General features: G+C 71.2%; 55 protein-coding genes and 1 tRNA gene (2 of these 56 running past the window's edge). 24 read left to right on the top strand and 32 right to left on the bottom strand.

Going from position 1 to position 56,055, the window contains the following annotated elements; genetic code table 11:
- Together OHA21_RS45820 and OHA21_RS45815 are read left to right on the top strand one after the other, a co-directional pair.
- On the top strand, positions 1-100 hold the final stretch of the coding sequence (locus tag OHA21_RS45820; RefSeq protein ID WP_328466273.1) for a hypothetical protein. 251 nt of this gene lie to the left of the window's left edge; the window shows 100 of its 351 coding nt (coding positions 252-351); its start codon lies off the left edge, out of view; the stop codon is at positions 98-100.
- Entirely contained in the window at positions 55-372 is a 318-nt protein-coding gene (locus OHA21_RS45815) for a hypothetical protein (protein ID WP_328466271.1), read from the top strand. The genes OHA21_RS45820 and OHA21_RS45815 overlap by 46 nt, the downstream gene beginning before the upstream one ends.
- A gap of 426 nt (positions 373-798) precedes the next feature.
- Here OHA21_RS45815 and OHA21_RS45810 read toward each other — a convergent pair whose 3' ends face one another.
- The 4 genes from OHA21_RS45810 to OHA21_RS45795 all read right to left on the bottom strand — a co-directional run bounded on the left by OHA21_RS45810 (position 799) and on the right by OHA21_RS45795 (position 4,360).
- On the bottom strand, positions 799-1,284 hold the full coding sequence (locus OHA21_RS45810) for a ribose-5-phosphate isomerase (protein ID WP_328466269.1): 486 nt from the start codon (positions 1,282-1,284) through the stop codon (positions 799-801).
- Positions 1,285-1,297: 13 nt separating this feature from the next.
- Positions 1,298-2,215, bottom strand: a complete 918-nt coding sequence (locus OHA21_RS45805) for an alpha/beta hydrolase (RefSeq protein WP_328466267.1) — start codon at positions 2,213-2,215, stop codon at positions 1,298-1,300.
- Positions 2,215-3,411, bottom strand: coding sequence for a DUF1015 family protein (locus OHA21_RS45800; protein WP_328466265.1), 1,197 nt, complete (start codon positions 3,409-3,411; stop codon positions 2,215-2,217). The genes OHA21_RS45805 and OHA21_RS45800 overlap by 1 nt, the downstream gene beginning before the upstream one ends.
- 316 nt (positions 3,412-3,727) lie before the next feature.
- Positions 3,728-4,360 carry a mycothiol-dependent nitroreductase Rv2466c family protein gene (locus OHA21_RS45795; RefSeq protein ID WP_328466263.1) on the bottom strand — a complete coding sequence of 211 codons (633 nt, stop codon included), beginning with the start codon at positions 4,358-4,360 and terminating at the stop codon, positions 3,728-3,730.
- 101 nt (positions 4,361-4,461) lie between these two features.
- Here OHA21_RS45795 and pepN point away from each other — a divergent pair, with 101 nt between their 5' ends.
- Together pepN and OHA21_RS45785 are read left to right on the top strand one after the other, a co-directional pair.
- Positions 4,462-7,002, top strand: a complete 2,541-nt coding sequence (gene pepN, locus OHA21_RS45790; RefSeq protein WP_328466261.1) for an aminopeptidase N — start codon at positions 4,462-4,464, stop codon at positions 7,000-7,002.
- A 130-nt stretch (positions 7,003-7,132) separates the two neighbouring features.
- On the top strand, positions 7,133-7,684 hold the full coding sequence (locus OHA21_RS45785; RefSeq protein ID WP_328478948.1) for a Uma2 family endonuclease: 552 nt from the start codon (positions 7,133-7,135) through the stop codon (positions 7,682-7,684).
- 4 nt (positions 7,685-7,688) lie between these two features.
- Here the strand turns inward: OHA21_RS45785 and OHA21_RS45780 are convergent, their stop codons facing one another.
- Positions 7,689-8,084, bottom strand: a complete 396-nt coding sequence (locus OHA21_RS45780; protein ID WP_328466259.1) for a DUF5130 family protein — start codon at positions 8,082-8,084, stop codon at positions 7,689-7,691.
- Entirely contained in the window at positions 8,071-8,343 is a 273-nt protein-coding gene (gene ctaJ, locus OHA21_RS45775) for an aa3-type cytochrome oxidase subunit CtaJ (protein ID WP_328466257.1), read from the bottom strand. The genes OHA21_RS45780 and ctaJ overlap by 14 nt, the downstream gene beginning before the upstream one ends.
- A 206-nt stretch (positions 8,344-8,549) precedes the next feature.
- On the opposite strand from ctaJ, the gene OHA21_RS45770 reads away from it, so the two are divergent.
- Both OHA21_RS45770 and OHA21_RS45765 read left to right on the top strand, forming a co-directional pair.
- On the top strand, positions 8,550-9,038 hold the full coding sequence (locus OHA21_RS45770) for a hypothetical protein (protein WP_328466255.1): 489 nt from the start codon (positions 8,550-8,552) through the stop codon (positions 9,036-9,038).
- A 7-nt stretch (positions 9,039-9,045) separates the two neighbouring features.
- Entirely contained in the window at positions 9,046-9,846 is an 801-nt protein-coding gene (locus OHA21_RS45765) for a class F sortase (protein WP_328466253.1), read from the top strand.
- Between the two features lie 10 nt (positions 9,847-9,856).
- Here the strand turns inward: OHA21_RS45765 and OHA21_RS45760 are convergent, their stop codons facing one another.
- The gene (locus OHA21_RS45760; protein ID WP_328466251.1) at positions 9,857-10,402 is read right to left on the bottom strand and encodes an HNH endonuclease; all 546 of its coding nucleotides are present in this window, start codon (positions 10,400-10,402) and stop codon (positions 9,857-9,859) included.
- A 189-nt stretch (positions 10,403-10,591) separates the two neighbouring features.
- Between OHA21_RS45760 and OHA21_RS45755 the strand changes: the two genes are divergently transcribed.
- From OHA21_RS45755 to OHA21_RS45740, 4 genes are all read left to right on the top strand, one after another.
- Positions 10,592-11,677, top strand: a complete 1,086-nt coding sequence (locus OHA21_RS45755) for a mechanosensitive ion channel family protein (RefSeq protein ID WP_442875021.1) — start codon at positions 10,592-10,594, stop codon at positions 11,675-11,677.
- Between the two features lie 201 nt (positions 11,678-11,878).
- Positions 11,879-13,258, top strand: coding sequence for an MFS transporter (locus OHA21_RS45750; RefSeq protein WP_328466249.1), 1,380 nt, complete (start codon positions 11,879-11,881; stop codon positions 13,256-13,258).
- 29 nt (positions 13,259-13,287) lie between these two features.
- A complete protein-coding gene (locus tag OHA21_RS45745) occupies positions 13,288-13,701 on the top strand; it encodes a globin (protein WP_328466247.1) in 414 nt (137 codons plus the stop codon).
- A 64-nt stretch (positions 13,702-13,765) separates the two neighbouring features.
- Positions 13,766-15,034 carry a delta-60 repeat domain-containing protein gene (locus tag OHA21_RS45740; RefSeq protein ID WP_328466245.1) on the top strand — a complete coding sequence of 423 codons (1,269 nt, stop codon included), beginning with the start codon at positions 13,766-13,768 and terminating at the stop codon, positions 15,032-15,034.
- Between the two features lie 142 nt (positions 15,035-15,176).
- Here OHA21_RS45740 and OHA21_RS45735 read toward each other — a convergent pair whose 3' ends face one another.
- The 5 genes from OHA21_RS45735 to OHA21_RS45715 all read right to left on the bottom strand — a co-directional run bounded on the left by OHA21_RS45735 (position 15,177) and on the right by OHA21_RS45715 (position 19,242).
- Positions 15,177-15,758, bottom strand: coding sequence for a YbjN domain-containing protein (locus OHA21_RS45735; RefSeq protein ID WP_328478944.1), 582 nt, complete (start codon positions 15,756-15,758; stop codon positions 15,177-15,179).
- A gap of 129 nt (positions 15,759-15,887) precedes the next feature.
- On the bottom strand, positions 15,888-16,547 hold the full coding sequence (locus tag OHA21_RS45730; protein WP_328466243.1) for a hypothetical protein: 660 nt from the start codon (positions 16,545-16,547) through the stop codon (positions 15,888-15,890).
- Positions 16,544-16,927 (bottom strand): acyl-CoA thioesterase, encoded by a 384-nt coding sequence (locus OHA21_RS45725; RefSeq protein ID WP_328478942.1) that lies wholly within the window; start codon positions 16,925-16,927, stop codon positions 16,544-16,546. The genes OHA21_RS45730 and OHA21_RS45725 overlap by 4 nt, the downstream gene beginning before the upstream one ends.
- Positions 16,928-16,955: 28 nt before the next feature.
- Positions 16,956-18,632, bottom strand: coding sequence for an energy-dependent translational throttle protein EttA (ettA, locus tag OHA21_RS45720; RefSeq protein WP_328466240.1), 1,677 nt, complete (start codon positions 18,630-18,632; stop codon positions 16,956-16,958).
- A 139-nt stretch (positions 18,633-18,771) separates the two neighbouring features.
- On the bottom strand, positions 18,772-19,242 hold the full coding sequence (locus tag OHA21_RS45715) for a hypothetical protein (RefSeq protein ID WP_328466238.1): 471 nt from the start codon (positions 19,240-19,242) through the stop codon (positions 18,772-18,774).
- A 148-nt stretch (positions 19,243-19,390) separates the two neighbouring features.
- Here OHA21_RS45715 and OHA21_RS45710 point away from each other — a divergent pair, with 148 nt between their 5' ends.
- Positions 19,391-20,812 carry an alpha,alpha-trehalose-phosphate synthase (UDP-forming) gene (locus OHA21_RS45710; RefSeq protein WP_328466236.1) on the top strand — a complete coding sequence of 474 codons (1,422 nt, stop codon included), beginning with the start codon at positions 19,391-19,393 and terminating at the stop codon, positions 20,810-20,812.
- Between the two features lie 61 nt (positions 20,813-20,873).
- On the opposite strand, the gene cobA is transcribed toward OHA21_RS45710, so the two are convergent.
- The 3 genes from cobA to cobC are packed head-to-tail and all read right to left on the bottom strand — an operon-like array spanning position 20,874 to position 24,180.
- A complete protein-coding gene (cobA, locus tag OHA21_RS45705; protein ID WP_328466234.1) occupies positions 20,874-22,082 on the bottom strand; it encodes a uroporphyrinogen-III C-methyltransferase in 1,209 nt (402 codons plus the stop codon).
- On the bottom strand, positions 22,079-23,131 hold the full coding sequence (cobT, locus tag OHA21_RS45700) for a nicotinate-nucleotide--dimethylbenzimidazole phosphoribosyltransferase (RefSeq protein WP_328466232.1): 1,053 nt from the start codon (positions 23,129-23,131) through the stop codon (positions 22,079-22,081). Before cobT ends, cobA begins: the two co-directional genes overlap by 4 nt.
- A complete protein-coding gene (gene cobC, locus OHA21_RS45695; protein ID WP_328466230.1) occupies positions 23,128-24,180 on the bottom strand; it encodes an Rv2231c family pyridoxal phosphate-dependent protein CobC in 1,053 nt (350 codons plus the stop codon). The genes cobT and cobC overlap by 4 nt, the downstream gene beginning before the upstream one ends.
- 74 nt (positions 24,181-24,254) lie before the next feature.
- On the opposite strand from cobC, the gene OHA21_RS45690 reads away from it, so the two are divergent.
- Entirely contained in the window at positions 24,255-26,399 is a 2,145-nt protein-coding gene (locus OHA21_RS45690; protein ID WP_328466228.1) for a transglycosylase domain-containing protein, read from the top strand.
- A 404-nt stretch (positions 26,400-26,803) separates the two neighbouring features.
- On the opposite strand, the gene OHA21_RS45685 is transcribed toward OHA21_RS45690, so the two are convergent.
- Both OHA21_RS45685 and OHA21_RS45680 read right to left on the bottom strand, forming a co-directional pair.
- Entirely contained in the window at positions 26,804-27,442 is a 639-nt protein-coding gene (locus tag OHA21_RS45685) for a TIGR03086 family metal-binding protein (RefSeq protein ID WP_328466226.1), read from the bottom strand.
- Positions 27,443-27,702: 260 nt separating this feature from the next.
- The gene (locus OHA21_RS45680) at positions 27,703-30,192 is read right to left on the bottom strand and encodes a cobyrinate a,c-diamide synthase (protein ID WP_328466224.1); all 2,490 of its coding nucleotides are present in this window, start codon (positions 30,190-30,192) and stop codon (positions 27,703-27,705) included.
- Positions 30,193-30,328: 136 nt separating this feature from the next.
- On the opposite strand from OHA21_RS45680, the gene OHA21_RS45675 reads away from it, so the two are divergent.
- Complete coding sequence (locus OHA21_RS45675) at positions 30,329-31,324, top strand: SURF1 family cytochrome oxidase biogenesis protein (RefSeq protein ID WP_328466222.1); 996 nt, start codon at positions 30,329-30,331, stop codon at positions 31,322-31,324.
- Between the two features lie 42 nt (positions 31,325-31,366).
- Complete coding sequence (locus tag OHA21_RS45670) at positions 31,367-31,789, top strand: hypothetical protein (protein WP_328466220.1); 423 nt, start codon at positions 31,367-31,369, stop codon at positions 31,787-31,789.
- Between the two features lie 381 nt (positions 31,790-32,170).
- On the opposite strand, the gene OHA21_RS45665 is transcribed toward OHA21_RS45670, so the two are convergent.
- The 9 genes from OHA21_RS45665 to OHA21_RS45625 form a co-directional block, all read right to left on the bottom strand.
- Positions 32,171-33,709 (bottom strand): ATP-dependent DNA ligase, encoded by a 1,539-nt coding sequence (locus OHA21_RS45665; protein WP_328466218.1) that lies wholly within the window; start codon positions 33,707-33,709, stop codon positions 32,171-32,173.
- A gap of 36 nt (positions 33,710-33,745) precedes the next feature.
- A complete protein-coding gene (locus OHA21_RS45660) occupies positions 33,746-33,994 on the bottom strand; it encodes a hypothetical protein (RefSeq protein WP_328478940.1) in 249 nt (82 codons plus the stop codon).
- Between the two features lie 87 nt (positions 33,995-34,081).
- Positions 34,082-35,554: an FAD-dependent monooxygenase gene (locus OHA21_RS45655; RefSeq protein ID WP_328466216.1), complete on the bottom strand. Its 1,473-nt coding sequence runs from the start codon at positions 35,552-35,554 to the stop codon at positions 34,082-34,084.
- 13 nt (positions 35,555-35,567) lie between these two features.
- Positions 35,568-36,917, bottom strand: a complete 1,350-nt coding sequence (locus OHA21_RS45650) for a dipeptidase (RefSeq protein ID WP_328478938.1) — start codon at positions 36,915-36,917, stop codon at positions 35,568-35,570.
- Positions 36,918-36,962: 45 nt separating this feature from the next.
- Positions 36,963-38,051, bottom strand: a complete 1,089-nt coding sequence (locus OHA21_RS45645; protein ID WP_328466214.1) for a M48 family metallopeptidase — start codon at positions 38,049-38,051, stop codon at positions 36,963-36,965.
- Positions 38,052-38,164: 113 nt separating this feature from the next.
- Positions 38,165-39,691 carry a cobyric acid synthase gene (locus OHA21_RS45640; RefSeq protein ID WP_328466212.1) on the bottom strand — a complete coding sequence of 509 codons (1,527 nt, stop codon included), beginning with the start codon at positions 39,689-39,691 and terminating at the stop codon, positions 38,165-38,167.
- Positions 39,688-40,683 carry a cobalamin biosynthesis protein gene (locus OHA21_RS45635; protein WP_328466210.1) on the bottom strand — a complete coding sequence of 332 codons (996 nt, stop codon included), beginning with the start codon at positions 40,681-40,683 and terminating at the stop codon, positions 39,688-39,690. The genes OHA21_RS45640 and OHA21_RS45635 overlap by 4 nt, the downstream gene beginning before the upstream one ends.
- A complete protein-coding gene (locus OHA21_RS45630; protein ID WP_328466208.1) occupies positions 40,680-41,147 on the bottom strand; it encodes a hypothetical protein in 468 nt (155 codons plus the stop codon). The genes OHA21_RS45635 and OHA21_RS45630 overlap by 4 nt, the downstream gene beginning before the upstream one ends.
- A 212-nt stretch (positions 41,148-41,359) precedes the next feature.
- The gene (locus OHA21_RS45625) at positions 41,360-41,992 is read right to left on the bottom strand and encodes a single-stranded DNA-binding protein (RefSeq protein WP_328466206.1); all 633 of its coding nucleotides are present in this window, start codon (positions 41,990-41,992) and stop codon (positions 41,360-41,362) included.
- Positions 41,993-42,172: 180 nt separating this feature from the next.
- Here OHA21_RS45625 and OHA21_RS45620 point away from each other — a divergent pair, with 180 nt between their 5' ends.
- The 5 genes from OHA21_RS45620 to OHA21_RS45600 all read left to right on the top strand — a co-directional run bounded on the left by OHA21_RS45620 (position 42,173) and on the right by OHA21_RS45600 (position 45,395).
- Entirely contained in the window at positions 42,173-43,255 is a 1,083-nt protein-coding gene (locus OHA21_RS45620; RefSeq protein ID WP_328466204.1) for an alpha/beta hydrolase, read from the top strand.
- Positions 43,256-43,268: 13 nt separating this feature from the next.
- A tRNA-Arg gene (locus tag OHA21_RS45615) sits at positions 43,269-43,341 on the top strand.
- 77 nt (positions 43,342-43,418) lie between these two features.
- Positions 43,419-44,243 carry an SAM-dependent methyltransferase gene (locus OHA21_RS45610; protein ID WP_328466202.1) on the top strand — a complete coding sequence of 275 codons (825 nt, stop codon included), beginning with the start codon at positions 43,419-43,421 and terminating at the stop codon, positions 44,241-44,243.
- 28 nt (positions 44,244-44,271) lie between these two features.
- The gene (locus OHA21_RS45605) at positions 44,272-44,505 is read left to right on the top strand and encodes a hypothetical protein (RefSeq protein ID WP_328466200.1); all 234 of its coding nucleotides are present in this window, start codon (positions 44,272-44,274) and stop codon (positions 44,503-44,505) included.
- Positions 44,506-44,510: 5 nt separating this feature from the next.
- A complete protein-coding gene (locus OHA21_RS45600; protein WP_328466198.1) occupies positions 44,511-45,395 on the top strand; it encodes a hypothetical protein in 885 nt (294 codons plus the stop codon).
- 336 nt (positions 45,396-45,731) lie between these two features.
- Here OHA21_RS45600 and OHA21_RS45595 read toward each other — a convergent pair whose 3' ends face one another.
- Positions 45,732-46,370: a winged helix-turn-helix transcriptional regulator gene (locus OHA21_RS45595; protein WP_328466196.1), complete on the bottom strand. Its 639-nt coding sequence runs from the start codon at positions 46,368-46,370 to the stop codon at positions 45,732-45,734.
- Between the two features lie 92 nt (positions 46,371-46,462).
- Here OHA21_RS45595 and OHA21_RS45590 point away from each other — a divergent pair, with 92 nt between their 5' ends.
- Positions 46,463-47,254 carry a class I SAM-dependent methyltransferase gene (locus OHA21_RS45590; protein ID WP_328466194.1) on the top strand — a complete coding sequence of 264 codons (792 nt, stop codon included), beginning with the start codon at positions 46,463-46,465 and terminating at the stop codon, positions 47,252-47,254.
- Here OHA21_RS45590 and OHA21_RS45585 read toward each other — a convergent pair.
- Genes OHA21_RS45585 through OHA21_RS45570 form a run of 4 tightly spaced genes read right to left on the bottom strand, consistent with a single transcriptional unit; the run spans position 47,197 to position 50,645 of the window.
- Entirely contained in the window at positions 47,197-48,381 is a 1,185-nt protein-coding gene (locus tag OHA21_RS45585; protein WP_328466192.1) for an ABC transporter permease, read from the bottom strand. The two genes, OHA21_RS45590 and OHA21_RS45585, sit on opposite strands and share 58 nt — an antisense overlap.
- 1 nt (position 48,382) lies before the next feature.
- A complete protein-coding gene (locus OHA21_RS45580; RefSeq protein ID WP_328466190.1) occupies positions 48,383-49,042 on the bottom strand; it encodes an ABC transporter ATP-binding protein in 660 nt (219 codons plus the stop codon).
- Positions 49,039-50,094 carry an efflux RND transporter periplasmic adaptor subunit gene (locus OHA21_RS45575; RefSeq protein WP_328466188.1) on the bottom strand — a complete coding sequence of 352 codons (1,056 nt, stop codon included), beginning with the start codon at positions 50,092-50,094 and terminating at the stop codon, positions 49,039-49,041. Before OHA21_RS45575 ends, OHA21_RS45580 begins: the two co-directional genes overlap by 4 nt.
- Positions 50,091-50,645 (bottom strand): hypothetical protein, encoded by a 555-nt coding sequence (locus OHA21_RS45570; RefSeq protein ID WP_328466186.1) that lies wholly within the window; start codon positions 50,643-50,645, stop codon positions 50,091-50,093. The genes OHA21_RS45575 and OHA21_RS45570 overlap by 4 nt, the downstream gene beginning before the upstream one ends.
- Before the next feature lie 88 nt (positions 50,646-50,733).
- On the opposite strand from OHA21_RS45570, the gene OHA21_RS45565 reads away from it, so the two are divergent.
- The 4 genes from OHA21_RS45565 to OHA21_RS45550 are packed head-to-tail and all read left to right on the top strand — an operon-like array spanning position 50,734 to position 54,905.
- Complete coding sequence (locus OHA21_RS45565; RefSeq protein WP_328466184.1) at positions 50,734-51,390, top strand: response regulator transcription factor; 657 nt, start codon at positions 50,734-50,736, stop codon at positions 51,388-51,390.
- Positions 51,387-52,499, top strand: a complete 1,113-nt coding sequence (locus tag OHA21_RS45560; protein WP_328466182.1) for a sensor histidine kinase — start codon at positions 51,387-51,389, stop codon at positions 52,497-52,499. The genes OHA21_RS45565 and OHA21_RS45560 overlap by 4 nt, the downstream gene beginning before the upstream one ends.
- 42 nt (positions 52,500-52,541) lie before the next feature.
- Entirely contained in the window at positions 52,542-53,726 is a 1,185-nt protein-coding gene (locus OHA21_RS45555; RefSeq protein WP_328466180.1) for a hypothetical protein, read from the top strand.
- A 57-nt stretch (positions 53,727-53,783) separates the two neighbouring features.
- Complete coding sequence (locus OHA21_RS45550; RefSeq protein ID WP_328466178.1) at positions 53,784-54,905, top strand: glycosyltransferase 87 family protein; 1,122 nt, start codon at positions 53,784-53,786, stop codon at positions 54,903-54,905.
- A 408-nt stretch (positions 54,906-55,313) separates the two neighbouring features.
- On the opposite strand, the gene OHA21_RS45545 is transcribed toward OHA21_RS45550, so the two are convergent.
- Positions 55,314-56,055, bottom strand: partial view of a DMT family transporter gene (locus tag OHA21_RS45545; RefSeq protein ID WP_328466176.1) — the 3' portion only. Its footprint extends 131 nt past the window's final position; 742 of the gene's 873 nt are visible here — the last part of the coding sequence; its start codon lies off the right edge, out of view; its stop codon occupies positions 55,314-55,316.

Below are 56,055 nucleotides of genomic sequence, written 5' to 3'. Positions count from 1 at the left end.
GTTCCTGTGCCTGCGCCTGTTCCTGGACCTGTTCCTCAGCCGCCCGCTGTTCCGGTGCCGGGGCCGCCGGCCGGTGCCGGGGCCGGGCCGACTGCCGTGACCACGCCGGTCGAGGGCGCGCAGCAGCGGCCCGGGCGGGGTGGACACGGGCGGCGGCCCACCTCGGGGGCGGGCGCGGGCGCTGACGAGCGGGAGTCCGAACGGGGCCTGCGCGGGCTGGTCGGATCCGGGTCGTCGCAGGTCAGCGTGGGTGCGGCCCTGCGTGCTCGGGACGCGTCGCGGCCCAGCGACGAGCAGATCGCCGAGGCCGAACGGGACCTGCCCATCGTGCGGCGCAACTGGCTGCCGCGCGAGGACCTGCCGCGCCGCTGATTTTCCGGCTGGTTCTCACGGCTGTTTGAGGCGCCCGGAAACAGCCCTCAGAGCCAGCCGCCCAACCCGGGCTGACCGCCACGGCTGCTTCGAACGCCGGGTAGCAACGCTCACGGTCAGCCGGCGAAACCCGGCTGACCGCCAGGGCTGCCTCGGGCGCCCGGAAACAGCGCTCGCGGTCAGCCGGGTGGGGCGGGCTGACCGCCACGGCTGCATCGGACGCCCGGAAACAGCGCTCACGGTCAGCCGGACGGGACGGGCTGACCGCCACGGCTGCATCGGACGCCCGGAAACAGCGCTCACGGTCAGCCGGACGGGACGGGCTGACCGCCACGGCTGCATCGGACGCCCGGAAGCAGCGCTCGCGGTCAGCTGGGTGGGGTGGGCTGACCGTCAGGGCTGTTCGGGCGGGCGGTGGTGGCTGGGTCAGGCGCTAGGGGTGGACTCGGGGAGGGCGGGGAGTTCGCGGGCCACCTCGTAGTCGGCGAGCTGGGCGATGCGCCGGGCGTGGCGGACGTTGCCGGAGAACGAGGTGGCGATGAACGCCTCGACGAACGCGGTGGCCTCGTCCAGGGTGTGCTGCCGGGCGCCGATCGCGATCACGTTGCTGTCGTTGTGCTGGCGGGCCAGTTCGGCGATCTCGGTCTTCCAGACCAGCGCGGAGCGGACGCCGGGCACCTTGTTGGCGGCGATCTGCTCGCCGTTGCCCGAGCCGCCGATCACGATGCCGAGCGAACCCGGGTCGGCGACCACCTTGACGCCGGTGTGGAAGCAGAACGCCGGGTAGTCGTCCTCGGGGTCGTAGGCGTGCGGCCCGACGTCGACCACGTCGTGACCCTGCTTGTTCAGGTGGTTCACGAGGTGGTTCTTCAGCTCGAAACCGGCGTGGTCGGAACCCAGGTAGAGACGCATGTCAAAAAGTCTTTCAGAAGGTGAGGGCCGAACGCAGGGCGGATGCCACCTGGTCCGCCGCGGCCCGGGCGGCATCGATGGTGGCCAGTTTTCGGGCGAAGCCGTGGTTCACGCCCATGTAGCGGGTGTGCACCACCGGGACGCCGGCGGCGATCAGCGCGTTCGCGTAGTCGGCGCCCTCGTCGCGCAACGCATCGTACTCCGCGGTGATCAGCAACGTTGGCGGCATTCCGGACAAATCGTCCGCCGCGAGCGGTGACACGTCCGGGGTGAGGCGCTGCATCGGGTCCGGTACGAACGTCTCCCAGGCCAGCTTCATCGACGCGCGGTCCAGCCCGTATCCGCCGACCTCGTCGTAGGACTCGGCGGAGGTGAGCGGGTCGAGGGCCGGGTAGATCAGCACCTGGTAGTCGAGCGGGGTGGCGGCGTCCCGCTGCCGGCGGGCGGTGACCGTGGCGAGCTGGCCGCCCGCGCTGTCCCCGCCGATCGCCAGCCGGGACACGTCCAGCCCCAGGTCCGCGCCGGACCGGCGCAGATAGGACAGGACGGTCGCGACGTCGTCGAGGGCGGCCGGAAAGACGTGCTCCGGGGCGAGCCGGTAGCCGACCGAGACCACGGCGCAGCCGGAGCGCTCCGCCACCCGGCGGCAGAACCGGTCCACGGTTTCGATGCTGCCGTAACACCAGCCGCCGCCGTGCAGGTAGACCAGGACGGGCGTACCGGTCCGGGTCGCGTAGAGGCGGCACGGCACGCCGTCCGCGTCGAGATCGGCGACGACCGGCAACGGCAGGGCCGGGCCGGTCTCCGCCTCGTTCGACTCCTCCATCGCCGCACGGGCGCCGAGCAAGCGCTGGTACGGGTCGGCGGCGAGTTCCTCGGCGGTGGGCCGCCGCCGCAGTGACGCGGCGGCGGTTACCTGTGGGTGCAGCATCAGTCCAGCTGGGCCAGGACGAGTCCGCCACGGGCCTTGGGTGTGAACCACGTGCTCTTGCGCGGCAGCTTGAGCCGCTCCAGGTTCACCTCGACGAAGTCGTCGACGGTGACCGGGGCGATCAGGACGGCCAGCTCGGCGCGCCCGGCGTCCACCTCGTCACGCAGCCACTCGACCGGGTAGTCCCCGCCGATGTAGGCGATCCGCTTGTCCCCCGGGTCCAGGCCGAGCGTGTCGCGCAGCAGAACGCGCTCCACGAGGGCGTGGTCCAGGTTCTCCACCGACGTGCCGGCCGGGTCCGGCGGCAGTCCTACTGCGAAAGAACGGGATTGCGCGTACATCTCGATCGTGCCCTTGGCCGGAAGCTGCGCGGCACGCGGCAGCTCGGTGACCGTCGCGCCGGCCGCGCGGAGCCGTTCCAGAAGGTCGTCGAGCGAGGCCGGCAGCTCGCTGACCAGGCGGTTGTAGGGCTGGATGGCGACCGACGCGGGAGTCGTGACGACCGCCAGGAAGCGGGCGATCCCGCCGGTCTGCGCGGCCAGGCTGCGGTGGTTGCCGTCGGCGACCACCAACTCGCCGCCGCCGGCCAGCTCGAGCAGCCGGTCCTGCAGGTTCCCCGGACCGACCTCCCAGATGTCGTGGGTGCGCCCGGTCTGATCGGTATCGGTTGCGGCGGACTCGCCCGCCGCGTCGACCGCGTCGGCGAGGGCCGCGTGCAGCTCCTCACCCTTGCCGGTCTGGAGCAGGAGTACGGGCGACAGCAGCGTCTGGAGCGAGTCAGCGAGGGCGACCCGCTCACGGACCTTGCTGATGAAGACGTCCTCGTTGCGGATCACCAGGCCGGGCTCGTCGGCGTTGGTCGAGATCTGCGAGGTCTCGACCGTACTCCACAGCCCGTAGGCGGGCGCCTCACCCGGTCCGGTGATGCGGTAGAGCACGACGACCTGCTCTGCGGGGCGGTACCGGCCCTCGGACTTCGCCCGCTCCAGCCGGACCACAGCGTCCGGGAGGGAGTCGGTGAAGGACTTCCCGAGCGAGTCGGGAGCGAGGTGCGGCATCTCGACGGCCAGCGCGCTGTGCGGGTTGGCCGTGATGATCTGGGTGATTTCGGCGTCGTCGGCGAACTCGTCATAATTCTGGGCCCCGGTACCGCCATTGGTGATCCAGGCCCGGCTGATCGGGTGCACGACCGTCATGGGGGGCAACTTACCCGGCGTACCTGCGGTGCCTACCAACCGGCATGTTCCCGCGTGACCTGCTCAACTGGGCCTTGCGATGCGAATTCACCGGCCGCGGGACCGGACACGCCGTCACGGTCACCGGCGGAGCCACCATGACCGCCACATCTGGGGGCAGATCCGCCCAAACCCCTAGCTGAACGCCGATGCTCGATCCGATCGGCTCGTTCTCGGGCACGCTCGCCTCCGCGTTGGATGAGGTGTACATCACCCCATCCAACGACCGGTCGGCGGCGAAGAGTCGCTTTTTTCGGCGACCGCCCCTGAATGGCAACTAATCGAAGATCGGCCCGAGGTCGCGGCTGCGCTTCAGCTCGTAGAAGCCCGGAGTGCCGGCGACCAGCACGACGCCGTCCCACAGCTTGCCGGCGGCCTCGCCCTTGGGCGCCGGGGTGATCACCGGGCCGAAGAACGCGACGGTCTCCCCCGGGTTCGGGCCCGGCGCGTGGATCACCGGGGTGCCGACGTCGGTGCCGACCGGCTTCATCCCGGCGTTGTGACTGGCCCGCAGGGCCTCGTCCCGCTCGCCGGTGTTCGCGGCGGCGGCCAGCTCCGGGTCCAGACCGACCTCGGTCAGCGCCTCGCGGAACAGCTTCTCGTCGTCGATCTCGTACTTCTGCAGGTGGATGCGGGTGCCGAGCGCGGTGTAGAGGTCGCGGAGCACCTCGGGGCCGGCGGTCTCGGCGGCGGCGATGCACACCCGTACCGGGCCCCAGCCCTTGGCCAGCATCTCCCGGTAGCGCTCCGGAAGCTCCTCGCGTCCCTCGTTCAGCACGGAGAGGCTCATCACGTTGAACCGGATGTCGAGAGGGCGGACCTTTTCCACCTCGAGCAGCCAGCGGGAGGTGATCCAGGCCCACGGGCACAAGGGGTCGAACCACATGTCGACGGTCGCGCGTTCTGTCATGCTTCGATCTTCCACCTTCTTCGGTGCCCGGTCGGGGTGAGTTACGTCGCCGCAGGCGCATAGGCTTCGGACAAACGCAGTCAGCTCGAAGGAGAGTGCACGTGGCCGGTGTTCACAACCTGACCCAGGTCGAGGCCGCGGAGCGTGGTCGCTTGCTCGACGTGACCGGGTACGACATCACTCTTGACCTGACCGGTTCCGAGACCTTCCGGTCCACGACGGTGATCACCTTCCGGTGCACGGAACCCGGCGCGACGACGTTCGTCGAGGCCGCCGCCGCGCGAATCAACTCCGCGACGCTGAACGGCGCACCGGTCGACATCAGCGGGTGGACCCCGGAGAACGGTCTGCCGCTGTCCGGCCTCGCCGCGGAGAACACCCTGGTCGTCGACGGCGACTTCAAGTTCTCGGCGAGCGGCCAGGGGCTGCAGCGCAGCGTCGACCCGGTCGACCAGGAGGTCTACCTCTACAGCCAGTTCGAGACGGCGGACGCGCAACGGACGTACGCCTGCTTCGACCAGCCCGACCTGAAGAGCGTCTTCACGTGGCACGCCACGGTGCCGGCGCACTGGAAGGTCGTGTCCAACATGCCGGTCGAGCGCGAGGAGGCGGCCGGCGACGGCGTCAAGGCGGTCCACTTCGCCACCTCGGCGCGGATGAGCACGTACATCACGGCGATCTGCGCCGGGCCGTACCACGAGGTGCGCGACTCGCACGACGGCATCGAGCTGGGCGTCTTCTGCCGCGCCTCGATGGCGCAGTACCTGGACGCCGACGACCTCTTCCTGATCACCAAGCAGGGCTTCGACTTCTTCCACGAGCAGTTCGGGGTGCGCTACCCGCTGCCCAAGTACGACCAGCTGTGGGTGCCCGACTTCAACGCCGGCGCGATGGAGAACTTCGGCTGCGTCACGCACGCCGAGTCGCACTACATCTTCCGCTCGCAGGTCACCGACTACGAGTACGAGCAGCGCGCCAACACGATCCTGCACGAGCTCGCCCACATGTGGTTCGGCGACCTGGTCACCATGCGCTGGTGGAACGACCTGTGGCTGAACGAGTCGTTCGCCGAGTGGGCCAGCCACTGGTGCAACACGCACGCCACCCGGTTCACCGACGCCTGGTCGACGTTCCTGTCCATCCGCAAGGCCTGGGGTTACCGGCAGGACCAGCTGTCCTCCACCCACCCGGTCTACTGCGAGATGCCGGACCTGGAAGCCGTCGAGGTCAACTTCGACGGCATCACGTACGCCAAGGGCGCCAGCGTGATCAAGCAGTTGGTGGCGTACGTCGGACTGGACCCGTTCCTGACCGGCCTGCGGGCGTACTTCGCCAAGCACGCCTGGGGCAACGCCACCTTCGACGACCTGCTCACCGAGCTGGAGTCGGCGTCCGGCCGGGAGCTGCGCAAGTTCGCTCAGCAGTGGCTCGAGACCTCGCAGGTCAACACGCTGCGCCCGGTCGTGGAGGTGGACGCCGACGGGCGTTACACCCAGGTGGTCGTGCACCAGGAGGCGCCGACCGACTACCCGACGCTGCGCACCCACCGGATCGGGCTCGGCCTCTACGACCTGGACGGCGACCGGCTGGTCCGCCGGGAGCTGCTCGAGGTGGACGTGGCCGGCGAGCGTACCGAGGTCGCCGCGCTCGCCGGGGTGGCCGCGCCGGACGTGCTGCTGGTCAACGACGAGGACCTGACGTACGCGAAGCTGCGGCTGGACGAGCGCTCGCTGGGCACCCTGGTGCAGCACATCGCCGGGTTCGAGTCGGCGCTGCCGCGGGCCCTGTGCTGGGCGGCCACCTGGGACATGCTGCGCGACGCCGAGCTGGCGGCCCGCGACTACGTGGCGCTGGTCGTCGCCGGGCTGCCGGCCGAGACCGACGTGAACCTGACCACGGCCACGCTGCGGCAGGCCGGCATGGCGCTGACCAGCTTCGCCGACCCGGAGTGGGCGCCGACCGGCTGGGGCATGCTGGCCGGCCTGGCGAAGGACCAGCTCGCCACCGCCGAACCGGGCAGCGGCTGGCAGCTCACCTGGGCGCGGTCGTTCATCACCGCGGCCCGCACCGCCGAGCAGGCGGTCGAGCTGCGCGGCTGGCTCACCGGCGAGACCCGTCCGGACGGCCTGGTGGTCGACACCGAGCTGCGCTGGAGCCTGCTGCAGGCGCTGGCCGCGCTGGGCGCCGCCACCGAGGAGGAGATCGACGCCGAGCTCGCCTCGGACCGGACCGCGAGCGGTGAGCGGGAAGCCGCGATCGCCCGGGCGCTGCTGCCCACGCCGGCCAACAAGGACCGGGTCTGGGCCGAGCTCACCGGGCCGAAGGCGCCGCCGAACTGGCTGAACCGGTCGCTGCTGCAGGGCTTCCAGAGCACCCGCCAGGTGGCTCTGACAGCGCCGTACGCGGCGAAGTTCTTCGAGGTGGTCGGTGACGTGTGGGCCCGCTCGGACAGTGAGCCGGCCCAGGAGTTCGCCACGCTGGCGTACCCGGCGTACCAGATCAGCCCGGAGACGGTGGCGCTCACCGACGCCTGGCTGAGCCGCGACGGTCAGCCGGCGTCGTTGCGCCGGCTGGTCGCCGAGGGACGCGACGGCATCCTGCGGGCCCTGAAGGCCCGGGAGAAGGACCGCTCCGCGGCCTGACAGCCGACCCAGGGTCCCCGCTCCGGTCATCCGGAGCGGGGACCCTGGTCTTTTACACAGGCATAACTCGCCGGTAACCACGGTGAGTAAGTAGGCTGGCACTCCGCGGTGATGGAGGTGGCCTGTGACGATGCTGAGCCAGGGTGCCCCGGTGCGGTGGAGCGCACCGGAGGGCCGGTGGACCGAGCCGGATCTGCATCTGTTTCCCCAGGACGGACACCGGTACGAGATCGTCGACGGCGGACTGCACGTCAGCCCGCCGACGGACGAGCGGCACGAGACGCTGGTGGAGTCGGTGGTCGGCACCCTGCGGGCGGCCGCGCCGCCCGGCTGGTGGGTGTGCGCGCGGCTGGGCATCGAGATCGGCACCAGCAACCTGGTTCCGGACGTGACCGTGCTGCGGCCGCACTCGTCCGGCGCGATCTGGGTCGACCCGGCCGACGTGGCCCTGGTCGTGGAGGTCGAGGCGGAGGAGACCCGGCGTTACGACCGGCTGCTCAAACCGGCGCTGTACGCGGCGGCCGGCATCCCCGCCTACTGGCGGGTGGAGGCCGGTCCGGTGCTGCGCGTGCACACGCTGGACGGCGCGGAGTACCGGTCGGACGGCAGCGTCGAGGGCGCCGAGCAACGCAAGCTCGACGCCCCCTATCCGATCCGGATCACACCGGCCTCGTGGCGGTGACGCTTTAGGAGCGGCCCGCGTGGGTGGCCAGCTGGTCGATGCCGATCAGCAGGCCACCGGCCAGGTCGCCGCCGGCGAACGAGGCGGCCATCGACAGCCCGGCGAGCTTCGCGTCCCGGTCCGAGATGCGCTTGCGCGCCTCGGACCCGGTGACGATCTCCAGCTTGCGCTGGTTCGGCGACACCGCGATCAGTACGGACCGCTGGTGGTTCCGGGTCTGCCGGTGCAGTTCCTCGGCGGCGGCCCGGACGGGGTCGCCGAGGTCGCCCAGGTAGATGCTGAAGGTCAGACCGGTCGCCTGGTCGGCGATCCGGAGAGCCTCGTCGAGTCGGAGCAGCTGCCGGGTCGTGAAAGGACCGTCGGCCGGCTGCTCCAGCGGGGTGACCTCACCAACTGTCACTTGCGCCTCCTGTCGGGCCGGGCCGGACCGGAGCGCCGGAACTGTCCTCGATGACCAGTCCACGGTGTCCGTCCGCCACGGGAGCGACCCGGTCCGGCGCTGCGGTGAACCACATCGCCGGGAAGTCGTACGGCCGGCCGGGGCGATACCGGCGGGACGGCTTCGACTTGTCCGAGCTGTTGAGCACGAGCGCCGCAACCGCCCCGATGATCGCGGCCGGAATGATCACAAAGACCAGAACGGTGCTGATTACTGACAACTGAACGCCCCCAGGCGCCGGTGATCCTCTTGAATTCGAACAACAATCACGGTAGCGGAGCGCGAGTCGTGTCGGAGCGTCGGGTCTCGAACCGGGGTCTCACGCCGTCGGGATCTACGCGGATTGTGCTCCGAGGTGCGAAAATCACCCTCACGCGCCGTCCACGGCTTTTCCGCCGTGAACGGCAGGAGGGGGAGTCCATGCGCATGTCTGTCCCCGTCGCTGCGGCGGCTCTGGTGTTCGGTCTGGCCGTGCCGGGCGTACCGGCCGCGCACGCCGCCGCGGCCCCCTTCGTGGAGCTCAACCCGAGCACAGTGCCGGCCGGGGACGACATCTCGTTACGCGCCTCCTGCGACGACAGCCTGGATCCGGCCACCGTCACCGCGGAGCCGATCGGGGAGGTCACGGTGCAGCCCGAGTTCGGCTTCCTCACCGCGAACGTCACGGTGCCGGCCGACACCGAGCCCGGCGACTACCCGGTCGCCCTGCGCTGTCCCGAGGGCGGTGGCAACGCGACCGCCACGCTGCACGTGGTCGCGCGCGTGGAGCCGACCAGGGGCCCGGCCACCGGCGGCGGCGGGACAGCGCCGGGCGCGACCGCGTCGATCCTGATCGGGGGTGGTCTGGCGGCGATGGCGGCCGGCCTGGCACTCGCCGTCGCGTCCTCGCGCCGCCGGCGCCGGCGGATCGGCTGAGGCCGCGATGACCAGCGGACCCGGCCGGGTGCCGAAGTCGGTGCAGCAGAAACGGCCGGCGCAGGTGATCACCGCGCCACCGCCCGGCGTGGTGACCGGTCCCCTGCCGCCGACCCCGAGCGTCCCGGGTCGTTCCCCCTTTCAGGTGCCCTTTCCACGACGGGGCCGGCCACCACGGCCGGGACGCGGGCGCCGGGGTGGTCCGCTCGGCCTGATCGCCCTGGCGCTGCTGTTCGTCGGGCTGTTCTGCGTCGGCATGGGTCTCGGCGTCGCGACCGGCTTCAACGTGGGCGGCCTGTTCCGGGGGCCGGACGAGCCGCCGGCACGGTCCTTCCCGGTGCTCGAGCCGAGCCGGCCGGAACGACTCACCATCCCGTCGATCGACGTGTCCGCGCCGGTCCTCGAGGTCGGGCTGGCCAACGACGGCTCGGTGGACGTGCCGCCGCTGAAACGGCACAACGAGGCCGGATGGTTCGACGGCGGGCCGACCCCGGGACAGTTCGGGCCGGCTCTGATCGTGGGGCACGCGGACACGCGTACCGGGCCTTCGGTCTTTCATGACCTGGGCGAGCTGCGGTCGGGCGCGGTGATCGAGGTGTCCCGGGCGGACGGCTCGGTGGCCGTCTTCGAGGTGAACTCGGTGGAGACGTTCGACAAGGACCGGCTGCCGGTGCACCGCGTCTACGGCGATTACAGCCGGCCCTCGCTGCGGCTGATGACCTGCGGCGGCGACTGGCTCGGGGGCCGGGAGGGTTACGCCGACAACGTCATCGTCTTCGCCTCCCTGGTCGACGCCCGGGAGGGATGAAAAAGGCGGCTTACGCCGCCTCAGCCTCCACCGTCGCGGACGGCAGGTCCAGCCAGTCCATCCACCGGGGATCGGGGGTACGGTGCCCGAGCACCCGCCAGGCGACCCCGCGGGGGGCGGCCGGCAGGGAGTGCAGCCGCCAGCCGAGCTCGGCCGGGGTCTTGTCACCCTTGCTGTGGTTGCACTTGGCGCACGCGGCCACCACGTTCTCCCAGGCGTGCAGGCCACCGCGGCTGCGCGGGAAGACGTGGTCGATGGTCTCGGCGGAGCCGCGGCAGTAGGCGCAGCGGCCGCCGTCACGGGCGAAGATCGCCCGGCGGGAGAGCCCGACATGCGTCCGGTACGGCACTTTCACGTACCTCGTCAGGCGGACCACGGAGGGAACCGGGAGGGCTTGGTGCGCGCTGTGCAGCATGCCGTCCCCGTCGGAGATGCACTCTGCCTTGGCGGTCAGCAGGAGGATGGTCGCCCGACGCACCGATACGACGCACAGCGGCTCGTAGGTAGCGTTCAGCACTAACGCGGAAGAGCCCACTGTGGGTCGTATGTCAGGCATCGCGATCACCCTTCCGGTGTCAGTTGCTTGTAACCGCTCCCGTAGCCCATGCGTGTGTGATGCGTGCCTCGATACCGAAGCCCGTGCGCCAATAGTCCCTGATGAATAACCAAATTGCGAGCACAATCTGTGGCCGCCCGGTAAACGTCAGAGGTCTTCCCTCAGCCGAACCCGGTACCTTGACTCCCCGTGTCTGTTCTATCCGTCGTGCCCCCCACCCCCAAGCCGAGCAGCTCCGTCGACGTCTACGTGACCCCTGTCTGCAACGACGACGTGTTGTGCAGCCGGATCTACGACTGGACGGGCAACGAGTGGTTCGCCACGAGCAGCTACGTGGTCCTGATCAAGCCGCTGCGGATAGCCGCGATCATCCTGATCGCGATGCTGGTCCGGTGGCTGCTGCACCGTGCGATCTCCCGGCTGGCGTCGACCGGCTCGCGCGCCGCCATGCCGGCGCTGCTGAAGCCGCTCAAGGAGAAGGTGACGGTCACCGCCGAGGAGGGCCAGTTCATCCCGGAGCGGCGCCGTCAGCGGGCCGAGGCGATCGGTTCGGTGCTGCGCAGCTTCGTCAGCGCGGTGGTCTTCACGATGGCCGGTCTGCTGGTGCTCGGCGAGCTCGGCTTCAACCTGGGCCCGCTGCTGGCCAGCGCCGGGATCGTCGGCGTGGCCATCGGTTTCGGCGCGCAGAGCCTGGTCAAGGACCTGATCGCGGGCCTGTTCATGCTGCTGGAGGATCAGTACGGGGTGGGCGACACGGTCGACCTGGGTGAGGCCACCGGAGTGGTGGAGAGTGTCGGCCTGCGGATCACCACGGTGCGCGACGCCCGGGGTGTGCTCTGGTACATCCGCAACGGCGAGATCATCCGGGTCGGCAACAAGAGCCAGGGCTGGGCGATGGTCGTGATCGACATCCCGATCGGCTTCGTCAACGCCGAGGAGGCGGTCGGCGTGCTGAAGGCGGCCGCCGAGGGGGTCGCCGCCGAGCCGGAGCACCAGACCGAGTTCCTCGAGCCGCCGGAGGTGGTCGGGGTCGAGCAGCTGACCGTGGACGGCGCGGTGATCCGGACCATCGCCAAGACCACCGCGGACAGCCAGCCGGTCGTGCAGCGTGAGCTGCGCCGGGCGCTGACCGAGGCGCTGGACGCCTCCGGCATCTCGGAACGGATTGCCGCGTCGCGCCTGGGACCGCGCAGCGCGATCCCGCCGGCGTGGATCACCGGCCCGGAAAATTCCTCGTCTTCGATTAATGACCAGCGTCCGGGCGGGGCTACCTGACCTGCGCTTACGACACGAGGTAGATTTTCGCCTTCGACCAAATGGCCGATTTTTACCCCAACTGCCCTAGCATCGACTCGGACGATCGGGCAGAATCCGCTACAGATTCTGCACGTGCAGGCACGTCGACAGCCGGGAGACCCGACGACGTGCCCGGCCGTCGTCGGCCCTCGACGATCGTCGACAGCGATGGAGGGCTTGGTGTCGAACGACCCCGCACGGCCGAGCGGTCCGGCCGACGAGGTGACCCAAAGTAAGGGTACGGTAACTTTCCGCGACATATTCGCGCTGCCGGAGTACCGTGCCCTCTACCTCTCGACGGTGGTCAACTGGGTCGGCGACTACCTCTCCCGGGCCGCGGTGACCGTCCTGGTCTATCACCAGAGCGAGTCGGTCCTGCTCTCCGCGGTGTCGTTCGCGATCGGCTACCTGCCGTGGTTCTTCGGTCCCGTGCTGGCCGCGCTCGCCGACCGGTATCCGTACCGCCGCATCATGATCGTGTCGGATCTGTGCCGGATGGTGCTGATCGCGCTGCTGCTCATCCCCGGCCTGCCGGTGCCGGTGATGCTGCTCGTGCTGCTGCTCGCCGGCCTCGGCGCGCCGCCGACGCAGGCGGCGCGCTCGGCGCTGCTGCCGGTGATCGTCGGCCGCGAGCGCCTCGCCCTGGCGCTGGCCACCAACCAGACCACCGGTCAGGCCGCCCAGGTCTTCGGTTACCTGGTCGGCGCCACTCTCGCGGTGGCGCTGACACCGCGGATCGCGCTCGGCATCGACGTGGCCACGTTCGCCCTCTCGGCGCTGCTGATCGCGTTCGGTGTCCGGCGCCGGCCGACGGTCCAGGCCCCGAGTCAGCGCACCCACCTCCTGCAGGAGACCGCCGAGGGCTTCCGGCTCGTCTTCGGTCACCCGGCGCTGCGCTCGATCGCCATCGTGGTGTTCACTGCGACCGTCTTCGCCATCGTCCCGGAGGGCCTGGCCGCGGCGTGGGCCGCCGAGGGCACCCGCGATCCGGCGACGCGGGGGCTCGACCAGGGCATGATCATGGCGGCCGGCCCGCTCGGCTTCGTGATCGGCGGCATCCTGTTCAACCGTCTCGTGCCTGCCGCCGAGCGTGCCCGGCTGATTCCGTACCTCGCTGTTCTGCCGCCTCTATTTCTGGTTCCCTCTCTGCTCGGCCCGCCGGCCGAGATCGTGGCCCTGCTGGTGATGCTCTCCGGCGTGGTCCAGGGCGCCCTGCTGCCGACGCTGAACGCGACCTTCGTGCTGGCCCTGCCGCAGAGCTTCCGGGCCCGCGCCTTCGGCGTGATGAACAGCGGGGTCCAGCTGAGCCAGTTCGGCGCGGTCATGATCACCGGTACGCTCGCCGACCACTTCTGGCTGCCGCTGGTGGTCGGCCTGTGGAGCATCGGCGGCACGCTCGCCATGGTGGTGCTGGCGATCAGCTGGCCCAGCCAGCAGACTTTCACCGAGGCCGTCGAGGCGGCGAACCGGCCCGAGCCCGCCCATCAGGCGGACGGCCCGGGCTCGGCGCGGCTGCCGACGACGAGCGTCACACCCGAGCGGCCGCAGCCGCGCCGGTGATCCGCCCGGCGGGCTGGCAGGATGGAACGGTGAGCGCACCCGTACCGGAAGAGGTCAGCCTGTTCGCCGCCATCGGTGGCGAGCCCACGTTCCGGCGCCTCGTCGACAAGTTCTACGAAGGGGTCGCGGACGACCCGCTGCTGCGCCCGATGTACCCGGAGGAGGACCTCGGGCCGGCCGCCGACCGGCTCACGCTCTTCCTCATGCAGTACTGGGGCGGCCCGAACACGTATTCGGCCTCCCGCGGGCACCCCCGGCTGCGGATGCGGCACGCCCCGTTCCGGGTCGACCCGGCAGCGCGGGACGCCTGGCTGCTCCACATGCGTGAGGCGGTCGACTCGCTCGGGCTGCCCGAGCCGCATCACAAGGCGCTCTGGGACTACCTGGAGCGGGCGGCCTACTTCATGGTGAACACGATGGATCCCGCGGAGCCCGCACACTGACGTGTCGCGTCCGCCGGTGGCTCGTTGATCGGATTGTCACTCACGATCCCGGGAGAGCCATCTGATGCGTCGTCGTCTGCTCGCAGCCGCCGCCGTGGCGGTCGTCGCCGTTCCGGCGCTGGCCACCACCCCGCCGGCGGTTGCCGACCGTGCCCATTCGTCGGTGGTCTCCACCAACCCGGTCGACTGGACGCCGCACGTGCTGGACGGCACAGTGTGGGCGCTGGCCCTGGTCGGCGACACCGTGGTCGTCAGCGGGGCGTTCACGAAGGTGACCGACAGCAGCCGCCGGCACACCTTCGCCCGCAAGAACATCTTCGCCTTCGGCCTGCACGACGGCGTCATCCGGACGTTCGCCCCGGAGGTGGACGGCGCCATCTACTCGCTGGCGGCCGGCCCGGACCACTCGGTGTACATCGGCGGCGCGTTCAAGAACGTCAACGGCACCGCCCAGCGCGGGCTGGCAAGGATCTCGCTGCGGGACGGCGAACGGGTCGGCTCGTTCGCGCCCAAGGTCAACTGGGGTGACGTGCGGGCGCTGGCCGTCCGCGGCGACCGGCTCTACGCCGGCGGCACGTTCTCGGCGATCAACGGGGCGCGGCGGGTCGGTCTGGCCCGGCTCAACACGGCCACCGGGGCGGTCGACCCGAACTTCGACGCCCGGCTCTCCGGTCCCGGCCTCAAGCGGGTCCGGGTGGAGCACTTCGACGTGTCGCCGGACGGGCGCCGGCTGGTCGCCATCGGCGCGTTCCTCCGGTCCGGCAGCTACGACCGTACGCAGATCGCGCTCTTCGACGTCGGCGGCCCGGCAGCCCAGCTGACCAGCTGGTACACCGACGCGTTCAAGCCGATGTGCATGAAGGGCTTCGACACCTACCTGCGGCAGGTGAAGTTCTCGCCGGACGCCTCGTACATCGTGGTGGCCGCCACCGGCCGGGCCTCCTCGGCGCAGAAGCTGTGCGACTCGGCCGCCCGGTTCGAGACCCGGGCCGGCGGACGGCAGAACCCGACCTGGGTGCAGCGCACCGGCGGCGACTCGCTGTACGCCGTCGCGATCACCGGGCCGGCCGTCTACCTCGGCGGGCACCAGCGCTGGTTCGACAACCCGTACGGCACCGACGGCAACGGCCCCGGCCCGGGCGCGGTCTCCCGTCCCGGCATCGGTGCGGTCAGCCCGCGCACCGGAAAGGCCCTGCCCTGGAACCCGACCCGGTCCCGCGGCGTCGGCGTACGCGCCTTCCTCACCGTGCCGCAGGGCCTGCTCGTCGGCTCGGACACCGACCAGCTGGGCCGCGAATACCACGGCCGACTGGGAATGTTCCCCCTGAGCTGAGCATGCTCTAAGCGCAACCCCCGGGCATTGCGCCCGCTGACGAGTTCGGGCCCGAAATCAACAAGGCGAAGCCGTGGTTGATTTCGGGCCCGAACTCGTCAGCGTCAAAGGGCGCAATGCAGCGAGCCGGAGGCGAAGCAATTCAAAGCAGAGCCCCTTCGTCGTGCAGCCAGTCGACGAAGGACGTCGCCACGGCGGCGCCGCAGTCCAGCAGCTCCACCACCAGCGAATCGTGTGCCCCGGCCGCCAGCGGGACCTGCAGCTCCGCGTAGATCGGCAGCTGCCCCCGCTCGGTCGGGTCGCCCACGTAGGCCTTGCAGAAACGCCGCGTGTGATTCCACTCGTTCACCACGCGGTAGGCCCGGTCCGCCCAGTCCGGGGGGACCGTGGCGTGCGGGCGGGCGCGCATGACCAGGATCTCGTCGTCCGGACCCTCGAGCGTGAACAGCACGGCGTGCCGCTCCCACATCGCCAGCAGGCTGCCGCCGCCGTCGGCGAGGAATCGGATGTCGAGCATGTCGAGCGCCTTGCCGATGCGCGTCAGCGACACCGGTGCGACCGCATCGGAGGATGCGGCCGTGGACAATTCGGATGGAACTCCGGTACGGGATGGCTCGCGTTGAGCTGGGACACCGACGCGGACGGTGCTCTGCACCGCAACCTCGCCACCGGTATCCGGCTCGTTACCCGCGGCCGATCCCGGACGCCATGACCACCACGGCATCGTGTGCACCTCACTCCCCAACAGACCCGCCGCCGGACGTAGCAGTGGATCCGAGGGCCGACGGTACCCGTCCAGTTCGTGAAGGTCATCCCCCCAACGGGAGGGCGGGACCGGAAGAACGAGGCAGCGTCACCCTTTCGGGTGATTTGCCATCGGAGTAACAGTCAATTTGTGAACGCTCTGTCGCCACGCTACTCCATATGGTGCGGAAATTCCCACCCAGCCGCCGGCCACCCGCACCCGCGCCTCGGCAGTCTCCACACTCCTCGGACCCAGGAAACCCATCCGGGCGACCGCCTGCACGAGCCGCTGCGATACCTGGACCGGCGCACCGCTGGCCGGCGTGACGACCAGGGCGACGTGGTCGAGGAGGGCGTCGCGTACCGCCCGCTGCCCGACCGCCCGGCCGGACATCCCGCCGGTGGAGATCTCCCGCAGCGTTCCGGCCGCGGCGTCCGCCAGCTGGGCCAGCTCACTGCCCGAGATGGACTCGACCGCCTGGCTCACGGCCGGCGGCAACGGCCAGCGCCACTGGGTGTCCCGCCGTTCCGGCAGCCCCTCGCCGCCGGCGGCCAGCACTGCGAGCAGCTCGGCGGCGGAGACGGTGGCGTCACCCGGGCCGGGACCGGCGACCTCCCGGGTCACCAGGACGTCCCAGGGAAGGTGGGCCCACAGCGCGGTGCGGCCGGCGGACGAGCGCAACCGCACCGGCGCCCCCGGATCGAGCCGTGTCAGCCGAGCCAGGAACGCGCCTGCGTCGGGGATCCCGAGCAGGCCGTGTGAACTCATGACCGGTCCTCGGTGTAGGGCGCCAGGAACTCCTTCTCCTCGTCCGAGAGCCGCCGCGGGTGCCCCTTGACCAGGTTGTACGGCACACACACCGACTTCGCCCGGCTGGCCAGCACCCCGTCGTCGAACAGCTCGTAGGAGACCGTGAACGCCGCCGCGCGCTGCTCCGAGATCCACATCTCGATCCGGACCGGGTCACCGAAGTCCACCGGCCGCAGGTAGTCGATCTCGTGCCGGGCGATCACGATGCCCTCTTCGAACGAGCCCAGCCCGTGCTCCTTGGCGCCGATGAAGAACATCGCCACCCGGGCCTCCTCGTAGAGAGTGAGGAAGCGGGCGTTGTTGACGTGCCCGTACGCGTCCATGTCGGACCAGCGCACGGGCACGTCATAAACGAAACGCCCGTTATCAATCACGGGTGAGCTTGCGGTAGGTGACCCGGTGCGGCCGGGCCGCCTCCGCGCCGAGGCGGTCGATCTTGTTCTTCTCGTACGCCTCGAAGTTGCCCTCGAACCAGAACCACTTGTCCGGCTCCTCGTCGGTGCCCTCCCAGGCCAGCATGTGCGTGGCCACCCGGTCCAGGAACATCCGGTCGTGGGAGATGACCACGGCGCAGCCGGGGAACTCGAGCAGCGCGTTCTCCAGGCTGGAGAGCGTCTCGACGTCGAGGTCGTTGGTCGGCTCGTCGAGCAGGATCACGTTGCCGCCGATCTTCAGCGTCATCGCGAGGTTGAGCCGGTTGCGCTCACCGCCGGACAGCACCTTGGTCGGCTTCTGCTGGTCCGGGCCCTTGAAGCCGAACGCGGCCACGTACGCCCGGGACGGCATCTCGACCTTGCCGACCATCATGTGGTCGAGCCCGTCGGAGACGACCTCCCACAGCGTCTTGGTGGGGTCGAGACCGGCCCGGCTCTGGTCGACGTACGACAGCTTGACCGTCTCGCCGATCCGGACCGTGCCGGAGTCGGGCTGCTCGAGACCGACGATGGTCTTGAACAGGGTGGTCTTACCGACGCCGTTCGGGCCGATGATGCCGACGATGCCGTTGCGCGGCAGCGAGAACGACAGGTTGTTGATGAGCGTACGGCCCTCGAAGCCCTTGGTCAGGCCGTTGACCTCGATGACGGTGTTGCCCAGGCGCGGGCCCGGCGGGATCTGGATCTCCTCGAAGTCCAGCTTCCGGGTCTTCTCCGCCTCGGCGGCCATCTCCTCGTAGCGGTCGAGGCGGGACTTGCTCTTGGTCTGGCGCGCCTTGGCGTTCGACCGGACCCACTCGAGCTCCTCGGAGAGGCGCTTCTTCATCTTCGCGTCCTTGCGGCCCTCGACCGACAGACGCGCCGCCTTCTTCTCCAGGTACGTCGAGTAGTTGCCCTCGTAGCCGATCGCCCGGCCGCGGTCCAGCTCGAGGATCCAGCCGGCCACGTTGTCCAGGAAGTACCGGTCGTGGGTGATCGCCAGGACGGTGCCCGCGTACTTGGCCAGGTGCTGCTCCAGCCAGGACACACTCTCGGCGTCCAGGTGGTTGGTGGGCTCGTCGAGCAGGAGCAGGTCGGGCGCCTCGAGCAGCAGCTTGCAGAGCGCGACCCGGCGGCGCTCGCCACCGGAGAGCTGGGTGACGTCGGCGTCCGGCGGCGGGCAGCGCAGCGCGTCCATCGCCAGCTCCAGCTTGGAGTCGATGTCCCACGCGTCGGCGTGGTCGAGCTCCTCCTGGAGCTTGCCCATCTCCTCCATCAGTTCGTCGGTGTAGTCGGTGGCCATCTGCTCGGCGATCTTGTTGAACCGCTCCAGCTTGGCCTTGGTGTCCGCGACCGCCTCCTCGATGTTGCCGAGGACGGTCTTCGCTTCGTTGAGCGGCGGCTCCTGAGCCAGCATGCCGACGGTGTAACCGGGCATGAGCCGGGCCTCGCCGTTGCTCGGCGTGTCGAGCCCGGCCATGATCTTCAACAGGCTGGACTTACCCGCGCCGTTCGGGCCGACCACACCGATCTTGGCGCCTGGCAGGAAGCTCAGCGTCACGTTGTCGAGCACGACCTTGTCGCCGTGCGCCTTGCGCGCCTTTTCCAGGACGTAGATGTACTGGGCCACGGTGTGCCCTACCTCCGAGATCGTCGTTGTCAGTCGTCAGTCCGCTCATGGGCGGTGGGTGGGGTGGTTGGATGGCGGTGCCGGGTTATCAACGGACAATCTTTCCAGGTGCGGTCGGCAACGCACACAACAACCCCGGTCAGTCGCCCTTGACCACCTTCTGCTCGTCTGTGCGGCCGTCCGCGTACGTGATCAGCAGCCGTTCCTTGTCGACCGAGAACCGGTTGCCGTCGTACGCCTCGGCCTCGTACCGCCCGGATTCGGTACGCCGCACCCGCGGCAGGAACAGCGCGGTCTTGTTCTCCACCCACTCGGCGTCGGTGCCGCCCCGGTTGGCGTGGTAGAAGAGCGCGCCGACCTCGTCCTGGCAGATCCAGACCACCATCTTGCTCCGGGTCCGGACCCGCAGCACCTGCCGTAATTCGCCACTGGCGCCATGCTCCGGGCCGATTAGCTGGGTCTGTTCCGGGCATGCGGGACCGGCGGGGAGCAACGACGGGGAGGAGGAGAAGTCCGGTTCCGGTTCCGGCTCGGAACGGTCGCGCTCCTGGCCGAGCAGGTACCCGCCGACCATGCCGATGATCGTCAGCAGCGCCGTGGCAATCACCACAGGAAAGAACAATGGCCGCCGCCGCTGGGAATGATCATCAAGGGGAGTCACCGGCCCAGGATGGCACCCACGCCCCACGGTGAAAAGCGGGAGCTTACGCACAGTAGGCTCGCGTTGGGAACAGAAACCACTCGGAGGTGTACTCAGCGTGGCCCATCGAAGTTCCTTCGTCGTCGTCGCCAATCGTCTGCCCGTGGACAAGGTGACTGCGCCGGACGGTGAAGAACAGTGGCGTCCCAGTCCAGGAGGCCTGGTCACAGCCCTGCATCCGGTCCTCACCGAGCACCGCGGCACCTGGATCGGGTGGGCGGGCGGGGACGGGCCGGCGCCCGATCCCTTCGAGCTCGAAGGCATCCACATCCACCCGGTCCCGCTCAGCGCCGAGGAGCTCGAGCGCTACTACGAGGGCCAGTCCAACGCCACGATCTGGCCGCTGTACCACGACGCGGTCGAGACGCCGGTCTACAAGCGGCGCTGGCGCGAGACGTACCGGGTGGTCAACCACCGGTTCGCGCAGGCCGCGGCGGAGGTGGCCGACGAGGGCGCCACCGTCTGGGTGCAGGACTACCAGCTGCAGCTGGTGCCGTCCATGCTCCGGGAGATGCGGCCCGACCTGCGGATCGGGTTCTTCCTGCACATCCCGTTCCCGCCGATCGAGCTCTTCATGCAGATGCCGTTCCGCGCCGAGATCCTGCGCGGCCTGCTCGGCGCCGACCTGGTCGGCTTCCAGCAGCGGCTCGCCGCGCAGAACTTCGTGCGCCTGGCCCGGCACCTGCTCGGCCTGCGCTACGAGGGCCAGTCGATCAAGGTCGACGGGCGCAGCGTCAAGGCCGGCGCGTTCCCGATCAGCATCGACACCAAGGACATGGAACAGCTCGCGGCCGACCCGGCCGTGCAGGCCCGGGCCAAGCAGATCCGCGCCGAGCTGGGCGATCCGAAAACGGTCATCCTCGGTGTCGACCGCCTGGACTACACGAAGGGCATCGAGCTGCGGCTCAAGGCCTTCCGTGAGCTGCTCGCCGACGGCAAGCTCAACGTCGGCGACGCGGTGATGGTGCAGGTCGCGACGCCCAGCCGGGAGCGGGTCGAGCACTATCAGACGCTGCGGGTCCGGGTCGAGCGCGAGGTCGGCCGGATCAACGGCGAGTTCGGCCGGGTCGGCACGCCGGCCGTGCACTACCTGCACCAATCGGTCAGCAAGCAGGAGCTCGCCGCCATGTACGCGGCGGCCGACGTGATGATGGTGACCCCGCTGCGCGACGGTATGAACCTGGTCGCCAAGGAGTACATCGCCTGCCGCGGCGACACCGGGGGCGCGCTGGTGCTCAGCGAGTTCGCCGGGGCCGCCACCGAGCTGCGGCAGTCGTTCCTGTGCAACCCGCACGACCCGGACGGGGTCAAGGACGCCCTGCTGCGGGCGGTCGGGGCCGAGCCGGCCGAGCTCAAGCGCCGGATGCGGGTCATGCAGCGCCACCTGCGGACCCATGACGTGGCCCGGTGGGCCCGGACCTTCCTGGAAGAGCTGGGCACCGCCGGCAAGGACGGCGCCGAGCCGGCCGAGAAGGAATAACCCCCAGGTCAGGCGCCGGGCCGACGATGGTCCGGCGCCTTCTGCGGTACGCGCGAAGCACTCACCCGATCGCCGGGACGATCTCCTCCGCGACCGCCACCACGTCGCCGATCACCACGACCGCCGGCGGACGGATCCCCGCCGCCGCGACATCGCCGGTCACCGCGCCGAGAGTGCTCCGCAGCGACCGCTGGTGCGCCGTCGACCCCTCCTGCACGACCCCGACCGGCGTGTCCGCGGACCGGCCCTCGGCGATCAGGCGTTCCGCGATGGCGGGCAGGTTCTTCAGGCCCATCATCACCACCAGCGTGCCGCGCAGACGGGCCAGCGCCGCCCAGTCGACCAGCGAGTCCGGGTGGTCCGGCGGGATGTGCCCGGAGACCACCGAGAACTCGTGCGCCACCCCCCGGTGGGTGACCGGGATCCCGGCCAGGGCGGGCGCGGCGATCGAACTGGTCACCCCCGGCACGACCAGCACCGGGATGCCGGCCTGGGCGCACGCGACGGCCTCCTCGCCGCCGCGACCGAAGACGAAGTTGTCGCCGCCCTTGAGCCGGACCACGAACCTGCCCTGCGAGGCCCGGTCCACCAGGATCCGGTTGATCTCCTCCTGGGCGGCCGACGGCCCGTACGGGATCTTGGCGGCGTCGATCAGCTCCACCTCGGGCCGCAGCTCGCCGAGGAGGATGCCGGGCACCAGCCGGTCGGCGACGACCACGTCGGCCGCGGCGAGCAGCCGCCGGCCCTTCACCGTGATCAGCTCCGGGTCGCCGGGGCCGCCGCCGACCAGGGCCACGCCCTTGAACTCCGGCGACGCCGGTGGGGCTGCCTCGAGAGCGTGCGCGACCAGGTCACGGACCGCCATGGCACGGCGGCGGTCACCACCGTCGGTCACCGCCACGGTCACCTGGCCGTGGCGGGTGACGGCCGGAGTCCATGCGGTGGCGGCTTCGCGGTCGTCTGCGCGTACGCAAAAGATCCGGTGTTCCTCGGCGGCCTCGCTCACCTGTGCCGCCGCCTGCGGATCATCGATGGCGACGTGCACCAGCCAGGCGCCCGCCACGTCGCCGGGCGCGAAGCGCCGCGGCGTCCAGACCGCCCGGCCGGCGTCGACGTGCGCCCGCAACGCGGGGGTGAGCTCGGGCGCCACGATCTCCACCTGCGCGCCCGCCGCGATCAGCGCGGGCACCCGGCGGGTGGCCACCGTGCCGCCGCCGACCACCAGCACGCGGCGCCCGGCGATGCGCAGGGCCAACGGATAGAGACTCACTTCTCCGACACTCCCGCCGAATCGAACGTCGCCACCTCATGCAGCACGCGCGCCGCGGCCGACACGACCGGCAGGGCCAGCACCGCGCCGCTGCCCTCGCCCAGGCGCATGCCCAGGTCGAGCAGGGGTTCCAGGCCGAGGTGGGCGAGCGCGACGCTCGCACCCGGCTCGGCCGAACGGTGCCCGGCGACCATCGCGGCCACCGAGTCCGGGGCGAACGCGGCCGCGGCCACCGCCGCCGACACCGCGATGACGCCGTCGACGATCACCGGGACCCGGCGGGCGGCCGCGCCCAGGATGTAGCCGGTCAGCGCGGCATGCTCCAGACCGCCCACCGCGGCGAGCACGCCGAGCGGATCGGCCGGGTCCGGCACGTGCCGTTCCAGCGCGGCGGCGACCACGTCGGTCTTGTGCGCCAGCGTCTCGTCGTCGATGCCGGTGCCCCGCCCGGTGACCGCGGCCGCGCCGGCGCCGGTGAAGGCCGCGATCAGCGCTGCGGCAGGGGTGGTGTTGGCGATCCCCATGTCACCGGTGAGCAGGGCTCTGGCGCCCTGGTCGACCAGCGCCTCGGCGACCCGGATGCCGACCTCGACCGCGGCCAGCGCCTCCTCGCGGGTCAGCGCCGCCGTCACGGTCATGTCCCGGGTGCCGCGGCGCACGTTCGCGTCCAGCAGGTTCGCGCCGCCGTGCAACGGGATGGCCACGCCCACGTCGATCACCATGACGTCGGCGCCGGTCTCGCGGGCGAACGCGTTGACGACCGCGCCGCCGGCCACGAAGTTCGCCACCATCTGCGCGGTGACCTCCTGCGGCCACGGCGACACCCGCTGGGCGTGCACACCGTGGTCGCCGGCGAAGACCGCGACGGTGGCCGGGGCGGGCAGCGGCGGCGGGCAGACACCGGCCAGGCCGGCCAGGCGGACCGACAACTCCTCCAGGGCGCCCAGCGAGCCGGCCGGCTTGGTCAGCCGGGCCTGCAGCTCGCGGGCAGCGGTCATCGCCCGCTCGTCGGCGGGCCGGACAGCCGCCAGGGTGGTCTCCAGCGTCACGGTCGCTCCTCGATCACGTCGGTCAGAGTCTGCACGAATCCGTCGGTGATGGCAGTGTCGCGCACCGCAATCCGCAGCCATTGCGGGCCCAGCCCCGGGAAGGTGTCGCCGCGGCGGACCGCGTATCCACGTTTGCGCAGGTCAAGGCGGATCTGGTCGGCGGCGGGGAGGCGTACGCTCACGAATGCGCTCGCCGGCTCACCGGCAACCGTGACGCTCGGCACGTGCCGCAACCGGTCCACCAGGTGGGCACGCTCCTGCGCGAGCCGCAGCGCGATCTCGCGCTCGGCCGCGATCGCGGCCGGTGACGCGCACGCGGTCGCCGCAGCGAGCGCGGGCGTGGAGACCGCCCACAGCGGCTGCGCGGCGGCCAGCCGCGGCAGCAGTTCGGCCGGACCGAGCAGATAGCCGATCCGCAGACCGGCCAGACCCCAGGTCTTGGTCAGGCTGCGCAGCACCACCAGGCCCGGCAGGTCACGGCGCTCGGCCAGCGACTCCGGCTCCCCCGGCACACCGGGACGGTAGGTGGTGTCCGCGAAAGCCTCGTCCACCACCAGCACCCGCCCGGGCCGGGCCAGTTTCGCCACGTCGGCCGCCGGGTGCAGGACCGAGGTCGGATTGGTCGGGTTGCCGACGAAGACCAGGTCGGAATCCTCCGGCACCAGTGCCGGGTCCAGCCGGAAGCCATCCTCTTCACGCAGCAGCACCCGATCGACCCGGTGACCGGCATTGATCAGCGCGGCCTCCGGCTCGGTGAACTGCGGATGCACCACGACCGGGCGGCGCGCGCCCCGCAACGCCTGCGCGAGCAGCACGAACGCCTGCGCGGCGCCGGCGGTCAGCAGCACCTCAGCCGGGTCCCGGCGGTGCCGGGCGGCCACGGCCGCGGTCGCGGCAGTCCCATCGGGGTACGCGGAGAGCCGCCCCAACGATTCCGCGATCGGATCGGCCAGCCACCCGGGCATCGCCTGGTGCCGAACGTTGACCGCGAGATCGACCAGTCCCGCCCCCACCTCGGCGTCACCGTGATGATCAAGGTCGAACGTCATGGGTTCAGCATGCCGGATGTCTCAGTTCGGCCCGTTCCCAGGGGAACGTGAGCGATTTGTCATACCTTCATAGGGTGACGACCCGACGCCTCACCGTAGCCGGAAGAGTCGCCCTCCTGATCCGAGCCGGGCTCATCGCGGGCCTGGTCATCGCCGGCCTCTCCTATCCCCTCGCCGCCCTGGCCGGGATGGGGGTGAAGGCCGGCACCGACGCGCTGGAGAACATGCCCGAGGAACTCACCGAGGTGCCTCCCGCGCAATCCACCTATGTGTACGCCAACGACGGCAAAACCCTGCTCACCATGTTCTACGAGGAGCACCGCAAGCAGGCCTCGCTCAAGAACATGTCACCGCACATAACGAACGCCATCGTCGCCTCCGAGGACTCCCGCTTCTACGACCACAACGGCGTCGACGCCAAAGGCGTGGCCCGCGCCTTCATCGCCAACCAGCAGGCCGGCGGCGTCTCCCAGGGCGCCTCCACGCTGACCATGCAATACGTCCGGATGGCGCTGCGCGACAGCGCCCGCACCCCCAAGGAGGCGCTCGAGGCGACCGAGCAGACCGCCGCCCGCAAACTGCGCGAGATGCGGCTCGCCATCGAGGTCGAACAGCGGCTCAGCAAGGACCAGATCCTCGAGCGGTACCTCAACGCCGCCTACTTCGGGCACCGCGCCTACGGGATCTACGCGGCCTCCGAGGTGTTCTTCTCCAAGACGCCGCGCGACCTCACCCTCACCGAGGCGGCCCTGCTCGCCGGGCTGGTCAAGGCGCCGTCCGCGTACGACCCGGCGACCAAGGACCAGCGGGCGGCGTTGCAACGGCGCAACTACGTCATCGACCAGATGGCGAAGATCGGCTCGATCACCCCGGAACAGGCGATCACCGCCAAGAAGACGAAGATCAGGCTGAAGCTGACCGCGCCGCCGAACGACTGCGTCTCGGTCGCCCGGGAACGCAACAACTGGGGCTTCTTCTGCGACTACTTCAAGAGCTGGTGGCGCGAACAGCCCGCCTTCGGCGCAACCCCGCAGGACCGCGAGGAGAACCTGCGCCGCGGCGGCTACCGGGTGGTCACCTCCATCGACCCCAAGATCCAGGGGTACGCCATGAAGCACGTCCTCGACAAGGAGAAGCGGAGCAGCCCCTTCGCCCACGGACAGGTGGTCATCGAACCCGGCACCGGGCGGATCGTCAGCATGGCGGTCAACCGCAAATACGCCCTCGACCAGGACGACAACGGCCGGCACAGTGACTGGTCGCTCGGCCGCGACGTCAAAGGCAACTACCCCAACACGGTGAACCCGCTGCTCGGCGGCGGCAACATGGCCGGATACCAGGCCGGCTCCACGTTCAAGATCTTCACCATGCTGGCGGCGCTGGAAGAAGGGCTGCCACTCTCCACCTCGTTCTACTCGCCGCAACGGTTCGTCTCGAAATACATCACCGCGCCCGGGCCGGCGACCTGCGGGGTCAACTGGTGCCCGAAGAACTCCAGCGCCTCGATGACCGGCAACCAGACCATGTGGAGCGGCTTCGGGAAGTCGGTGAACACCTACTTCGTGCAGCTCGAACAGCGGGTCGGCGCTGACAAGGCGGTCAAGATGGCGGAGCGTCTCGGTCTTCGGTGGCGCACCGAGGTGGACCGGCGGCTAGCTACCCCGGAACACGCCTCCGGCTGGGGCGCCTTCACCCTCGGCGTCAGCGACGCGACCCCGGTGGAGATGGCCAACGTCTTCGCCACGGTCGCGGCCGAAGGCATGTACTGCGAGCCGCTGCCGGTCCAGTCCATCCGCAACCCGGACGGCAGCCACGCCGTGCACGACGGCAAACTGATCGCCGCGCCGCGCTGCCACCGCGAACTGCGCACCAACGTGGCCCGCGCCGCCACCGACGCGGCCCGCTGCGTCACCGGGTACGGCTCGGCGCGCGGCAGCTGCGGTGGCTGGGGCACCTCGGAGATGGTCTACGCCACCCTGGGCCGCCCGGTGGCCGGCAAGAGCGGCACCACCGACGGCAACAAGACGGCGTGGTTCAGCGGATACACCCCGCAACTGGCGGCGGCGGCCTTCGTCGCGGACCCGGACAACCCGGAGCATGTGGTGGGCTCGGGCCGCTCGACGATGTCGAAGTTCACCGTCGCGCAAACCTTGCGGGATGCCCTGAAGGGCCAGCCCAAGGAGAAGTTCGAACCCCCTTCCGACAAGCTGGTCTGGTAGCTCGGCCAAGCCGGCCCGGTAGCTCAAAGCTCGGCCGGTAGCCTGCCGCGCTGCGACCCAGCCTGCCGGACTGCGAGCCAGCCTGCCGGGCTGCGGCCCAGCCTGCCGGGCTGCGGCCCAGCCTGCCGGGCTGCGGCCCAGCCTGCCGGACTGCGGCCCAGCCTGCCGGACTGCGAGCCAGCCTGCTGGGCCCGCGAACGGCCGTCCTGGGCGCCCTCGCCCACGGCGGCCGTTCGCCGTTGCGCAGGCCGCTTCATCGGTCGGCCGCGCCGGCGGCGAGCCACCCTTGCTTCAGCTGACCTCCGTTCGGAGCAGATTCATCACGCCCTCCACGCATTGCCGGCCCGCCACAGCCGCTGCCGGCTCCGGCAGTCGTCGCAACTGCCGGCTCCGGCAGTCGTCGGTCATGGGCCTGGGCGGCGCAGACGGGCGGATGGGACGTGGTGGCTGCGCGGTGGGCGCCAGGACGGGTCGCGGCCGGCCAGGCCGACCGCCTGGCGTAGCAGGTCCTCCTCCGGATCGACCGGAACCACCGGGCCGAACAGGCCGGGCGTGCCCTCGGCCGGGCCCTGGGACAGGAACTCGATCAGAATCTCCAGCGTGCGTGGATCTGCCGCGTAGTCCTGCCCGGTGGCCCGGGCCAGATCCCAGCCGTGCATGACCAACTCGTTCACCGCGACGGTGCCCATGGCGGTGGCGGGCAGGGTCACCCCGCCGGCCTGTGCCGTCCCGGTCCAGGCGGCCGGATCCTTCCAGGCGGTGGAGAGCTCCTCGAGCAGGACGGGAAGACGACTGCGCCACTGTGGTGACAGATGCTCGGCGGTCGGCTCCGGAGGCGGGCTGCTGGTCCCGGGCGCACCGGTGCGTTTGCGGGCCGTCTGGGTGAATGCGAACGCCAGCCCCATCAGGTGATCCAGGAGGGCCGCGACCGACCAGCCGGGGCAGGGCGTGGGCGCGGCGAGATCACTGTCGTCGACGCCGAGCAGCAGGGCTCGGATCTGACGAACCGGTGGGTCGAAATCCAGCGGCACACGGTCGGCCACGATCGCCTCCTACGGTTGTCGTAGGCCCCACGTTACGAGTGGGGTACGACACTTTCGCCGTCGGCGATTCGCCTTTCGCACGCTGGGCCGCTTCCGGCGGCGACCACCACCAGCGGTGGATCTTCCTGTCGCCTCGGGGCGCTGGGCCGCTTCCAGCAACGGCCCCCACCAGCGGTGGATCTTCCCGTTCGCCTCGGGGCGCTGGGCCGCTTCCAGCGACTGCCACCACCAGCGGTGGATCTTCCGGCGGCGACCAACTTTCAGGAATGGATCGGGATGTCCTCGGTCGGGCGGCTGTCCGGAATGCCGGGTGTACCCGGACCGGAGCCGGGCGCGACTCCCTCACCGGGACCATGCGGCGCGCCCGCGCCCGAGCCGGGCGCGCTGCCCGGCCCGTAACCGGGACCGGTCACCGTGCCGGGCCCCGGGATCAGCACAGGTCCCGGACCGGGTTCGGTGCCCAGGTGCGGAGGCAGGGCGGAGTTCATGCCCGGGCGGGAACCCGGAGGCATTCCCGGTCCGTGGGCCCCCGTTCCCGGTCCGTGCGCCCCGGTTCCCGGTCCGTGCGCCCCGGTTCCCGGTCCGTGCGTCCCCGTTCCCGGTCCGTGCGCCCCCGGAACAGGACCGGGCGGCAGCGGCGTACCGGGAAGCGGCGGCATCGGTCCGGGCGGTCCGGCCTGGCCGGCGGGCGAAACCGGGAAACCGGTGGGTCCGGGCGGGCCGGAGAATCCGGCGTGCCCCGGCGCCCCTGACGGTCCGGTACCCGGGTAACCACCTTGTCCGGGCGTGCCGGACGGACCGGCGTGCCCCGACGGCCCGGAGCTCGGGAAACCACTGTGCCCCGGTGCACCCGACGGACCAGGAGCGCCGCCGTGCCCCGAGCCCGGAAAACCACCCTGTCCAGGTGCGCCGGCTGGACCGGCATGCGCTGACGGCCCGGAGGCAGGGAAACCACCTTGTCCCGGTGCACCGGACGGACCGGCGGAGCCGGGGAAATCGGCCTGACTCGGCGCTCCGGACGAACCAGCCGGGCCTGGAAAGCGGGCATGTCCCGGTGCTCCGGAGGAACCAGCCGGGCCTGGGAAGCCGGCATGTCCCGGTGCTCCGGAGGAACCAGCCGGGCCTGGAAAGCCTGCATGTCCCGGTGCTCCGGAGGACTGAGGGCCGGGGAAACCAGCCTGGTTGGGCGGGCCTGATGGGCCGGCGGGCGGGCCCGAGAAGCCACTGGGCACCGGCTGGCCGGATGCCATCGCCGGGCTAGGCTGCATGACCGGGCTGGGCTGTGTCCCCGGGCCGGGCGGCATGGCAGGGCTGGGCTGCATCGCCGGGCCGGGTTGCATCGCCGGGTTGGAGGGCAGCGTCTCGCGTACCGGGCCGCCGGGGCCGGACGGACCCGGACCGGACGGCGACCCTGTCTGCGGGCCGGCGAGCGCCGCGGCGACCAGCCGGTTCGCGATCTCTGGAGCGGCCGCCCAGTGGAGGCCGAGCTGGGAAGCGTGGACCTGCCGCCAGACGAAACCTTCCGGGTTGCCGCCGGACCAGGTCCACGCCGGGTTCGCGCCGGCCCGCGGAGCGACGATCGCGCGATGGTGCTTGTAGCCGGTGATGCGAGCACCGGCCGGCGCCAGCACCGAGGTGCCCGGCGCGGTCGCCTCGCGGTAGCCGGCGACGGTCTGTTCGCCGGTGGCCGCGGTGGCGTCCAGGACGCCGCACATCGGGCGGCCGTCGAGTTCCCGGCCCAGCCACGAGAGCGCGATGCCCTCGGCCACGACCGGCCAGCCGTCCCGGGCGAACTGGGCGACGTCCGCGCTGAGCCGGTGATTGGCGGAGAGCTCCTCGGCGTACCCCTCAGGGAGACCCGCACCCACGATCAACGCCCGCGTTCCTGCCGGCAGTGCCTCGTCACGCAGCGGATCGACGACTGCGACATCCGCACCGGCCGCGGTGAGCAGCTCGGCCGTCTCCACGTAGGTGTAAGGGGCGCCCTGGCCCCCGGCCAGGGCGATCAGCGGCCGCTGATCGAAGACCTCGCCGCCGATCACCTCGGCCGGCGTCCAGATCGGCCCGGGCAGCGTCGGCGCGGAGCCGGCGAGGGCCATCAGCCGGTCCATGTCCAGCATGCCGGCGACCGCTTCGCCCAGCCGGCGCACCGCGCGGCCGGCCTCGACGGTGCGGTGCGCGACCGGCACGAGGCCGTGCACCCGGGCCGGCAGCACGCTCGGCAGGTCACCACGGTGCAGCGCACCCAGCACGGGCATGCCGATGTCGTCCATGGCGCTGCGCAGCATCTGCTCGTGCCGCGGCGAGGCGACCCGGTTGAGGATGACGCCACCGAGGTGCACCATCTCGTCGAACATCCGGAAGCCGTGCACCAGCGCGGCAAGCGAGTGGCCCATCGCGGCGACGTCCACCACCAGCACCACCGGGGCACGCAGAGTTGCGGCGACAGCGGCCGTACCGTCGATCTCCGGCTGCCCGGTGAGACTGTCGAACAACCCCATCGCGCCCTCGATGACGGCCAGCTGCGCGCCGGCTGCGCCGTGCGCGAACAGCGGCGCGACGCGCTGCGCGCCGACCAGGCGGGGGTCCAGGTTGCGGCCGGGGCGGCCGGCGGCCAGCCCGAGGTACGCGGCGTCGGTGTGATCCGGGCCGACCTTGAAACCCGCAGTCGGTACGCCACGCGCCGTCAATGCGGCGAGCAGCCCGACAGCGATCGCTGTCTTGCCGTGGCCGGACGCCGGCGCGCTCACGACCAGACGTGGCTGGGCGGTGATCAATGTCTCCCCCGAGGATTCCGCGATCGGCAGTCAGGTGGTATTGCCTGCCGGATGTCGCACACTACCTGGCTGCGGCCGACGACACCGCCTGGCCAGGTAGCCTCGGGGCGTGTACCGGTTCCTGCTGACGCCCCGCTGGCTCGCCGCGGCCGCGCTCACCGTCGTCGCCTCGATCGTCATGGTGATGCTCGGCAACTGGCAGCTGAGCCGGTATCACGAGCGCACCGCCATCAATGAACGGATCGACTCGGCGAATGCCGCTGCAGCCGTCCCGCTGAGTGCCGTGCTCGCCGCGCCGACCGTCGCCGGCACCCCCGGCGCGGCCCCCGGCAAAGCTCTGGCCTGGACAAAGGTGACGATGACCGGCCGGTACGACCCGGCGCACGAGATCCAGGCCCGGGGCCGCACGGTCGGCGACAAGGTGGGCTTCGAGATCGTCACACCGCTGCTCCTGGACGACGGGACGGCGATCCTCGTCGATCGCGGATGGGTCCCCGCCCCACCCGGTGGCGCCTTGGCCGCACCGGAAGTTCCGGCAGCACCGACCGGCACGGTGACGGTCGAGGGCCAGATTCACCTGTCGGAAAGTCGACCCGCTGTCGTGGAGCGCCGGGACGGCCGGCTGGACACCCGCCGGCTCAACATGCCGCGCCTCGCCACCGAGTTGCCGTTTCCGGTTTATGGGGCATATGTCCTCCTGACTTCGCAGACGCCGGCCGCCGATCCGGCGTTCGTTGCGGTGCCGATCTCACACGAGGACGCCTGGCAGAACGGTGGCTATGCGGTCCAGTGGTGGATCTTCGCGGTGATGGCCTTTTTCTTGTACGGGTGGCAGGCGCGCCGCGAGGCTCAGGGCGTGAACGGGCCGGTGGAGAAGAGGCCGGCCGCTCCGGCCCGCCGCGACCGGGTCGAAGAAGCCGATCAGCGGCGCGCGCGTGCCCCACGCGACCGGGTCGAGGAAGCCGACCAACGGCGCGCCCACCGCCCGCTGGACCGGGTCGAGGAGGCCGATCAGCGCGCGGAACGTTCGCGGGACCGCGTTGAGGAGGCGGACCAGCGGCGGGCCGCTGCGGTGGTCGCGGAGTCGGCGCCGCGCGACGAATAGGCTGTCTCGCGGTGCTGCGCCGCGCCGATTAGTGTCGCGGGCATGAGCATTCCGCCGGGTGATCCGTGGAGCGTGCCCACGCCCGCCCCGGTCCCCTCCGCTCCGGCGGCACCCGGGCCGGTGATCGTGGAGATCGCCGAGATCGAGATCACGTCCTCGGTGGTCCGGACCCCGGTCGGTGACTTCCCGCTGGCCGGCTCCCAATGGCAGGTCACCGAGCACTGGCCGATGCGGCGGCGGATCCCGCCGTGGGCGAAGGTTCTGGCTTTCGTCGGCATCTGCGTGACTGCCGGGCTGAGTCTGCTGCTCCTGCTGGTGAAGGAGTCCGTGCCGCAGGGGATGGTGCACGTGATCGTCACGAGCGGCCAGCTTCAGTACGTGGCCCGCATCCCGATCCGTGACGAAGGCGATGTGACCTCGATCAATCAGCAGGTCAACTACGTCCGGAGTCTGGCCGCCCTGTAAGGGCGGGCGACCGGGTCCGGGTTGGCCTTCTGGCAGCAGCAGTCGGGCTACGGTCGATCGGAAGTGGCGATGAGCGCCTTGCCGCGCTGCGCTCTTGTGTCTTTGACCCCACTCGCGTGTGCCCAGACGCCCAAGATCCGTTGCGGATGGTCAATCTTGGGTTTCTTTACACCGCGGAGGGTGTATCAGCGCCCAAGATCTGCAGCGGTAAGGAGTGAGGCCGGAGCTCCAGCCGCCGGTGGGTGGCCCCAACTGGCGGCCCGAGGGTGTCAGCGGGCAGCCCAGAGCGAGCGGGCAGCGGGCAGCGGGCAGCCAAAGAGTCGAGCGGCCAGCGGGCGGCCCGAGGTCGGTGAGCGGGCGGCGCGAGGTCAGGGGCTGAGGTCAGCTGGCGGGTGGCTGGTGGCCGCCGATCGTGCGGACCATGTCGATGGTGTCGGCTTCGGCGGCCGGCTTGTCGTCGCGGTAGCGGAGCACCCGCGCGAAGCGCAGCGCGACGCCGCCGGGGTAGCGAGGGGAGGTCTGGACGCCGTCGAAGGCGATTTCGACGACCTGTTCGGGGCGGACCTGGACGACCCAGCCGTTGTCGGAGACGGCCAGCTCCTTGAAGCGCTCGGTCTGCCAGCGCAGCAGCTCGTCGGTGAGGCCCTTGAACGTCTTGCCGAGCATGATGAACTCGCCGGTGCGTGGGTCGCGCGCGCCCAGGTGCAGGTTGGAGAGCCAGCCGCGCCGGCGGCCGTGGCCCCACTCGACGGCCAGGACGACCAGGTCCAGGGTGTGGCGGGGCTTCACCTTGACCCAGGCGGCGCCTCGGCGGCCCACGTCGTAGGGCGCGTCGGGGGATTTGACGACCACGCCCTCCTGGCCGGCGGCCAGGGCGGCGGCGAATGCGGCGGCGGCCTGCTCTGGGGTCTCGGCTGTCTCGCGGCCGACGGTCAGGTCGGCCGGGAGGGTGTCGGCGAGGGCGGCCCAGCGCACCCGGCCGGGCTCGTCGAGCAGGTCGGTGCCGTCGAGATGGAGGAGATCGAAGAAGTAGGGCACCAGGGCGACGTCGGACGTTGCTCCGCGGGTGGCGGCCCGGCTGGAGATCTCCTGGAACGGTCGGGGGCGCCCGCTCGCGTCCAACGCCATGGCCTCGCCGTCGAGGATGACCTCGCGGACCGGCAGCGCGCGGACCGCGGCGACCACGTCGGGCAGGCGGGCGGTGATGTCGTCCAGGCTGCGGGTGAAGACGGCCACCTCGTCGCCGGAGCGGTGCACCTGGATGCGGATGCCGTCGAGTTTGGTGTCGACGATCGCGGGCGTGCCGGTGGCTGCCAAGGCGGCGGCGACATCTGGGGCGCTGCTGGCCAGCATCGGGCTCAGCGGGGTGCCGACCCGCAGATGGATCTCGGCCAGCGCGGCGGCGCCGCCGGTGAGCGCCGCGGCGGCGACCTGCTTGAGATCGCCGGCGAGCAGGAGCGCCCGGCGCACGGCGGTGGCCGGCACCTGGGCGGCCGAGGCGATCGCCTCGGCCAGCAGGCCGGCCTGGGCGCCCTGGCGGAGCTCGCCGCCGAACAGGCCGACCAGCAGCCGCTGCTCATCCTCGGTGGCCGCGCCGAAGAGGGCGCCGATCAGCTGACGCCGGCGGGCCTGCGAGCCGGCGCCGGCAATCACCGACAGCTCGGCGATCGCGGCGTCGACGGCGGCCACGGTGAGAGTGGCCTCGGCGGCTGGTGGTGGCAGGTCGCGCAGGCTCGCGTAGCCGACACCGGTCTGCCGTTGGCGCAGCTCACCGGCCAGGTAGGCGGACCCGGCGGTGATCTCGCCGGGCTCGAGACGGCGCAGGGCGTCGGCCAGCAGCTCGATCTTGGCCTTGCGGCCGGAGGTCGCGCTGACGGCCGCCGAGGTGGCAGCTATGTCGAGGAAGCGCACGAGACCCATCCTGGCAGCCGGGTACGACAATCCGGGGCCCGGTGCTCAGGCTGCTCTCGGCTCGGTGACCCGGAAGCCCTTGGCCCGCACCGCGTCGGCGACCCGGGTGAGCTCGGAGTCGAGGGCGCAGAGCACCTTGGACAACTCCTCCAGATGGTCGTGGAGGGTGGCGTCGTCCCACCCCGAGACGTCCACGTCACCCAGAGCGCGGGCCGCGACCCGCAGCCGTGCGATCGACTCGATCCGATCGCGTGTCCGGAGCCGGTCGAGGGTGTCTCGCGGGCCGGCGGGCATGACCCGGACCACGCGGCTGGCTGCAGCGGGAGCACTCTTCGAACGCATGTTCGAAATCCTAACAGGATTGATCGCCACCGCCACAGATCAACGAGCCATCGCGTACCGGAATAGTTCCTCCGCCTCGGCGGGCTCGGCGCGGGCCGCGACGAAGCCGTCCGGCCGAACCAGGTAGAACAGGCCGGGGCGCAGGCCGGTGTACGGCGCCGGCGGGAAGACATGGACCGGTATCCCCAGGTCAGGGGCACTTTCCGGGGCCACTCCGCCGTACCCGTGGATCTGCCAGGAGGCGGCCTGCAGGGCCGGATAGTTGCCGCCGGTCCACGGGAGCCGACGGCCGATGACCGGGTCCCGGCGGCCGCCGGAGGCCCCCGGGTCGAGGCGGTAGTGGATGCGGATCTGCGACACGTACTGGAAGAGCCGGGAGCCGCCGGAAGAGCGGGGCAGCAGACGTACGGCCAACGGCGCCAGCAGCGGGATGCCGACCCGGCGCAGCAGCCGGGACGGGAGCCGATTCGACGTGATGAAGCCGAACAGACGGTCCGTGGTGGCCACGAGCGTCCGGGCGACCGGGCGCCGCTCCGCCTCGTACCGATCCAGCCAGCTGTCGCGGCGCCGGCCGCGCAGCACGTCGGCGAGTTTGAAGGCCAGGTTGTGGGCATCCTGCAGGCCGGTGTTCATGCCCTGGCCGCCGACCGGCGAATGCACATGGGCGGCATCGCCGGCCAGCAGGAACGGGCCGTCCCGGAAGGCCGCCGCCACCCGGTGGTGCACGCGGTACGTCGCGAACCAGCGGGCCCGCTCGTAGTCGACGCCGAACGTCTGCCGCATCCGGGTCCGGGCGTCGTCCTCGTCCAGGACGCCGTCCGAGTCGACGTCGCGGACCAGCCCGATCAGCCGCCAGTTCCGTTCGCCGCGCATCGGGAAGGCGAGCAGGAAGTCCTCGCCGTCCGGCCGGGCGTTGACCGCCCCGGGCACCAGGCCGGTCGCACCGACCGCGTCCAGCACGAAGAACCGGTGCGGGTTGGTGATCCCGGCGAAGTCGATGCGCCGGGATCGGCGGACCGTCGAGTTCGCGCCGTCGCAGCCGACGCAGAAGCGGGCCCGTACGGTGTCGTTGCCGACCTTGGCCTCGATGCCCTCCTCGGTCTGTGCCACCGCGGTGACCGGGCTCTCCCAGAACACCTCGCCGCCGAGTTTCTGCAGGTTCTCGTAGAGAATCTCCTCGTTGCGGCTCTGTTCGAGGATCTCGATGTACGGATGCGGCGTCACCCCGGCGCCGAGCGCCCCGATCGGGATCCGGCCGAAGGCCCGCGCACCGAACCCGGGCGCGAGCGCCTCGGCCCGGTGCGCTGCCTCCAGCACCTGGTCACCGACGCCGAGCTGGTCGTAGATCTCCAGGCTGCGGGCCTGCACGACGAGGGCCCGGGACTCGCGCGTCGGGCCGTCCTTGCCGTCCGCGACGAGCACGTGCACCCCGAGCCGGGTCAGCCAGTTGGCGAGCATCAGGCCGGTCGGGCCGGCACCCACCACCAGAACCTCGCACGACAACTCGGCCATCGGTCACCCCGTTCTAGTTCTTCGTCAAGGTCTCCGCGACGTTCTTGAGGAGCAGGGCCTCGGCGACGCAGACCCGCTCGAACTCGCCGAGGTGCAGGCTCTCGTTCGGCCCGTGGGCGGCGGCGTGCGGGTCCTCGACGCCGGTCACCAGGATCGCCGCGTCCGGGAACAGCTCCTGGAAGGTGGCGATGAACGGGATCGAGCCGCCGACGCCCATGTCCACGGGGTCGGTGCCGTCCCAGGCGGACCGGAAGGCGGAACGGGCCGCTTCGTACGCCGGACCGGTCGCGTCGATCACGCAGGGCGCGCCGTCACTCTCCAGTTCCAGCATCAGCTGCGCGCCCCACGGCACGTGCTTCTCCAGGTGGGCACAGACCGCCGCGTACGCCGACTTGGGGTCCTCCCCGGGCGCCAGCCGTACGCTGATCTTGGCTCGGGCCGAAGGCTGAAGGGCGTTGGCCGCTTCCAGCGTGCGCGGCGCGTCGATGCCGAGGACCGAGATCGACGGTTTGGTCCAGATCCGGTCGGTGATCGTGCCCTTGCCGATGAGCTCGACGCCGTCGAGCATCCCGGCCTCGTGACGGAACCGGTCCGCCGGGTAGTCGACGCTCGCGCCCTCGCGGCCGATCAGCCCCTCGACCGCGACCTCGCCGGAGTCGTCGTGCAGGGTCGCGAGCAGCCGGACCAGGGTGATCAGCGCATCCGGGACCGGGCCGCCGAACATGCCGCTGTGCACGGCGCTCTTGAGCACCCGCACCTCGGCGAACATGTTCACCAGGCCGCGCAGCGAGGTGGTCAGGGCGGGCTGCCCGATGTCCCAGTTGCCGGAGTCGGCGATCACGATCACGTCCGAGCGCAGCTCCTCCAGGTGCTCCTGGATGATCGTGTCGAGCGAGTCCGACCCGTACTCCTCCTCGCCTTCGACGAAGACGACCACGCCCACCGGCAGCTGGTCGCCGAACGCGCGCAGCGCGGCGACGTGGGCCATCACGCCGGCCTTGTCATCGGCGGCGCCGCGGCCGTAGAGCCGGCCGTCGCGCTCCTCGGGCTCGAACGGGTCGCTCGCCCAGAGCGCGGGATCGCCGGCCGGCTGGACGTCGTGGTGCGCGTAGAGCAGCACCGTGGGGGCGCCCGCCGGGGCCGCCTTGCGGCCGATCACCGCCGGCTGCCCGCCGTGCCGCACGACCTGGGTCTCCAGGCCGCAGCCACGCAGCAGCTCGGCGACCGCCTCCGCGGACCGCTCGACGTGCGAGTGGTCGAAACCTTCGAAGGCGACGCCCGGAATCCGCACCAACCGTTCCAGGTCGGCGCGGACACCGGGCATTTCCCGCGCGATGGTGGCGCGCAGATCGGATTCACTCAAGCTCATGTCGCCGATCGTAGGCCGCACCGGCGCCGGCCTCAGCGATCAGGCGTCCGGCGTACCCCCGCCGTTGCCTCCGCCGTTGTCCCCCCGGCTGCGGCGGCGCGCGTCGCTCGCCCAGTTCATCGCCCGGCCTGCGGCCGATCCGGCCATGTCCGAGGCGCCATCACCGAGCCTGCGCAGCAGGCCGACCAGGGGGTCCTGCGAGGTGGCGAAATCTTCCCGGTACGCCTTCGCGGCCTCTTTCACGTCCTCGGTGACCCGGGCGTCGCCGTCCGAGTCGCGACGCGGGTAGTCACCGGAGACAATCCGCGCGTACGCCCCCGAGTCGATCCATTTGCGCAGCTCAGCGGCCCGGGCGACGGGCACCGGGTGGGTGCTCCACGCGGTCAGGCCGATCTTGTGGATGCTGTCGCGCAGGTCGCCGCCACCCTCGTACTCCGCGGCCTGCTCCAGGAACGCGGCGGTGTCGATCTGGGACAGGTCGCCGCCGCCGGCCAGCTTCATCAGCAGCCGCAGCGAGGCCGCCGGGTCCTGACCGGCGAGCAGACCGGCCCGGTCGGCGGAGAGCTCGGCCTTGCGCCACCACTCCAGCATCGCCGCGATGATCGCCCGCAGCGCGAAGGCGCCGACCGGCAGCCAGCTGATGTTCGCCGCCCAGCTGGTCAAGATCATCATGATCGTCTTGTAGACGGCGTGCCCGCTCAGCACGTGCCCCAGCTCGTGGCCGAGCAGAGCGCGCAGCTCGTCGTCGTCCAGCCGCTCCACCGAGCCCGTGGTGATCACGATGAACGGCCGGTCCAGACCGATCGCCTGACCGTTGATCCGCGGGTTCTGGCTCACGTAGATCTCGGGCAGCTCGGCCACGTCCAGCGTGCTGGCCGCCTCGGTGTACAGCTTGTAGACCCGCGGGTACTGCCGGTGGTCGACCCGGATCGCCCCGGCCAGGAACGTCAGGCGGAACCCGCGCTCGTTCCACATGCCGAAGAAAGTCTTCACGATGTCGTCGAAGCCGCGCAGCTCACGCAGGGCGGAGAGCGCGCCGCGGTCGGCGGGGTGCTCCCAGGCCCGCGAGCTGATCCCGGTCAGGGTCACCCGGCGGCGGACCGGCCGGTTCGACTCTTCGGTGGTCATGGATCACCCCGTTCTCGCCGCTTACGGCGTCGTGGCTTCGTCCGGCAAATCCCGCGCCCAACGTACGCCCGTCGCGCAACGCTTGTCCCGGCCCGGCGACCCGGAGAAATCCCCTACGGGGCTCCCGGCGGCACGAACGGCAGACCGGCCGGTGGGCCCTTCTCGATCAGCCGCCACAGCGCATCGGTGTCCAGGTGTTCCTCGACGAGATCGCCGAGCACGTCGAGGGCTCGTTCGCGGACCGCGGCGTACCGGGTGCCGGGCGCGACCGTGAAACCGCGGCGTCCGGCCTGCGCGGCCGCCCGGGTCAGGAAGCGGCGGCGGAACTCGTCGGACTCGAACGCCCCGTGCCAGTGCGTGCCGTAGACATTGCCGGCCACCGCGCCCTCCGGCCGGCCGTCGATGTAGTGCAGGAACGGCTCCGGTTCGCCCGCCGAGACCTGGCCGTGGTGGATCTCGTAGCCGCCGACTGCCGTACCCAGCGCTGATCCGGCGGAACGGGCCAGGGTCTTGCGAGCGGCGAAAGTGATCCCGACCGGCAGCAGACCGAGACCGGGTACGGTGCCACGGCCGCTCTCCACCTCGTCGTGGATGCTCTCGGCCAGCATCTGGAAGCCGCCGCAGATGCCGAGCAGCGGCTTACCGGTCGCGGCGTGCGCCCGGACGGCGTCGGCCAGGCCGGTCTCCCGCAGCCAGGCCAGGTCGGACACGGTCGCCTTCGACCCCGGCAGCACCACCAGGTCGGCGTCGGCGATCTCGGACGGTTCGATCGTCAGGCGCACCTGCACGCCCGGTTCGGCGGCGAGCGCCTCGGCGTCGGTGGCGTTCGAGACCCGGGGCAGCCGGACCACCGCGACCCGCAGCCACTCACTGCCGTGCGGCGGGCCGGGTCGGCCGAGGACGCGACCGTACGCCAGCGAGTCCTCCGCATCGAGCCAGACGTCCAGGTGGAACGGCAGCACGCCGTGCACGGGACGGCCGGTCGCCGCGGTGATCATGTCGAGTCCCGGGCGGAGCAGACCCAGGTCGCCCCGGAACTTGTTGATGACGAAGCCGGCGACGAGCTCCTGATCCTCGGGGGCGAGCAGCGCGAGAGTGCCGAAGAAAGCGGCGAAGACCCCGCCCCGGTCGATGTCGCCGACCACCACCGTCGGCAGGCCGAACCGGCGGGCCAGTCCCATGTTGACGAAGTCGCCGTCCCGCAGGTTGATCTCGGTGGGGCTGCCGGCGCCCTCGCAGACGACGACGTCGTACTCGGTGCGCAGGTCGGCCAGGGCGGCGTACGCGGTCTCGGCCAGACGGGGACGCAGCGACCGGTAGTTGCCGGCGGTGACCGTGTCCACGGCCTCGCCGAGCAGCACCACCTGGCTGGAACGGTCGCTGCCGGGCTTGAGCAGCACCGGGTTGAACCGGATGTCGGCGGGGACGCCGCAGGCGGCCGCCTGCATGGCCTGCGCCCGGCCGATCTCGCCGCCTCGGTTGTCAGGACCGAGGACTACTACTGAGTTGTTGGACATGTTCTGGGCTTTGAAAGGGGCTACGCGGACGCCGTTGCGGTGCAGCCAGCGGCAGATGCCGGCGGTCAGGACGCTCTTGCCGGCGTCGGAGGTGGTGCCGGCGATCAGGAGGCCGCCGGTCATCGCGTCGTCCCACTCTTGGGGGACCCACCCCCAACCCCCAAACCACCAACTGCCGCGCGACCCGCCGCCAAGACCGCCGCCAGCCCGACCGCCACCGCGCCCACCGCTCCCGACACCCGAGCAGCCCGCCGCAGATGCACAGCCGTCGGCCGCGGCCCGTCCCCCAGCAACGGCCGCACCTCGCTACGTCCGAAATAGACGTTTCGCCCACCCAGCCGAACCCCGAGCGCCCCCGCCATCGCCGCCTCGCACTGCCCCGCATTCGGCGACGGATGATCGTTGCGGTCGCGCCGCCACACCCGCAGCGTCTCCCGCGGCGACCCACCGCCGATCGGCGACACCCCCACGGTGATCAGCCCGGTGAGCCGAGCCGGCACCAGATTCAGCAGATCATCGAGCCGAGCCGACGCCGTGCCGAACCGGGCGTACCGCTGCGACCGATGCCCGACCATCGCATCGAGCGTGTTGGCCGCCCGATACCCGAGCAGTCCCGCCGGCCCGAGCAGCGCCCCCCAGAACAGCGGGGCCACGACCGCATCAGACGTGTTCTCCGCGACCGATTCCACCGTCGCACGAGCGAGTTCCGGCTCGTCCAGCGCAGACGGGTCCCGCCCGCACAGATGGTTGAGCCGGCCGCGGGCCGCCGGCAGGTCACCGGCGTCGAGGTGGCGGGCCATGATCCGGGATTCCCGGCGCAGGGTACGCCCACCCAGCACAGCCCAGGTCGCCGCAGCGGTCACCGCGAACCGGGCGACCGGCAGGTTGCGGGAAGCCCGGCCGGCAGCCAGCCCGGCGAGGACCGGCACTCCGACGGCAACCGCGGTGAACGCCGCCCCGGCCGCCCGTCCGGGCCGGTAGAGGCGGCGTTCCAGCGCGGTGGCCGCTGTCCCGTACCCGGCGACCGGGTGGAACCGCTGCGGGTCACCGACTGCGGCGTCCAGGAGGTATCCGGCGAGCAGGCCGGCCGCGTCCGCGGCCCACCGGCGGGTCACCGGCCGAAGGGTGTCAGGTCGAACGCCCACACCGCGAGTCCGGGCTCGCTCTCCACGTCGTCGGGGTACGGCACCGGCTCGAGCTCACCCCAGACGATGGCGCCGGGCGCCCGGTCCTCGAGGAACTCCACGACGATCGCGCGCAGGTCATCGGTGATCCGGTAGTCGACGGTGAAGGGCAGGTCGCTGGGTTTGCGGCTGCCGACTGAGCACCGCAGCTGGCCGGCCACGGAGTCGTGCCAGACGTAGAACGTGGCCGTGCCCCGGTGCCCGTTTCCGGCCACCTGTTCGCGGATCAGGTACGCCGTCTCCTCGAACGCGGTGACCACCTCGTCGGCGGAGAGCCCCATGCGTTCGTGTGGAGGTGCGCCGAACCAGTTGGTGTTGGTCTCCTCGGCCGCCGGGTCGTCCGGCGAGAGCGTCATCGACTCGGTCACGATGGCTCGGATGTCCTTCAGCAGCACTGGTTCAGTCTGCCGCGTGCGGTTGCCGGTTCCCTCATCGGGCCGCTCCGACTGGCGGTCGGATGCGACGGCACGATCGGCCCATCCCGATCGAAGGACCCCGCACCAGCGGCCCGGCCGGGCGACCCCGAGCCGGCCGGGCCGCCGGGCGCCGGCACGCCCGGGGATCCGCAGGGAGGCTGATCCACCGGGCGGCGGCTGTGGGTGGGGTCTCAGGCCGGCACGGGCTCACGGCGGCTGCCGCGCCGGGTCCGCCGGGTTTCCACGACCGGCGGCTCGGTCTCCTCGGCGGGCGGTTCCTCCTCGTCGGTCAGCTCGGCGACGACTTCGAGGAAGCTGGGCGCCTGCTCGTCCGGCAGCGGTTCGGGCAGGCCGTCCCCGTACGCCACCGGCGCTTCCGCCTCGCCGACGGTGACGGACGGTTCGCCGCGCACGATCGCGTCGGTCTCCGGTCCTTCGATCATGCTGTTCGCCCCGGCCGGCCGGTTGCGGTAGAACCGGCTCTTGCCGCGGCTCAGGTCATGGCCGATCGAGAAGGCTTCCATCTCGTACGACACGCGGTGGTTCTTGTCGTCGTCGACCCAGTCGCGGGTGAAGATCCGCCCGTAGACGATCACCGGGTCGCCGACCGTGACCGACGAGGCCACGCCTTCGGCAAGCCGGCGCCAGGCCGTGACCCGGACCCGCATGCTGTTGCCGTCGACCCATCGGCCGGCCTCGCGGTCGAAGCGCCGGGCGGTCGACGCGATCTTGAAGTTGGCGACCAGCGAGTTGTCGGTGTTGATGCGCCGCCATTCGGGCGCGGTGAGCACGTTGCCGACGACCACGATGTTTGTTTCGAACACGACTTTCTCCCTCGGAATGTTCGGCTGTCCCGGTCGAGGGCAGAGCTTGGCCGGTGCGGCGCCGGCCTCGGGGATCTTGGGGTTCCGGGCTGTGGACAGCGGCGGATTGTGGACGACGGGCCGCCTGCTGGACGGGTCTGATATGGCCTGCGGTCATGTACCGACGGGTAACCTGGGCGGGTGGAGACCGACGTCCTGGGATGGCCGTACGAACGGCACAGCATCGATCTGGGCAGCGACGACGAGGGCCCGGTGGTGGCGACCCTGGTGCGGCGGAGGGCCGAGACACCGACGCGCCGGGCCGTGCTGCACGTCCACGGGTATGTGGACTACTTCTTCCAGACCCATCTGGCCGACTTCTTCGCCGAGCGGGGCTGGGATTTCTACGCCCTCGACCTGCGCAAGTACGGCCGGAGCCTGTTGCCGCACCAGACGCCGAACTTCACTCGCAGCCTGACCGACTACTTCCCGGAGCTGGACGAGGCGGTCCGGATCATCCGGGAGGAGGACGGCCACGATCAGCTTCTGGTCAGCGCCCATTCGACGGGGGGCCTGATCACCTCGTTGTGGGCGCACACCCGCAAGGGGCGCGGCCTCGTCGACGGACTGTTTCTGAACAGTCCGTTCTTCGACTTCAATCTGCCCTGGCTCGTGCGGCGTCCACTGATGGCCGCCATTCTCGCGGTCGGCGGCCGCTCGCCGTACCGAAGGATGCCCGTCGCCTCCCTCGGCCTGTACGGCCGGAGCCTGCACGCCGAGCATCACGGTGAGTGGGACTACGACCTGGCCTGGAAGCCGATCATGGGTTTTCCGATCCGGATGGGCTGGCTCGACGCGATCCGGCGGGGCCAGCGGCGGCTGCGGGCCGGCCTGTCCATCGACGTGCCGGTGCTGGTGGCCTGTTCGAGCCGGACGTTCCGGGGCCGGGAGTGGCACGACGACGTGCGGGCGGCCGATGCGGTGCTGGATGTGGAGCACATCGCCCGGTGGGCGCCGGGCCTGGGCCCGCGGGTGACGATCGCGCGGTTCGACGGCGGCCTGCATGATCTGACTCTCTCCGGCAAGGACGTACGCGCCGAGGTATTCCGTGAGCTGGGCCGCTGGGTGGACGCGTTCCTGCCCGCGCCGGGCACCGCGGAGGCCGGTGTGCCGCCCGCGCCGGAGGACCAGGCTGGCATGATCACCATGCTGGAGGCGGCGGAGGCCGCTGTCGAAGCGGCGATGGCCGACGAGGCGGACGACAAGTCCGGCACGACCGCCTAGTATGTGCTGGCCAGCGCTCGTAGCTCAGCGGATAGAGCAGTGGACTTCTAATCCACCGGTCGCAGGTTCGAATCCTGCCGGGCGCGCACAACTCCTGTTCATGGTGATGACCTTCGATTAGGCTCGGCGGCGGCCGTGACGATCCACACGGAAGGATCAGCAGGTGACCGCCGACGAGCCGGTTCCACCCGGGGTGGACGCGACGACTCCCAGCATTGCCCGGGTCTACGACTTCATGGTCGGCGGCAAGGACAATTTCGCGATCGACCGGATGGCCGCGCAGCGGGCGCTGGAGATCATGCCGGATGCGCAGGAGGCGGGCCGGGCCTGCCGGGCGTTCCTGCGCCGGGTGGTCCGCTATCTCGCCGCCGAGCAGGGGATCCGGCAGTTCCTCGACATCGGTTCGGGTCTGCCGACACGGACCAACGTGCATCAGGTCGCGCACGACGTCGATCCGGCGGCCCGGGTCGTCTACGTGGACAACGATCCGATGGTGCTGGTCCACGGGCGCGCGCTGCTCGCCGAGGCGGGGACCAGCACGATCATCGAGGGGGACGTCCGCGAGCCGGGGAAGATTCTGGAGCATCCGGTCGTCCGGGAATACCTGGATTTCTCCCAGCCGGTCGGCCTTCTCCTGCTGTCGATTCTGCATCACCTGCACGACTCCGAGGATCCGGGCCGGATCGCGGCTTCATTGCGGGACGCGCTGCCGGCGGGCAGCCACCTGGCGATCATCCATTTCTGGGATCCGGCCGGCGAGCATCCGGAGGTCTCGGCGAAGGTGCGTGACGCCGAGCGGGTGTTCAACGAGACTCTGGGCACCGGCCGGTGGCGGCGCCGTGACGAGGTCGAGGCGTACTTCGGGGATTTCGAGCTGGTCGAGCCGGGCCTGGTGCCGCTGGCCGAGTGGCGGCCCGGCGCCGAGGCCGAGGCGGAGCAGAAGGACAGCTATTACACGATGATCGGTGGCGTCGCCCGCAAGCCCTGACTTGATCCACTCCAGTACCGTGAGCTGCATGATCGCGGTTCTGGTGTTCGGCGTGGCCGCTCTCGGGGTGGCCGCCGGCGTGCTGATCGGGTTCGCCCTCGGCACCGCCCGCACCCGGGAGGCCCTGCGCGCCGCCCGCTACCGCGATGCCATCGCGCTCGCCGCCGATCTCGTCGAGACGCCGGACGCGCTCGATCTGCGTGATCGTGCGCAGCGCATCCTGGCCGCGCACCGCGCGGCCCATCCGGAGCAGGAGTCCTGATTTCGTTGTTCGTCCTCGGCATCTTTCTCGGCGCCGTCGCCCTGTTCGCCCTGGTCGCCGCGGTGGTCGGCAAGGCGGTCAAGTTCCGTCGTTCCGCGTGGCTCACGTTCGGCGGCAGCCTGTTCCTGGCGGTCACGTTCGTCGTGGTGTCGTGCATCTCGGTGGTGCCGACCCGCAACGTCGGCATCGTGACCAGCTGGAACAAGCCGACCGGCCGGACCACCGGCGCCGGCCTGCAATGGACGGCGCCGTGGCAGGACATCGATGAATGGGACGCGACCGGGCAGACCTACGCCCACCTGGGCGACAGCTGCGTGTGGGTGACCATCGCGGCGCAGCGGCGGGCCTGCATCCCGGTGCAGATCGAGTGGTCGGCGAAGGCGGAGAAGGCGCCGGAGAACTGGGCCGCCTACCGCGAGGTGGGAGATAAGACCCGGTTCGAGGTCTTTGTCGAGCGCCGCGTCAACCCGCAGATCAACGGTTCCCTGACGTCGATCTTCGCGGCGTTCGACCCGCTCGGCTCGGTTGACGTGACCAGCGGCGACGCCCCGGCGCCGGATCTCAACCAGACCTACAAGGAACCGCTGATCAAGGCGCTGACCAGCGAACTCGGTGACGAGATCGTGGTGAAGTCGGTGGCGTTCGAGTCGCCGCGGTATGACGAGCCGACCACGCAGGCGATCGCCGCCTACGGCCAGAAGATCCTCGAGGCGCGCAACCTGGAGATCGACAAGGCCAACGCGAAGACCCGCGCCGAGATCACCCGCACCGACGCCAGCGTCGACCAGGTCGCCCGCTGCCTCCAGATCGCCGAGAAACTCGGCAAAGAGCCCGGCCTGTGCATGGGCAACAGCGTTTCCTTGACCCGCTCGGTCACCAGCGACAAATAACCCTTTCCAGTACGGGTCACGAAAAGTCCCCGCTCTCCCCCGCGAGCCAGCACAGCTCAAGGCCGTAACGCGTCCGCCGGGCTTAAGCACGTGGATTCGGCTGCCGCCGAGAGTCGCTTCGCGACTCGGAGGGCAACCCCGGCTGACCGCTAACGTCCCTTCAAAGGCCGGGAAGCAGCGCTGACGGTCAGCCGCACAACCCCGGCTGACCGCGAGCGTCCCCCCAAAGGCCCGGAAGCAGCAGTGGCGGTCAGCCGCAACCGCGGGGTAAGCCCGGCGGCGGCGCTGGGGGCCTGGAGTTGTGCCTACGTGGCGTGGGAGAGCGGGGACTTTTCGTCACGCGTACGAGGCATAAGGGTTGAGATGGCCCCAAGCGGAGAGTGACGCGCGCAGCCAGCGTGGGGCGGTGATCCGGCCGCGCAGGGCGGTTTCGCCGGCATACCAGCGGACCACGCCGGCGGTGTCCGTGATCACCTGGCCGTCCTCGTCGAAGCCGGGTGGGTGGGCGCAGACCTCGTTGCCGGTGCGGGACAGGACGAGCCAGAAGCGGTTCGGCGGCCGCCGGTCGGTGATCTGGAAGGCGACGACCACGCGCGGGCGGGGCACCAGATCCGGGGTGATCATCCTGGCCAGGGTCCAGAGCGCGAGATAGGGGTCCTGGTCCTCGGGACGCACCGAGCGCCAGCGGGCGCCCCAGGCGCCCAGCGCGAGGCATACTTCGGCGAGTTCGTGGCCGCAGGCGGTGAGGGCGTAGGCGGTGGACCGGCCGTTCTGGGTGCGGTGGACGACGCCGGTGCGTTCCAGGGTGCGCAGGCGTTGCACGAGCACGCTGCGCGGCAGCCCCGGCGCGCCGTCGAGGATCTCGGTGAACCGACCGCAGCCGAGATGCAGGTTGCGGATGATGATCGGTGTCCATCGCTCGGCGAAGACCTCGGCGGCCAGGGCGATCGGACAGTACTGCCCGTAGCCTCGCATCTCCCCACCATCCGGCGTGGGTGGGCGGCGCGCCAAGCCCCGGTCCATTATTCGAACTTTCCGGGCAACCCTGGCGCTGCTTGTCTGGGCGCATGACCGAACAGACGTATGCCCTGTCGGCGGAGGCCGCCGACTTCTACGAGGCGACGTTCGTGCCGGCGCTCTTCGGGGCGTGGGCGCGGCGTCTGGTCGAGGCCGCCGGGGTGCGGCCCGGCGAGCGGGTGCTGGACGTGGCGTGTGGCACCGGCATCGTGGCCCGGACCGCGGCCGGCCGGAGCGGGGCCGTCACCGGTGTGGACCGCAACGACGCGATGCTGGCGGTGGCCCGGCGGATCCGGCCGGAGCTGCGGTGGCAGCTGGGCGACGCGCACCGGCTGCCGTTCGCCGACGGCTCGTTCGACGTGGCGCTGTCGCAGGCGGCGCTGATGTTCTTCGACGATCCGGTGGCGGCGCTGCGGGAGATGGGCCGGGTGGCCGGCCGGGTCGCGGTGCAGGTGCCGGGGCGGCTGTCGCACAGTGCCGGATACCGGGTGTTCACCGAGGCGGTCGGTCCGCACGCCGCGCTGGTCGAGGCGTATTTCTCCGCCGGCGACCCGGAGGTGCTGACCGGCTGGTTCGCCGCGGCCGGGTTGCGCATCGACAGGTTCGACTCGTGGGTCGGCGCGACGCGGGCGCCGTCGCTGGAGGCGTTCGTGACCGGCGAGCTGCTGCCGCTCGGTGTGACGGCGGACGAGCGGATCATCGCGGCCTGCCGGGCGCCGATGGCGGGCTTCGTGGGGATCGGCGGCAGCGTCGCCGTACCCCTCGAAGCCCACCTGATAATCGCTCAGGCCGCGGCCAGCGCCTCGGTCGGCGCCAGTCGGGCGGCCCGGATCGCCGGGTAGAGGCCGGCGACCGCGCCGATCACCAGCGTCGCGGCCAGCCCGCCGCCGACCGCCCACAGCGGTACGACCGTCGGCCACTGCTGGGAGGTCGCGTAGGCCAGCGTCACCGCGGCGCCGGCGAGCACCCCGCCCACCCCGCCGAGCAGCGACAACAGCAGCGACTCGGAGACGAACTGGGTGCGGATCTGGCCGCGGGTCGCGCCGAGCGAGCGGCGCAGCCCGATCTCGGCCCGCCGTTCGAGAACCGAGATGACCATCGTGTTGGCCACCCCGATGCCGCCGACCAGCAGCGCCACCGCGCCGAGGCCGAGCAGCAGCGCGTTGAACGCCTGGCTGGCGGCCCGCTGCGCGAGCAGCGCGTCGGACGGGTTGGAGACCTGCACCTCGTCCGGGCTCTCCAGGTTGGCGGTCGGCGCCAGCACCGCGCGGACCGCTTCCACCTGCGACTCGATCGACCGGGTGTAGACGGTGGTGGCGTGCCCGTCGAAGGCCAGGTACTGCTTGGCCGCGTCCCAGCCGATCAGGACGGCGTTGTCGAGTTCCGGGGCGAGCGCGACCTGCTGCAGGACGCCGACCACGGAGTACCAGCGGCCACCGATGTAGACCGAGGGCACGTCGCCGAGCCGTTGTGCCGCGGCGGCGCCGAGGACCACCGCCGGGTAGCGGGCGGTGGCGGCGTTCAGCCAGGCGCCGCGGGCCAGCTCGGCGTTCACCGTGGCGAGCAGGTCGAGCTGGGCGGCGAGCAGGGACAGCCCGCCGCTCTGGCCCGCCGGGATCTGATCGGTCCGGTAGATCCTGGCGCCGTCCACCTTGCCGGTGGCGGTCGCCGAGGTCACCGGCCCGATCCGTTCGATCATGCCGAGGGCTTCGTCGGGCAGGGTGGCGGTCTCGCCGAACATGGTGTTGCCGGGCGAGACGGTGAGCATGTTGGTGCCCAGTTCGGCGAGGGCCTCGTCCAGGTCGGCCCGGCTCGACGAGGAGATGCCCACGACGGAGACCATCGCGGCGATCCCGATCGCGATGCCGAGAGCGGAGAGGACGGCGCGCAGCGGCCGGGCCCGCAGCCCGGAGCCGCCGAGCCGGAGCAGATCGGATCCGCGCAGGCGGGCCGGTTGAGGTGCGGGCATCTCAGACCACCTGCCCGTCGAGCATCGGGACCTGCCGGGGCAGCGCGCCGGCGATCTCGTGGTCGTGGGTGATCACCAGGACGGTGGTGCCGGACGCGTTCAGCTCGCGCAGCAGCTCCACGACCCCGGCCCCGGAGACCGAGTCCAGGTTTCCGGTCGGCTCGTCGGCGAGCAGCACCGCCGGGTCGCCGGCCACCGCCCGGGCGACGGCGACGCGCTGCCGTTCGCCGCCGGAGAGCTGATGCGGGCGATGCCCGAGCCGGTCACCGAGTCCGACCCGGGTCAGCGCGGCCTCGGCACGCCACTCACGCTCCTTTTTCGGTACGCCCGCGTAGAGCAGACCGTCGGCGACATTGGCCACCGCGTCGCGTCCCGGGGCCAGGTGGAACTGCTGGAACACGAAGCCGATCCGGCGGGCCCGCAGCGCGGACAGTTGCCGGTCGGACAGCGACGCCACGTCGTAGCCGTCGATGCGGACCGTGCCTGCCGACGGCCGGTCCAGCGTGCCGATCAGGTGCAGCATCGTGGACTTGCCGGAGCCGGACGGCCCGACAATCGCGATCAGCTCGCCCTGCTCGACGGTCAGGTCGACGTCGCGTAGCGCGGTGACGCCGCCGGGGTACTGCTTCGTGACGCCGGTGAGCTCGATGACCGGGCTCATGCCGGCACCCCGACCGTCATGCCGGCGGTGAGACCGCTGCCGGACACCTCGACCCGGCCGCCGGCGAACAGGCCGGTCTCGACGGCGAGGATCCGGGTGGTGCTGCCGTCCACGACCTGCAGGCCGTACCCGCCTTCGGAGAGCGCGAGCAGGGCGTTGACCGGAACGGTGAGAACGTTCCTGCGTTCCGAGGAGCTGAAGGCGACCGTCACCGACGCGTCGTCCAGGCCACCGCTCGGCGGTTCGCCGAAGGAGATGGTCAGGCGCAGCTTGGTGGTGTCCTCCTGCTCCGGGTTGTCGGAGGTGTCGACGAACGTCGTGACGCCGCTGATCCTCGCGGCGACAGTCTTGCCGTCCGGCAGGGTGACCTGGACGGCGGCGCCCTTCTTCGCCAGCCGCTGGTCGGCCATGTCCAGTTCGATCGTGGCGACCTGGCCGGTGCCGGTGATGTCGAGGATCTCGCCGCCGGGCTGGACGGCCGCGCCGGATGCGGCGGTGTGGGCGTCGACGCGTACCGGGCCGGGCTGGTAGAAGACCCGGCCGAGTTCCACCGTGCCGGTCTCGGTCCGGCCCAGGTCGTCCTGCCACTGCTCGACCGCGTCGGCGGTCGCCGAGGTGTACTCGTCGTCGACCGTGAAGCCGCGGTAGCCCAGCGCCCACAGGTTCTTCTCGAACTGCTTGACGTCGGCGCCCGCCACGCCGGAGGACAGGTCGCGGTACGCCGGCAGCGAGCCGTACAGCAGCACGACCGGGTCGTTGTCCAGCCGGTAGAGCGTCCTGCCCCGCTTGATCGTGGCGCCGACCGCGGGCAGCCGGGTCACCGTGCCGCTCAGCCGGGTGTTGACCGTGGTGCTGTCGCCGTAGCCGAGGGAACCGTCGTGGTCCTCCTTGTCGACCAGCGTCTCCTTCTTCACCTGCGCGGTCGCGGCCGGCCGGGTGCTGCCCGAGCCGGTGCCGCTCTCCGCCTCGGGCAGGCCGGCCACGACCACCGCCGCGGCCGCCGCTCCCGCTGTCAGCACCGCGGCCAGGCCGACGGTCGTACGCCGCCTCATGCCGGGTTTCCTTCCACGTGCCGTTCCACCGCTCCGGACGGCCGGTGCCTCGAGCAGGCCTGCTCGGCCTTGTCGAAGGTGGGATCGCCCGGTCCGGTGCCGAGTTGGCTGCTGTCGAGCGCGATGCCGCCGTCCGGCTCCGGGTCCGGGAAGTTCGGCACCCCGTTCTCCCGCATGCACTTGGCCATCTGCCGGCTCTGCTCGAGCGCCTCCGGGTCCGGTTCGGGCCTCTCCCCGCCGTTCGGGGCGTACTGCCGGCAGGCCTCCTCGGCCTCCTTGAGTTTGTCCTTGTCGACATCGGACGGGACCGCGACGGTCATCTTGCCGTCCTCCGGGTCGGGGAACCAGGTCATGCCGTTCTCCCGCATGCATTCCGAGTACTTGACCGGGTCGTACGGGTCAGCGCTCGCCGTCGGGCTCGCGGTGCTCTTCGGGCCGGCGCTGGCCGCGGTGGCCACACCCGGCGTTTCGGTGGTCTTCGCGCAGCCCGCCGCCATCGCCGTGGCCAGTACGCCGAGCGCGAGAGCCGCTCTCCATCTCGTCGTGAACATGTGACGCAGTGAAGCGAGGGACGGGTTTCCGGGGCGTCAACGAAAACGATGACGGTGAGTTGACACGGCGGCGGGCCAGTATGGAGACATGCGGATCCTGGTGGTGGAGGACGAGCCGCTGCTCGCCGACGCGGTGGCGCAGGGGTTGCGGCACGAGGCGCACGCGGTGGACGTCGTCTACGACGGCGGCTCGGCCCTGGAACGGATCGACGTCAACGACTACGACGTGGTGGTGCTGGACCGGGACGTGCCGGTGGTGCACGGCGACAAGGTGTGCCAGGTTCTCGCCGAACGCAAGACCGACATCCGGGTGCTGATGCTGACCGCGGCGGCCGGCGTGGACGACCGGGTCACCGGGCTGTCCCTCGGCGCCGACGACTACCTGCCCAAGCCGTTCGCCTTCCGGGAACTGTCCGCCCGGGTCGCGTCGCTGGGACGGCGGGCCCGGCCGGCCGCCCCGCCGATCCTGCGCCGGGCCGGGATCAGCCTGGACCCGTACCGGCGGGAGGTGCACCGCGACGGGCGGTACGTGCCGCTGTCCCGCAAGGAGTTCGCGGTGCTGGCCGAGCTGCTGCGCGCCGACGGCACCGCGGTCTCCGCCGAGACCCTGCTGGAGAAGGCGTGGGACGAGAACGCCGATCCGTTCACGCACGCCGTACGCATGACGATCTTGAAGTTGCGCCGCAAACTGGGCGATCCGCCGGTGGTGCTGACCGAGCCGGGAGTGGGGTACCGGATCCGATGAGGCTCACCGTGCGCGGCCGGCTCACCCTGGTCTACGGCGGGCTGTTCGTGCTCGCCGGCCTGGTCCTGCTCGGCGCCATCTATCTGCTGGTCGACCGGGACGCGCCGACGGTGCGCACCTCGATCGCGGGTGAGGCGGCCGCCCCGCCGCCGAACGGGGAGGTCTACGCCCGGGAACTGGTCGAGGGCACCCAGGCGCAGACCATGCAGACCATGCTCACCCAGGGCGCGATCGCGCTGGTCGTGGTCAGCGCGGCGACGATCGCGCTGGGCTGGCTGATCGCCGGCCGGCTGCTGCAGCCGCTGCACCAGATCACCGCGACCGCCCGCCGGATCGCCGAGGCGCCGGCTGCTGACCGCGGGCTGCACGAGCGGATCGCCCTGGACGGGCCGGACGACGAGATCAGACAGCTGGCCGACACCTTCGATCTGATGCTGAGCCGCCTCGACCAGTCGTTCGACGGGCAGCGGCGCTTCATCGCGAGCGCGTCGCATGAGCTGCGTACGCCGCTCACCCTGAACCGGACCCTGCTGGAGGTCGCGCTCGCTCCGGAGTCGGCCTCACCCGAGGTACGCCAGCTCGGCTCCACGCTGCTCGCCATCAACGACCGGCATGGGCGGCTGATCGACGGGCTGCTTCTGCTGGCGCGCTCGGATCGGGAGGTGACGGAACGGTCGTACGTCGACCTGGCTGACATCGTCGACCACGTCGCCGTCTCGGACACCGTGAAGGTGCTCGCCGAACCCGGGGAGGCGGCGGTGCTCGGCGACCCGGTGCTGCTGGAACGGCTGGTGCAGAACCTGGTGGAGAACGGGGTGCGGCACAACGTGGCGGCTGAGGGCTGGGTGAGTGTGGCTACGCGTACCCGTACCGACGGCTGGGTGGAGTTGCAGGTCGCCAACTCCGGGCCGGTCGTCCCCCGTTACGAGGTGCCCGGCCTGTTCGAACCGTTCCACCGCTACGGCACGGAACGCCTGGCCTCTCCCGGTGCGGGTCTGGGCCTGTCCATCGTCCGCGCGGTGGCCCGGGCCCATGGCGGCGATGTCCGGGCCGACCCCCGGGACGAGGGCGGGCTGGTCGTCACCGTGATGCTTCCACGCGCGCCCTGATCAGCCCTTTCCAGCATTGCCCGGGCTATGTAGAGTTCCGACATGGCTGCTGTCGTCGAGTGCTTCGCCCGGCTTCTGCTGCGCGCGGCGGCCCGGCGGTCTGCCGACCTTCATCAGGAGTGGTGCGCCGAGCTGTTCCATCTGCGCAGCCGGCCCTGGCAGATGCTGACGTTTGCCGGCAGCCTGTTCACTGCGCGTATCCCTGCGCGGGCTCTTACTGCAAGCGCTACCGGTGCCGCCCTCGTCGTGCTGCTCGCGGCGGCGCTGTTCAACGGCGTCCACCTCGTCCTGCACCTGGCCGAGACCCGGCTCCCGTGGTCCGGCGAGGCGCTCCTGGTGGCCGCTTCGCTCGCCGTGTCGACGCTGGCCATGGCCGGTGCCGGCACATGCTGGCGACCACGCAGCCCGATCCGCGCGGCCATCCTGACCGGCGGCGCAGCGTTCGCCTTCCTGCTGGCCGGCAACGAGACCGCAGTGATGCCGTTCATGGGCTGGCGCGACGTCACACCCGCCGTCGCCACCTGGACGGCCGTGACCGCCCTGACCGCCTGGGCAACGCTCCGGTTCCGCAGCACCGGCCGCACCCGGCCGGCCGCAGCCACCGCGATCATCGGCGGCCTGCTCGCCGTGCACGCGTCCGCCGTCGCAGGCTCGCTGCACGCCGCCGCCACCCTGGGCGTCCCTGCCGCGACCGCACCGGCCTGGTTCCCCTTGGCCATGCTGCCCGGCGGCACCGGCGGCTTCGGCACCTATTTCCCCGACGGCCGGGCCACCTTCGGCGGCCTGCACAGCACCGGCCCCGCCTTCCACGCCTCCGACATCCTGCTGGCCAACGCCGCAGCCCTCACCGGCCCGCTCCTGCTCTGCACAGCCTTCCTGACCGCCGCCCTGCTGACCGCACCCCGGCCCGCCGGGACCCGCCTGAGCCGGGCCGGAGCGATCCAATCCCGCGCATCCCGACTCATCAGCCCGATCCGCCGCCGGATCGATCCGCTCATCCTCGCAGCCACCAGCACCGCCGCCGCCGTTCTCCTGCTGGCCGGGCACCTACCTCGCGCCGCCACCCCCGAACTCACCCTGCCCCGAGTAATCGACAACTCGACAGTGTTCGGCTTCGGCTTCCTCGCACACCCCGCCGGCCGCGCCGCGCTGGCCTTCGCGGTAGCCCTCCTGCTCAGCCATCACCTGGCCACACGTCACCGCACCGCGGAACCACAACACGCCTGACCCCTGACCGCCGCCGCGGCAGCAACTTCTCGCGGCACCCTATGTAGGGAAACAACATTGGCCCTGAACAGCCTCTACAGCCGGACAGTCACCCGCCTCCCCGGCCTGCTCTGGACTCCGGCCCTGCTGGTAGCAGCGACAACCGGCGCCATCGCCCTGCACCGCCCGGAAGAGCTGCGCCTCACCGACCTCCAGGTCTACCTGGGCGCCCTCGACACCCTGCGAGACGGCGGAAGCCTCTACGACTACATCCGCAACGGCAACGCCCCTTTCACCTACCCACCGTTCGCCGCCCTGCTCCTGCTCATCCCGGCCCTGCTGCCGCCCCCACTCCTCTACCTGACCTGGACCCTCGCCACCGCCGCAGCCGCGATCGCCCTGGCCCATCTGTTCCGCAGAGAGGCAGCACCCTGGATCGCCCTGGCCCTGATGCTGTCCGCCCCGGTCTCCTCGAACTTCCGCTACGGCCAGATCAGCCTCCTCCTGGCCGTACTAGTCACCGTCGACGCTCTGGCCCTCAGACACAGCCGCCACCAGGGCGTACTCATCGGACTGGCCGCAGCGATCAAGCTGACCCCACTGATCTTCATCCCGATGCTCTGGCTGACCGGCCGCCGCCGAGCCGCCGCCGTAGCCACCGCAACCTTCGCCGCCTGCACCACCTTCGCCGCGGTGCTCCTCCCCCAGGATTCGCTGCGTTACTGGACCTCCGAAGTCCACGACGTCCCCCGCCTGGGCTTCATCACGTCGGTAGGCAACCAGTCCCTCAACGGCGCCCTGCTCCGCCTGGACGTCCCACACCGCCCGCTACTGGCCACCCTCCTGGCCGGAGCAATCGCCGCCCTGGCCCTGTGGCGCATCACCGGCCTCCGCGACCCACGCACCGCCCTGGTGATCACCGGCGCCGCCGGCCTGGTCCTCTCCCCCGTCTCCTGGACCCACCACCAGATCTGGCTGGTACTGGCAGCCTTCCTCCCCCTGTCCCGCCCCACCCGCGCAGCGATCCTGACCGTGATGCTGGCCCCGGTCACCGCCCTCACCTGGACCCCTCTGCGCGAGTCACGCCTCCTGCTGGCCATCGCCTTGGCGCTCTTCCTCCCCACCAGACCAACCCAAACCCAACACCCCCTCCCCGGTACGCCCTACGCGTCCTCAACCCCACCGTCCGCCGCGACATAGCGCCCGCCTTCCGCCACCTACAGCCCGACGCGGCTCGCAAGCGCGCGGCGTCGCAATCGATCACATGGCAAAGTTCCGGTCGAGCTGAACAAACCCAGCTGACCTCCAGCGCTGTATCAACCAAGCGGGAAACGGCACCAACGTCGGCCGATCGATCAAACCCACCGCGACCACATGGTTTGCCTCCGCCAACAAGAACCAGCCGGCCACGACGAACCTGGTCCGATGGGTCCGGACATGCAGGCGCGGCGAATCCTGGGCAAGATGCAACCCGGCCCGCGGACCTCGGCAAGTGACCGCACGGCCCAGGCAGGGACGCCGACAACGCGCCGGGCGGGCAGGGCCCCGGGCCGAGGGCCGCGCGCCGACACCACACCAAGGTGGGCGGGGCCGAGGGCCGAGCAACCGCTAACCGGTGGCCGCGGGCTGCGTCGGAGTCGTGCCCCCCGACGGCTTTCGCGTGCCCGTCCCCGTGCCGGCGGTCCGCCGGGCCAGACCGACCACTCCCCAGCCCATGACCAAGGCCGCCACCCCGGCCGCGAGCAGGCCGGCCGCCCCGAAGCGGACACCCTCCTCGAAGAGGAGCACCCCGGCGAGTGCGGCGACCAGCGGGTTCGTCACGCTGACCGTGGCCAGCGGCGTGGCCAGGCCGGCGCCCCGATAGGAGAGCTGGCCGAGCACGTAACCGGTGAGCGCGAAGGCCACGACCATCCCGGCGGCGAAGCCGGACACCGCGCCCACCCCGCCGTTGGTGAAGGAGGCCAGCACCGCTTTCGACAGCACCGAGGCGATCCCGAAGGCGGTGCCCGACGCCGCCGCGAGCAGCATCGCGCGCGAGCGGGGACCGGCCCGCCAGGCCGCCAGCGAGCAGGCGAGGACGGCCCCGGCGGTGACCGTCGCGAGGCCCCGGGTGGCTGGATCGGTGAGCAGCGCCGGCGCCTCCGACTCCACCGACAGGGAGAGGATCACGGCCAGGCCGGCGACGGTCAGACCGGCGTCGAGCCAGGCCGCCCGGCTGATCCGGGTGTGGTACCGAATCACCTCGATGGGCAGCGCGAACAGCAACGTCAGCGTGCCGAGCGCCTGCACCACCGCGACCGTCCCGAAATTCAGCGCGAGCACGTGCAGCGCCACCCCGGCGCCGGTCAGC

Origin of the sequence: Actinoplanes sp. NBC_00393, assembly GCF_036053395.1 — a bacterium.
Taxonomy (GTDB): Bacteria; Actinomycetota; Actinomycetes; order Mycobacteriales; family Micromonosporaceae; genus Actinoplanes.
Note: the sequence above shows the minus strand (reverse complement) of the source record. Positions and strands in the feature narration are given on the sequence as shown.

What these genes read in the sequence shown, in the direction of transcription:
- OHA21_RS45810 (WP_328466269.1), bottom strand. Translation starts at nt 1,284, where the DNA reads ATGCGTCTCTACCTGGGTTCCGACCACGCCGGTTTCGAGCTGAAGAAC.
- OHA21_RS45805 (WP_328466267.1), bottom strand. Translation starts at nt 2,215, where the DNA reads ATGCTGCACCCACAGGTAACCGCCGCCGCGTCACTGCGGCGGCGGCCC.
- OHA21_RS45800 (WP_328466265.1), bottom strand. Translation starts at nt 3,411, where the DNA reads ATGACGGTCGTGCACCCGATCAGCCGGGCCTGGATCACCAATGGCGGT.
- OHA21_RS45795 (WP_328466263.1), bottom strand. Translation starts at nt 4,360, where the DNA reads ATGACAGAACGCGCGACCGTCGACATGTGGTTCGACCCCTTGTGCCCG.
- OHA21_RS45785 (WP_328478948.1), top strand. Translation starts at nt 7,133, where the DNA reads ATGCTGAGCCAGGGTGCCCCGGTGCGGTGGAGCGCACCGGAGGGCCGG.
- OHA21_RS45770 (WP_328466255.1), top strand. Translation starts at nt 8,550, where the DNA reads ATGTCTGTCCCCGTCGCTGCGGCGGCTCTGGTGTTCGGTCTGGCCGTG.
- OHA21_RS45765 (WP_328466253.1), top strand. Translation starts at nt 9,046, where the DNA reads ATGACCAGCGGACCCGGCCGGGTGCCGAAGTCGGTGCAGCAGAAACGG.
- OHA21_RS45760 (WP_328466251.1), bottom strand. Translation starts at nt 10,402, where the DNA reads ATGCCTGACATACGACCCACAGTGGGCTCTTCCGCGTTAGTGCTGAAC.
- OHA21_RS45740 (WP_328466245.1), top strand. Translation starts at nt 13,766, where the DNA reads ATGCGTCGTCGTCTGCTCGCAGCCGCCGCCGTGGCGGTCGTCGCCGTT.
- OHA21_RS45735 (WP_328478944.1), bottom strand. Translation starts at nt 15,758, where the DNA reads ATGCCGTGGTGGTCATGGCGTCCGGGATCGGCCGCGGGTAACGAGCCG.
- OHA21_RS45730 (WP_328466243.1), bottom strand. Translation starts at nt 16,547, where the DNA reads ATGAGTTCACACGGCCTGCTCGGGATCCCCGACGCAGGCGCGTTCCTG.
- cobC (WP_328466230.1), bottom strand. Translation starts at nt 24,180, where the DNA reads ATGACGTTCGACCTTGATCATCACGGTGACGCCGAGGTGGGGGCGGGA.
- OHA21_RS45670 (WP_328466220.1), top strand. Translation starts at nt 31,367, where the DNA reads ATGAGCATTCCGCCGGGTGATCCGTGGAGCGTGCCCACGCCCGCCCCG.
- OHA21_RS45665 (WP_328466218.1), bottom strand. Translation starts at nt 33,709, where the DNA reads ATGGGTCTCGTGCGCTTCCTCGACATAGCTGCCACCTCGGCGGCCGTC.
- OHA21_RS45660 (WP_328478940.1), bottom strand. Translation starts at nt 33,994, where the DNA reads ATGCCCGCCGGCCCGCGAGACACCCTCGACCGGCTCCGGACACGCGAT.
- OHA21_RS45655 (WP_328466216.1), bottom strand. Translation starts at nt 35,554, where the DNA reads ATGGCCGAGTTGTCGTGCGAGGTTCTGGTGGTGGGTGCCGGCCCGACC.
- OHA21_RS45645 (WP_328466214.1), bottom strand. Translation starts at nt 38,051, where the DNA reads ATGACCACCGAAGAGTCGAACCGGCCGGTCCGCCGCCGGGTGACCCTG.
- OHA21_RS45640 (WP_328466212.1), bottom strand. Translation starts at nt 39,691, where the DNA reads ATGACCGGCGGCCTCCTGATCGCCGGCACCACCTCCGACGCCGGCAAG.
- OHA21_RS45605 (WP_328466200.1), top strand. Translation starts at nt 44,272, where the DNA reads ATGATCGCGGTTCTGGTGTTCGGCGTGGCCGCTCTCGGGGTGGCCGCC.
- OHA21_RS45595 (WP_328466196.1), bottom strand. Translation starts at nt 46,370, where the DNA reads ATGCGAGGCTACGGGCAGTACTGTCCGATCGCCCTGGCCGCCGAGGTC.
- OHA21_RS45590 (WP_328466194.1), top strand. Translation starts at nt 46,463, where the DNA reads ATGACCGAACAGACGTATGCCCTGTCGGCGGAGGCCGCCGACTTCTAC.
- OHA21_RS45585 (WP_328466192.1), bottom strand. Translation starts at nt 48,381, where the DNA reads ATGCCCGCACCTCAACCGGCCCGCCTGCGCGGATCCGATCTGCTCCGG.
- OHA21_RS45580 (WP_328466190.1), bottom strand. Translation starts at nt 49,042, where the DNA reads ATGAGCCCGGTCATCGAGCTCACCGGCGTCACGAAGCAGTACCCCGGC.
- OHA21_RS45575 (WP_328466188.1), bottom strand. Translation starts at nt 50,094, where the DNA reads ATGAGGCGGCGTACGACCGTCGGCCTGGCCGCGGTGCTGACAGCGGGA.
- OHA21_RS45570 (WP_328466186.1), bottom strand. Translation starts at nt 50,645, where the DNA reads ATGTTCACGACGAGATGGAGAGCGGCTCTCGCGCTCGGCGTACTGGCC.
- OHA21_RS45565 (WP_328466184.1), top strand. Translation starts at nt 50,734, where the DNA reads ATGCGGATCCTGGTGGTGGAGGACGAGCCGCTGCTCGCCGACGCGGTG.
- OHA21_RS45560 (WP_328466182.1), top strand. Translation starts at nt 51,387, where the DNA reads ATGAGGCTCACCGTGCGCGGCCGGCTCACCCTGGTCTACGGCGGGCTG.
- OHA21_RS45555 (WP_328466180.1), top strand. Translation starts at nt 52,542, where the DNA reads ATGGCTGCTGTCGTCGAGTGCTTCGCCCGGCTTCTGCTGCGCGCGGCG.